This is a genomic window from Pseudomonas sp. ANT_J28, from assembly GCF_008370005.1.
GTDB lineage: Bacteria > Pseudomonadota > Gammaproteobacteria > Pseudomonadales > Pseudomonadaceae > Aquipseudomonas > Aquipseudomonas frigoris.
In genome coordinates, this window is sequence record NZ_VOBM01000045.1 from 1 (window position 1) to 53241 (window position 53241).

Annotated in this window: 42 protein-coding genes and 3 pseudogenes; 18 read left to right on the top strand and 27 right to left on the bottom strand. The window is 59.5% G+C overall.

Annotated elements, in window-relative coordinates; genetic code table 11:
- Positions 1 to 78 precede the first annotated feature (78 nt).
- Together FQ187_RS24765 and FQ187_RS24775 are read right to left on the bottom strand one after the other, a co-directional pair.
- The gene (locus tag FQ187_RS24765; RefSeq protein ID WP_178122760.1) at positions 79 to 798 is read right to left on the bottom strand and encodes a FadR/GntR family transcriptional regulator; all 720 of its coding nucleotides are present in this window, start codon (positions 796 to 798) and stop codon (positions 79 to 81) included.
- Positions 799 to 999: 201 nt separating this feature from the next.
- Positions 1000 to 2736: an IlvD/Edd family dehydratase gene (locus FQ187_RS24775; protein WP_149631489.1), complete on the bottom strand. Its 1737-nt coding sequence runs from the start codon at positions 2734 to 2736 to the stop codon at positions 1000 to 1002.
- Between the two features lie 193 nt (positions 2737 to 2929).
- Between FQ187_RS24775 and FQ187_RS24780 the strand changes: the two genes are divergently transcribed.
- From FQ187_RS24780 to FQ187_RS24815, 9 genes are all read left to right on the top strand, one after another.
- Positions 2930 to 4252: an MFS transporter gene (locus tag FQ187_RS24780; RefSeq protein ID WP_149631490.1), complete on the top strand. Its 1323-nt coding sequence runs from the start codon at positions 2930 to 2932 to the stop codon at positions 4250 to 4252.
- Positions 4253 to 4273: 21 nt separating this feature from the next.
- On the top strand, positions 4274 to 5266 hold the full coding sequence (gene araD1, locus FQ187_RS24785; protein WP_149631491.1) for an AraD1 family protein: 993 nt from the start codon (positions 4274 to 4276) through the stop codon (positions 5264 to 5266).
- Between the two features lie 10 nt (positions 5267 to 5276).
- Positions 5277 to 6857 (top strand): aldehyde dehydrogenase (NADP(+)), encoded by a 1581-nt coding sequence (locus FQ187_RS24790; protein WP_149631492.1) that lies wholly within the window; start codon positions 5277 to 5279, stop codon positions 6855 to 6857.
- Positions 6858 to 6955: 98 nt separating this feature from the next.
- A complete protein-coding gene (locus FQ187_RS24795; RefSeq protein WP_149631493.1) occupies positions 6956 to 7252 on the top strand; it encodes a DUF5629 family protein in 297 nt (98 codons plus the stop codon).
- Positions 7245 to 8414 (top strand): lactonase family protein, encoded by a 1170-nt coding sequence (locus FQ187_RS24800; RefSeq protein ID WP_149631524.1) that lies wholly within the window; start codon positions 7245 to 7247, stop codon positions 8412 to 8414. The genes FQ187_RS24795 and FQ187_RS24800 overlap by 8 nt, the downstream gene beginning before the upstream one ends.
- 155 nt (positions 8415 to 8569) lie before the next feature.
- On the top strand, positions 8570 to 8749 hold the full coding sequence (locus tag FQ187_RS24805; RefSeq protein ID WP_149631494.1) for a hypothetical protein: 180 nt from the start codon (positions 8570 to 8572) through the stop codon (positions 8747 to 8749).
- A 208-nt stretch (positions 8750 to 8957) separates the two neighbouring features.
- On the top strand, positions 8958 to 9083 hold the full coding sequence (locus FQ187_RS30550) for a hypothetical protein (protein ID WP_256667424.1): 126 nt from the start codon (positions 8958 to 8960) through the stop codon (positions 9081 to 9083).
- A gap of 115 nt (positions 9084 to 9198) precedes the next feature.
- Positions 9199 to 9411, top strand: coding sequence for a hypothetical protein (locus FQ187_RS24810; protein WP_149631495.1), 213 nt, complete (start codon positions 9199 to 9201; stop codon positions 9409 to 9411).
- Positions 9408 to 9665, top strand: a complete 258-nt coding sequence (locus FQ187_RS24815; RefSeq protein WP_149631496.1) for a hypothetical protein — start codon at positions 9408 to 9410, stop codon at positions 9663 to 9665. Before FQ187_RS24810 ends, FQ187_RS24815 begins: the two co-directional genes overlap by 4 nt.
- A gap of 7 nt (positions 9666 to 9672) precedes the next feature.
- Here the strand turns inward: FQ187_RS24815 and FQ187_RS24820 are convergent, their stop codons facing one another.
- From FQ187_RS24820 to FQ187_RS24830, 3 genes are read right to left on the bottom strand one after another with little or no spacing between them, the layout of a single operon-like run.
- The gene (locus FQ187_RS24820) at positions 9673 to 10269 is read right to left on the bottom strand and encodes a glutathione S-transferase (protein ID WP_149631497.1); all 597 of its coding nucleotides are present in this window, start codon (positions 10267 to 10269) and stop codon (positions 9673 to 9675) included.
- A complete protein-coding gene (locus FQ187_RS24825; protein ID WP_149631498.1) occupies positions 10266 to 13907 on the bottom strand; it encodes an AAA family ATPase in 3642 nt (1213 codons plus the stop codon). The genes FQ187_RS24820 and FQ187_RS24825 overlap by 4 nt, the downstream gene beginning before the upstream one ends.
- Positions 13904 to 15148, bottom strand: a complete 1245-nt coding sequence (locus FQ187_RS24830; RefSeq protein WP_149631499.1) for an exonuclease SbcCD subunit D C-terminal domain-containing protein — start codon at positions 15146 to 15148, stop codon at positions 13904 to 13906. Before FQ187_RS24830 ends, FQ187_RS24825 begins: the two co-directional genes overlap by 4 nt.
- Before the next feature lie 201 nt (positions 15149 to 15349).
- Between FQ187_RS24830 and FQ187_RS24835 the strand changes: the two genes are divergently transcribed.
- The gene (locus FQ187_RS24835) at positions 15350 to 16954 is read left to right on the top strand and encodes an ABC-F family ATP-binding cassette domain-containing protein (RefSeq protein WP_149631500.1); all 1605 of its coding nucleotides are present in this window, start codon (positions 15350 to 15352) and stop codon (positions 16952 to 16954) included.
- Between the two features lie 130 nt (positions 16955 to 17084).
- Here FQ187_RS24835 and FQ187_RS24840 read toward each other — a convergent pair whose 3' ends face one another.
- The 11 genes from FQ187_RS24840 to FQ187_RS24890 form a co-directional block, all read right to left on the bottom strand.
- Positions 17085 to 18215 (bottom strand): SoxR reducing system RseC family protein, encoded by a 1131-nt coding sequence (locus FQ187_RS24840; RefSeq protein WP_149631501.1) that lies wholly within the window; start codon positions 18213 to 18215, stop codon positions 17085 to 17087.
- Positions 18199 to 21825, bottom strand: coding sequence for a toxin VasX (locus tag FQ187_RS24845; protein ID WP_149631502.1), 3627 nt, complete (start codon positions 21823 to 21825; stop codon positions 18199 to 18201). The genes FQ187_RS24840 and FQ187_RS24845 overlap by 17 nt, the downstream gene beginning before the upstream one ends.
- On the bottom strand, positions 21822 to 22688 hold the full coding sequence (locus FQ187_RS24850) for a DUF4123 domain-containing protein (RefSeq protein ID WP_149631503.1): 867 nt from the start codon (positions 22686 to 22688) through the stop codon (positions 21822 to 21824). Before FQ187_RS24850 ends, FQ187_RS24845 begins: the two co-directional genes overlap by 4 nt.
- Entirely contained in the window at positions 22685 to 24688 is a 2004-nt protein-coding gene (locus FQ187_RS24855) for a type VI secretion system tip protein VgrG (RefSeq protein ID WP_149631504.1), read from the bottom strand. The genes FQ187_RS24850 and FQ187_RS24855 overlap by 4 nt, the downstream gene beginning before the upstream one ends.
- A 132-nt stretch (positions 24689 to 24820) precedes the next feature.
- Positions 24821 to 26473 (bottom strand): BatD family protein, encoded by a 1653-nt coding sequence (locus FQ187_RS24860; protein ID WP_149631505.1) that lies wholly within the window; start codon positions 26471 to 26473, stop codon positions 24821 to 24823.
- Complete coding sequence (locus FQ187_RS24865) at positions 26470 to 28209, bottom strand: tetratricopeptide repeat protein (protein ID WP_149631506.1); 1740 nt, start codon at positions 28207 to 28209, stop codon at positions 26470 to 26472. Before FQ187_RS24865 ends, FQ187_RS24860 begins: the two co-directional genes overlap by 4 nt.
- On the bottom strand, positions 28206 to 29285 hold the full coding sequence (locus tag FQ187_RS24870) for a VWA domain-containing protein (RefSeq protein ID WP_149631507.1): 1080 nt from the start codon (positions 29283 to 29285) through the stop codon (positions 28206 to 28208). Before FQ187_RS24870 ends, FQ187_RS24865 begins: the two co-directional genes overlap by 4 nt.
- The gene (locus FQ187_RS24875) at positions 29278 to 29772 is read right to left on the bottom strand and encodes a DUF4381 domain-containing protein (RefSeq protein WP_149631508.1); all 495 of its coding nucleotides are present in this window, start codon (positions 29770 to 29772) and stop codon (positions 29278 to 29280) included. Before FQ187_RS24875 ends, FQ187_RS24870 begins: the two co-directional genes overlap by 8 nt.
- Positions 29769 to 30713, bottom strand: a complete 945-nt coding sequence (locus FQ187_RS24880; RefSeq protein ID WP_149631509.1) for a DUF58 domain-containing protein — start codon at positions 30711 to 30713, stop codon at positions 29769 to 29771. Before FQ187_RS24880 ends, FQ187_RS24875 begins: the two co-directional genes overlap by 4 nt.
- 5 nt (positions 30714 to 30718) lie before the next feature.
- Positions 30719 to 31678: a MoxR family ATPase gene (locus tag FQ187_RS24885; RefSeq protein ID WP_008150800.1), complete on the bottom strand. Its 960-nt coding sequence runs from the start codon at positions 31676 to 31678 to the stop codon at positions 30719 to 30721.
- A gap of 289 nt (positions 31679 to 31967) precedes the next feature.
- Complete coding sequence (locus FQ187_RS24890) at positions 31968 to 32321, bottom strand: hypothetical protein (protein WP_149631510.1); 354 nt, start codon at positions 32319 to 32321, stop codon at positions 31968 to 31970.
- A 503-nt stretch (positions 32322 to 32824) separates the two neighbouring features.
- On the opposite strand from FQ187_RS24890, the gene FQ187_RS24895 reads away from it, so the two are divergent.
- Positions 32825 to 37732 carry an NAD-glutamate dehydrogenase gene (locus FQ187_RS24895; protein ID WP_149631511.1) on the top strand — a complete coding sequence of 1636 codons (4908 nt, stop codon included), beginning with the start codon at positions 32825 to 32827 and terminating at the stop codon, positions 37730 to 37732.
- A 172-nt stretch (positions 37733 to 37904) separates the two neighbouring features.
- Here the strand turns inward: FQ187_RS24895 and FQ187_RS24900 are convergent, their stop codons facing one another.
- The 4 genes from FQ187_RS24900 to FQ187_RS24915 form a co-directional block, all read right to left on the bottom strand.
- Complete coding sequence (locus tag FQ187_RS24900; protein ID WP_149631512.1) at positions 37905 to 38615, bottom strand: ATPase; 711 nt, start codon at positions 38613 to 38615, stop codon at positions 37905 to 37907.
- A 228-nt stretch (positions 38616 to 38843) separates the two neighbouring features.
- The gene (locus FQ187_RS24905) at positions 38844 to 39254 is read right to left on the bottom strand and encodes a cupin domain-containing protein (RefSeq protein WP_149631513.1); all 411 of its coding nucleotides are present in this window, start codon (positions 39252 to 39254) and stop codon (positions 38844 to 38846) included.
- 188 nt (positions 39255 to 39442) lie between these two features.
- Entirely contained in the window at positions 39443 to 39736 is a 294-nt protein-coding gene (locus FQ187_RS24910; RefSeq protein ID WP_008150809.1) for a putative quinol monooxygenase, read from the bottom strand.
- 123 nt (positions 39737 to 39859) lie between these two features.
- The gene (locus FQ187_RS24915) at positions 39860 to 41293 is read right to left on the bottom strand and encodes a PLP-dependent aminotransferase family protein (RefSeq protein ID WP_149631514.1); all 1434 of its coding nucleotides are present in this window, start codon (positions 41291 to 41293) and stop codon (positions 39860 to 39862) included.
- Positions 41294 to 41500: 207 nt separating this feature from the next.
- Between FQ187_RS24915 and FQ187_RS24920 the strand changes: the two genes are divergently transcribed.
- From FQ187_RS24920 to FQ187_RS24930, 3 genes are all read left to right on the top strand, one after another.
- Entirely contained in the window at positions 41501 to 41941 is a 441-nt protein-coding gene (locus FQ187_RS24920) for a carboxymuconolactone decarboxylase family protein (protein WP_123364141.1), read from the top strand.
- 87 nt (positions 41942 to 42028) lie between these two features.
- On the top strand, positions 42029 to 43009 hold the full coding sequence (locus FQ187_RS24925) for a LysR family transcriptional regulator (RefSeq protein ID WP_149631515.1): 981 nt from the start codon (positions 42029 to 42031) through the stop codon (positions 43007 to 43009).
- 112 nt (positions 43010 to 43121) lie between these two features.
- Positions 43122 to 43643: a GNAT family N-acetyltransferase gene (locus FQ187_RS24930; RefSeq protein WP_149631516.1), complete on the top strand. Its 522-nt coding sequence runs from the start codon at positions 43122 to 43124 to the stop codon at positions 43641 to 43643.
- Between the two features lies 1 nt (position 43644).
- Here the strand turns inward: FQ187_RS24930 and FQ187_RS24935 are convergent, their stop codons facing one another.
- The 4 genes from FQ187_RS24935 to FQ187_RS24950 all read right to left on the bottom strand — a co-directional run bounded on the left by FQ187_RS24935 (position 43645) and on the right by FQ187_RS24950 (position 47267).
- The gene (locus FQ187_RS24935) at positions 43645 to 44337 is read right to left on the bottom strand and encodes an aspartate/glutamate racemase family protein (RefSeq protein ID WP_149631517.1); all 693 of its coding nucleotides are present in this window, start codon (positions 44335 to 44337) and stop codon (positions 43645 to 43647) included.
- A gap of 113 nt (positions 44338 to 44450) precedes the next feature.
- Positions 44451 to 44747: a DUF2599 domain-containing protein gene (locus FQ187_RS30985; RefSeq protein ID WP_149631518.1), complete on the bottom strand. Its 297-nt coding sequence runs from the start codon at positions 44745 to 44747 to the stop codon at positions 44451 to 44453.
- Positions 44748 to 44867: 120 nt separating this feature from the next.
- On the bottom strand, positions 44868 to 45800 hold the full coding sequence (locus FQ187_RS24945; RefSeq protein WP_149631519.1) for a halovibrin HvnC: 933 nt from the start codon (positions 45798 to 45800) through the stop codon (positions 44868 to 44870).
- A 99-nt stretch (positions 45801 to 45899) separates the two neighbouring features.
- A complete protein-coding gene (locus FQ187_RS24950) occupies positions 45900 to 47267 on the bottom strand; it encodes a hypothetical protein (RefSeq protein WP_149631520.1) in 1368 nt (455 codons plus the stop codon).
- A 249-nt stretch (positions 47268 to 47516) separates the two neighbouring features.
- On the opposite strand from FQ187_RS24950, the gene FQ187_RS24955 reads away from it, so the two are divergent.
- The gene (locus tag FQ187_RS24955; protein WP_149631521.1) at positions 47517 to 48011 is read left to right on the top strand and encodes a hypothetical protein; all 495 of its coding nucleotides are present in this window, start codon (positions 47517 to 47519) and stop codon (positions 48009 to 48011) included.
- A gap of 125 nt (positions 48012 to 48136) precedes the next feature.
- Here FQ187_RS24955 and FQ187_RS24960 read toward each other — a convergent pair.
- Positions 48137 to 49201 (bottom strand): annotated as a pseudogene (locus FQ187_RS24960) (cbb3-type cytochrome c oxidase subunit I); the annotation flags it as partial.
- 157 nt (positions 49202 to 49358) lie between these two features.
- Here FQ187_RS24960 and FQ187_RS24970 point away from each other — a divergent pair.
- Both FQ187_RS24970 and FQ187_RS24975 read left to right on the top strand, forming a co-directional pair.
- Positions 49359 to 50150 (top strand): annotated as a pseudogene (locus FQ187_RS24970) (hypothetical protein); the annotation flags it as partial.
- Positions 50151 to 50193: 43 nt separating this feature from the next.
- Positions 50194 to 50667 (top strand): annotated as a pseudogene (locus tag FQ187_RS24975) (DUF934 domain-containing protein).
- A gap of 53 nt (positions 50668 to 50720) precedes the next feature.
- Here the strand turns inward: FQ187_RS24975 and FQ187_RS24980 are convergent.
- Complete coding sequence (locus FQ187_RS24980; RefSeq protein WP_218580711.1) at positions 50721 to 51251, bottom strand: hypothetical protein; 531 nt, start codon at positions 51249 to 51251, stop codon at positions 50721 to 50723.
- Between the two features lie 231 nt (positions 51252 to 51482).
- Between FQ187_RS24980 and FQ187_RS24985 the strand changes: the two genes are divergently transcribed.
- Positions 51483 to 52451: a hypothetical protein gene (locus FQ187_RS24985; protein ID WP_149631522.1), complete on the top strand. Its 969-nt coding sequence runs from the start codon at positions 51483 to 51485 to the stop codon at positions 52449 to 52451.
- Positions 52452 to 52563: 112 nt separating this feature from the next.
- Here FQ187_RS24985 and FQ187_RS24990 read toward each other — a convergent pair whose 3' ends face one another.
- On the bottom strand, positions 52564 to 53172 hold the full coding sequence (locus FQ187_RS24990; protein ID WP_256667425.1) for a DUF2931 family protein: 609 nt from the start codon (positions 53170 to 53172) through the stop codon (positions 52564 to 52566).
- Positions 53173 to 53241: the final 69 nt, after the last annotated feature.

Consider the following 53241-nt stretch of genomic DNA (forward strand, 5'->3'; position numbering starts at 1 on the left):
GGTCTACCATTCAACACCTGTGCTGACTGACACGCCGCCTTCGCGAGCAAGCCCGCTCCCACATTGGATTTGTGGTAGTTATGAGGGATCGGTACCCAGCACCGCATTCAAGGCACTGCGCGCATCGTCAAGCTGTACGAGGGTGGCATGCCGCGCACCAAGCGCATCTCGGTTCTCGATCGCCGTCAGAATCGCCTTGTGCCGTGGCAATGCCAGTTCGTGCAGATTCGGCCGCTGGTTGGAATGCTTCAAGGCTTCGGCAATCGCCACCGACAGCATGTTGCACAGGTTGGCCAACAGGTCGTTGTGAGTCGCATCGGCGATGCGGCTGTGAAAATCCAGGTCCGGTTGCAACAGCGCTTCGGGGGTCGGTGCGGCCTCCATGCGTTGGTAGGCTTCGCCGATCGAGGCGATGTCCTCGTCGGTGGCGAACTGCGCAGCGAGCGCAGCGGCAGCGGGTTCAATGATGCTGCGCACGCTGGTCAACAGGTCGAAGAATTCATTCTGCGGGCTGCTTTGCATCAGCCAATGCAAAACGTCCGGGTCGAGCATGTGCCATTCCTTGCGCTGCTTGACCACCGTGCCCACTCGCGGACGGGAATACACCAGACCCTTGGCGACCAAAACCCGGGTGGCTTCGCGCAGGACTGGACGGCTGACCGCGTACTCCTCGCACAGCAGGGCTTCGGCGGGCAGTTTGTCACACGGCTTGAAGCGTCCGGAAACGATCTGCATGCCCAGTTCCTGGACGATGCGCGAGTGCATGCTTTTGCGGTCGGAGGGTTTGCGGTAATCCATGGGGAACGGCAAGATCCTGGGCGATGGGGTGCCGCGCATGATAACAGGCGCGGCGAGGACGGTCGCCCGAGCAAGCACTGTCCTGAAGCATACGGGGATTAAATGTGTGGGCTTGCTTGCGAAGGCGGTGTCAGTCAACAAAAATGCTGAATGCACTACCGCTTTCGCGAGCAAGCCCGCTCCCACAGGGGACTGGTGGTGTTAGTGGGAGTGACGCGGGACTTCAGAGCCACGGCAGCCGACCAGGAAGTCGAAATCGCAACCCTGATCCGCCTGCAGCACATGGTCGATGTACAGCTGACGATAACCGCCCACGATCAGTTGCTGCGGCGGTTGCAGGTCGGCCATGCGCGCCGCCAGTTCGGCGTCGGGAATGTCCAGGTGCAGACGACCATTTTCGCAGTCGAGTTCGATCCAGTCACCTTCCTTCACTGTCGCCAAAGGTCCGCCAGCGGCCGCTTCCGGGGCCACGTGCAGAACGACAGTGCCGTACGCCGTGCCGCTCATGCGCGCATCGGAAATGCGCACCATGTCGGTCACGCCCTGAGCCAGCAACTTCGCCGGCAAGCCCATGTTGCCAACTTCGGCCATACCCGGATAACCCTTCGGACCGCAATTTTTCATTACCAGAATCGAGTTGGCATCGACCTCCAGCTCCGGATCGTTGATCCGCGCCTTGTACATGTCGAAGTTCTCGAACACCACCGCACGCCCGCGATGTTGCATCAGTTCGGCGCTGGCGGCTGAAGGCTTGAGCACTGCACCCAGTGGTGCGAGGTTGCCGCGCAACACACAGATGCCGCCGTCGGCGCGGATCGGGTTGTCTAGGGTGCGGATCACTTCGTCCTGGCCGTAGATCGGTGCGTCCTTGGTGTTCTCGCCGAGGGTTTTGCCGTTGACGGTCAGTGCATTCGGATGCGGAATCAGGTTGGCTTCACCCAGACGACGCAGCACCGCTGGCAGGCCGCCTGCATAGTAAAACTCTTCCATCAGGAAACGCCCGGACGGTTGCAGGTCGACGATGGTCGGCATGCCGCGACCGATGCGGGTCCAGTCATCCAGATCCAGCTCGACACCGATGCGCCCGGCAATGGCTTTCAAATGGATCACGGCGTTGGTCGAACCACCAATGGCAGCATTCACGCGAATGGCGTTTTCGAAGGCTTCTTTGGTGAGGATTTTCGACAGCTTCAAATCTTCGCGAACCATCTCCACCGCGCGCATGCCGGACATGTGCGCCAGCACATAACGACGCGCGTCGACGGCAGGAATCGCCGCGTTGTGGGGCAGGGAAGTGCCCAGTGCTTCAGCCATGCAGGCCATGGTCGAAGCGGTGCCCATGGTGTTGCAAGTGCCGGCCGAGCGGGACATGCCACCCTCGGCCGCAAGGAAATCGTCGATGGTGATGGTGCCGGCTTTCACCTGTTCACTGAGCTGCCAGACCACGGTGCCCGAGCCGATGTCCTGGCCCTTGTGCTTGCCGTTGAGCATCGGCCCGCCGGTGACGACGATGGCCGGCACGTCGCAACTGGCCGCGCCCATCAACAACGCCGGCGTGGTTTTGTCGCAACCGGTCAGCAGCACAACACCGTCAATCGGGTTGCCGCGAATCGCTTCTTCGACGTCCATGCTTGCCAGGTTGCGAGTGAGCATGGCGGTCGGACGCAGGTTCGACTCGCCGTTGGAGAACACCGGGAATTCCACGGGAAAGCCCCCAGCCTCGATCACCCCACGTTTGACGTGCTCCGCAATCTGGCGGAAATGCGCGTTGCACGGGGTCAGTTCCGACCATGTGTTGCAGATGCCGATGATCGGCTTGCCGTGGAACTGGTGGTCGGCGATGCCCTGATTCTTCATCCAGCTGCGGTACATGAAGCCGTTCTTGTCGGCAGTGCCAAACCATTGGGCGGAGCGCAGGGTGGGTTTCTTATCAGACATAATCGGTTCTCTTATTGTATGACTATATTGTTCGAACTGAGACGTAACATAAGCGCAAATTCGGATGTTTGGAAGTGTTGTTGCATAAATAGTATTACTATATAGTCAGTTTTTACGGAGGGATGGCCCTGGCGGTTTTCCGCGAGAGGCGTCCCCCGAGGTTCTATAACAACAACAATCGGAGACCGATCTCATGAGCCAGGAACTGCGGCTTATTCGTCGCATCACGCTGAAACTGATTCCCTTCCTGATCCTGCTGTACCTGATCGCCTATGTGGATCGCTCCGCCGTAGGCTTCGCCAAATTGCACATGGGTGCCGACCTCGGCATCGGTGACGCCGCTTACGGGCTGGGCGCCGGGCTGTTTTTCATTGGCTATTTTCTGCTGGAAATCCCCAGCAACCTGATGCTCGAACGCTTTGGCGCGCGGCGCTGGTTCGCGCGGATCATGGTCACCTGGGGCGCCATCACCATCGGCATGGCCTTCGTTCAGGGACCGCACAGCTTCTACGTGATGCGCTTTCTGCTCGGCGCGGCGGAAGCCGGGTTCTTCCCGGGCGTTCTCTACTACATCACCCAGTGGTTCCCGGTGCGCCATCGCGGCAAGATCCTCGGGTTATTCATCCTTTCCCAACCCATCGCCATGTTGATCACCGGCCCGGTGTCCGGTGGTCTGCTCGGCATGGACGGCATTCTCGGCCTGCATGGCTGGCAGTGGCTGTTCATCGTCATCGGCACCCCGGCGATCCTGTTGACCTGGCCGGTGCTGCGTTGGCTGCCGGACGGTCCGAAACAGGTGAAGTGGATGGATCAGGCCGAAAAGGACTGGCTGACCGGCGAACTGAGAAAGGATCTTGAGGAATACGGCCAGACCCGCCACGGTAATCCGTTGCACGCCCTCAAGGACAAGCGTGTCTTGCTGCTGGCGCTGTTCTATCTGCCGGTGACCCTGAGCATTTACGGCCTGGGCTTGTGGCTGCCGACGCTGATCAAGCAGTTCGGTGGCACGGATCTGGTGACCGGTTTCGTGTCGTCGGTGCCCTACATCTTCGGGATCATCGGGTTGCTGATCATTCCGCGCAGTTCCGACCGCTTGAATGATCGCTACGGCCACTTGGCGGTGCTTTACGTGCTGGGTGCCATTGGCCTGTTCCTCAGTGCCTGGCTGACGGTGCCGGTGCTTCAACTGGCGGCGTTGTGCCTGGTGGCCTTCGCGCTGTTTTCCTGCACCGCGGTGTTCTGGACCTTGCCGGGCCGCTTCTTTGCCGGCGCCAGTGCGGCGGCCGGGATCGCCTTGATCAACTCGGTGGGCAACCTCGGCGGCTACATCGGTCCGTTCGTCATCGGCGCGCTCAAGGAATACACCGGCAACCTGGCTTCGGGTCTGTACTTCTTGTCCGGCGTGATGGTGTTCGGGCTGGTTTTGACCGGTGTGGTCTATCGCCTGCTGGAACGCAAGCACGTATTGCCGGCCGACCAGTTCGCTGCCAGCGCCCGTGGCGCTACCCGTACTTAATCTGCAAACAGGAGAAGGTTCATGCGTTTAGTTCAGTTCGAATTGAGTAATGGCGAGCGCCGGGTGGGTGTGGTCGAGGACGGTCTGGTGCACGAAGTGCAGGACGCGCGCACGGTTCGCGACCTGGCGTTGGCCGCGATCGAGGCCGGCGTCAATCTTGAGCAGCAGGTGAAAACCCTGGGCCTGGGCATCAGCCATGACTATGCAGAACTGCTGACCACGTTGCGTATCCTGCCACCGCTGGATCATCCGGACCCGGCGCACATGCTGGTCAGCGGTACGGGCCTGACCCATTTGGGCAGTGCGTCGGCCCGGGACAAGATGCATCAGCAAGTCGGCGACGAAGCGGCGATGACCGACACCATGCGCATCTTCAAATGGGGTGTGGAGGGCGGAAAACCGACGTCGGGGCAGGCCGGCGTACAACCGGAATGGTTCTACAAGGGCGACGGCAGCATCGTCGTGCGTCCGGGCCAACCGTTCCCGCTGCCACCGTTCGCCGAAGACGCGGGGGAGGAGCCGGAGCTCAGCGGGCTCTACGTCATCGGTCATGACGGCAAACCGTATCGCCTTGGTTTTGCCGTGGGCAACGAGTTCTCCGACCATGTGATGGAACGCAAGAACTACCTCTACCTTGCCCATTCCAAGCTGCGCAGTTGCAGTTATGGCCCGGAACTTCGGGTCGGTGAACTGCCGGAGCATCTGGCAGGCACCAGCCGCATCCTGCGTAACGGTGAAGTGCTGTGGCAGAGCGAGTTTCTCAGTGGCGAGGCCAACATGTGCCACAGCCTGGAAAACCTCGAGTACCACCATTTCAAGTACAGCCAGTTCCTGCGCCCGGGTGATGTGCACATTCACTTCTTCGGCACCGCGACCCTGTCCTTTGCCGACGGCATCCGCACCCAGCCGGGTGACGTGTTCGAGATCAGCCAGGCCGAGTTTGGCGCACCGTTGATCAACGGGATTGCACCGGTTGAAGCGGCGTTCGAGCCCGGCACCGTTGGCACCCTTTAAGGAGATAGGCATGACCCGAATTCTTGGTCACAACTACATCGGCGGCCAGCGCAGTGCGGCTGGTCAACTCAATCTACAGAGCACCGACGCCAGCACGGGCGAAGCGTTGCCGTTCGATTTCTTCCAGGCGACCCCGAAAGAAGTCAATGCCGCTGCCACGGCTGCCGCCACGGCTTATCCGACCTATCGCAGCCTGAGCGCCGAACGTCGGGCGCAATTTCTAGATGCGATAGCCAATGAACTGGACGCGCTGGGCGATGACTTTGTGGCGCTGGTCTGCCGCGAAACCGCGCTGCCGGCCGCACGCATTCAAGGCGAGCGCGGTCGCACCAGCGGCCAGATGCGTCTGTTCGCCAGGGTGCTGCGTCGCGGTGATTTCTACGGTGCGCGGATCGATCAGGCGTTGCCTGAGCGTCAACCGTTGCCGCGTCCGGACCTGCGTCAGTACCGCATCGGCCTCGGGCCGGTCGCCGTGTTTGGCGCCAGTAACTTTCCGTTGGCGTTTTCTACGGCTGGCGGCGACACCGCGTCGGCGTTGGCCGCCGGTTGCCCGGTGGTGTTCAAGGCCCACAGCGGTCACATGGCCACAGCCGAACTGGTTGCCGACGCGATCATCCGCGCCGCAGAAAAAACCGGCATGCCGGCCGGCGTGTTCAACATGATCTACGGCGGTGGAGTTGGCGAAGCGCTGGTCAAGCATCCGGCGATTCAGGCGGTTGGCTTTACCGGCTCGCTCAAGGGCGGCCGTGCGTTGTGTGACATGGCCGCCGCACGTGCGCAGCCGATTCCGGTGTTTGCCGAGATGTCGAGCATCAACCCGGTGATCGTGTTGCCGCAGGCACTGCAAGCCCGCGCCGAATCGGTCGCCCGCGACCTGACCGCTTCGGTGGTTCAGGGCTGCGGTCAGTTCTGCACCAATCCCGGTTTGGTGATTGGTATTCGTTCGCCGCAGTTCAGCGCGTTTGTGCAACAGATGGCGGGCCTGATCGGCGATCAGCCGGCGCAAACGATGCTCAATGCCGGGACCTTGAGCAGCTATGGCAAAGGCGTGCAAAAACTCCTCGCTCATCCGGGCATCGAGCACCTGGCCGGCCAGGCACAGCAGGGCAATCAGGCTCAGCCGCAACTGTTCAAGGCCGATGTCAGCCTGTTGATCAATGGCGATGAAGTGCTGCAGGAAGAAGTATTCGGCCCGACCACGGTGTTCGTCGAAGTCGCCGATCAGGCGCAACTCAGTACTGCATTGAACGGCCTGCACGGGCAGCTGACGGCGACGATCATTGGCGAGCCGACGGACTTCGAGCAGTTCGCTGAGCTGACGCCGTTGCTGGAACAGAAGGTCGGACGGATCCTGTTCAACGGCTATCCGACTGGCGTGGAAGTCTGCGATTCAATGGTCCACGGCGGTCCGTATCCGGCAACTTCCGATGCGCGCGGCACGTCGGTGGGCACCTTGGCCATCGACCGTTTTCTGCGCCCGGTGTGCTTCCAGAACTACCCCGACAGCCTGCTGCCGGATGCCTTGAAGAATGGCAATCCGCTGCGCATTCAGCGGTTGGTGGATGGCCAACCGTCCCGCGACGCGCTGTAACGTCCGAGCACAATCCCTGTGGGAGCGAGCTTGCTCCCACATTGGACTGAGGCGCAATGAGCTATCATTGCGTCTTTCCCTTTCAAAGATTGACTACCATGACCGCCCCAACCGATACCTTGCTCGCCACCCTCGAACACTGCGATATGGTGGAAATCGACGGGCTGCACGCCTTCGAATTCTCCCTCGATGAAGACGATAACCTGCACATCGAGTGCTTGGACGGTCGTGTGTCCAAGCACTGGGAGTTCACCCCAGCCGAGGTCCAGGCCGCGACCTTCGATCCAGACCTGCAAAGCTGGCTGATCACCGGCGGTTCCGGCGAGCACCGGTTGGTGTGCATGACCGCGTTCCGCGGTGATGACGACGAGGAAGAAGCGAATGAGGATGCATAAGCTCTGGCCGCTGTTGATCGCCGGCAGCGTCGGTGCGATGGGCTTTCAGGCTGCGTCGGCCGAGGATTATCAGTTGCTGGTCGGTTCCTACACAGCGGGTCAGAGCCAGGGGATCTATCGCCTGAACTTCGACGCCGCCACCGGGCAGATCGACGCCAAACCACTGCAAGTGATCAAGAGCGAAAACCCGTCCTGGCTGACCCTGTCCAAGGACCAGCGTCACCTGTTCGTGGTCAACGAAAACGGCCCGGGACAGACCGATCCGGTAGGGCGCGTCAGTAGTTATGCGATTGATCCCGAAACCCATGCGCTGAGCCTGATCAATCAGGTGCAGAGCCTGGGCAACGAGCCGACGCATTCGGGCCTCAGCGTTGAAGCCAGTCACCTGTTTGTCAGCAACTATTCGGTGGCTGAAGATCCGGGTGGCACCCTGGCAGTATTGCCGGTGGGCGCCGATGGCAAGCTCAAACCCGTGGTGCAGATGAGCAGCCATCCATCGAGCCGGGTCAATCCCGGGCGGCAGATGTCGGCCCACGTGCATTCCACGGTTTCCTCGCCGGACGGCCAGTATGTGTTCTCCAATGACCTGGGCGCCGACAAGATCTTTGCCTACCGCTTCGACCCCAAGGCCAACCCGGAACTGCCATTGACCGCGGCTACACCGGCGTCCGTCCAGTTGCCACCCGGTAGCGGGCCGCGTCATCTGCTGTTCAGTGCCGATGGCAAGCACGCGTGGCTGACCATGGAAATGAGCGCGCAGGTTGCGGTGTTCGATTACAAGGACGGCAAACTCGAGCAAACGCAGATGGTTGAGTTGGCGACGGGTCAGCCCGTTTCGGACAAGGCAGCCGCTGCACTTCACGCGTCAAGCGATGGCAAGTTCCTCTACGTCAGCAACCGTGGCACCGCCAATCAGCTGCTGGTGTTCGCCATTGATCCTGCGACCGGGCACCTCAAGGAGCTGCAGCGCCGTTCCGTAGAAGGTGATCACCCGCGCGAGTTCAGCCTTGATCCGAGTGGCAAGTTCTTGTTGATCGCCAATCAGAAAAGCAACCAGATTGTCGTCGTCGAGCGCGATTCACAGACTGGCCTGCTGGGTAAAACCGTGCAGAAACTGCCGATGGACGCCCCGAGCGACCTCAAGTTCCTGGTGCGGCAATAGGCCGCAGGCCCCGGTTGATGGGGCCTGCATCCTTCTATTAATGACGCTGATATCTGCTAATGCTACAAAAGATTTCAAGGCGCCAACCTCGAAGGTTAAGTTTGCTTCACGGCCCCACCGGGCAAGCAAGCCAACTGAATCCGAGGAACACCATCATGAACTTCAATCTCTTCTCCGTCATCGCTGCTTCTGCCATCTCGGCCACCGTTGCTCTGCCAGCCAGCGCCAACGCTGAAATCAGCGACAAAAAATCCCACGCCCAAAGCTACACCCAGAAATACCTGCAGCAGAGCGCCAACTTTTACGCGGCTCTGGATCACAAGACCCAAGCCTGAAATTTGAACCCTGCACCCTTTATGCAGGAGCGAAGTCACTTGCGCCGATCGAGCTGAAAAGCTTTGAGAAACCTGAGTGATGTCGCTCCTGCATAACGCGTTTACGACAGCATCATATTGCTATCAATGTATTCCTTGATATCACGTGGCCATAAGTTTAAATTTGACGCTGATTTTTTGACTCCTTCTCATGATAAGGATCGACAGCATGGCAATGCGTCTGGCCGTGGTTCTTCTGTTTCTCTATTCCACCCCCATTCTTTCGGCTGCCGAGCCCGTTCCAGACGAGCCGGATGCGGCCCGCGAGCGCTTGATGAGTTTTATTGAAGACTGAAATAGACTGGCTTAATGATTAACGAAGCTGATGGTTACTATGGATAACCCTGAGTGGTTATCACCGCTTTATTGATCGATTCTGTGGGCATCGAAACATGCCTGCGGAGAACATCATGGCCAGTGCAATCATCACTTCTGCCAAACACGGCGCCTACCCGGCTATCGCCCTTTATGTGGTCCTGATGCTGGTTGTCAGCCTCTCGCCTCAATCGCGCCAACCTCTTGAAGCGCCGATTCAAGTCGCTCATCCCGGCATCCAGTTTGAACACCGTTCGCAAAATGCGATGGTCGATCAGGCTGAACTCGCAGGAGTCGCCGGAGCATGAAAGGGCACAGACTTTGGGTCATCGCCTTCCTGGCGTTCATGACCAATGGATCTTCCTTGCTGGGGATCGGACAGGCCTCGGCGGGGTCGGTGGCACGGACTATCGAAGCCAATCACAACCTTGCTCGTAACATTGAAACCGCGAAAGCCCTGGGGCTGCTGGCCGGCAATCCGCCGATCAAACGCCAAGGCAGTTTTTTCGGGCCGTTCCAGGTGGATTGCTCGGCGTTAGAGATGTGTAAAGCGTTGGCCTGAGTCGGTGTTATTTCTGCATCACGCCAATAAATAGCTCCGACTCCAGAAACCGCTGCAACCAGGCCTGCAAACGGTGATAGGGCGTATGCCCGAACCACTCGCGATCCACATGGGCGAATTGCCGCACGAACGGCATCAGTGCCACATCCGCCAGGCACGGATGCTCGGCCAGCAAGTAGTCGCGCCCCCCCAGCAACTCATCGAGCCTGCGCAAAAACACCTCGCCCTCGGCGCGATAAAACGCCATTGGCTGCTCGGGGTATCGCTCGGCGTACTTGTAGCGATTCAGATGCACCTTGAACACCTGATCGTTTTCTTCGATCAACCCGGCGATGTGTTGCTGCCCGACAGGATCATCCTTGAGCAACCAATCCTGCGGATCGCTCTGCGCCAACGCCCAGTGCATGATCGCCAGGCTTTCATCGATCACCTGACCGTCGACGCTCAGCACCGGCACCGTGCCTTTGCTCGACAGCGCCAGCATTTCGGCAGGTTTGGCCTTCAGACTGACCTCGACAATATTCACCGCAACGCCACAGTAGCGCAGGGCCATGCGCGCCCGCATCGCGTAGGGGCAGCGGCGGAAGGAATACAGCGTATTCATTTCACCTCCAGCGTACTCAGGCCGTTGCCCTGACGGCGGACCTGAATCTGCACCGGAATCCGTTCATGCATTTCCTGCACGTGTGAAATCACCGCGACTTTTCGTCCCTGCGCTTGCAAGCCGTCGAGAGCATCCATGGCCAGTTGCAGGGATTCCGGATCGAGGCTGCCGAAGCCTTCGTCGATGAACAGCGATTCGATTTTCAGCGTGCTCGACGCCATCGATGCCAGGCCCAAGGCCAGAGCCAGTGACACCAGGAACGTCTCACCGCCGGACAACGAATGCACCGAACGCAGTTCATCACCCATCTCGGTGTCCATTACCAACAACCCGAGCATGCTGCCGCCACGTTTGAGGCGATAGCGCCGCACCAGTTGCCGCAACTGAACGTTGGCGTGATGCACCAACAGGTCGAGGTTGTAGGCCTGGGCGATCTTGCGGAAGGTGTCCCCCGTGGCCGAACCGATCAGTGCATTCAAACGTGCCCAGCGCTGGTATTCGGTGTAGGCATCGGCGATCTGCTGCGCGAGGGCCTGATTGGCGTTTTGCCGGCGCTGATCCTCGGCCTGTTCGGCGCGCAGTTCGGCACAACGGTGTTCGCTGGCGGTGAACAGGTTTTGCAATTCGGCAAGCGCCGTCGCCAGCTGTTCGGCGTCGAGATTGCCGTTGTGCTGTGCTTGATGATTGAGCAGGCGCTGATCGCGTTCCTGCAACAGAACCTTGGTCTGTTCGATGGCTTTTTCGCTTTGCTGCAATTGCTGACGCAGTTCGCTGACCTGCTGGTCGTCGACACTCAGCAGCGCTTCCAGGCCACCGTCATCCAGTTCCGGATGCAAGGCGCGCCAGTCGGCAATCTTGCCGCTCAGCTCGCGATCTTCGGTTTCCAGTGCCTGCGAACGTTCCTGCTGGGCGTTGAGTTCGGCGCCCAGCTGCACCAGCCGCGTACGCACGGTTTGCAGTTCCTGATTGGCCGTCGCCTCAGCATTGCGCGCCTGTTCGACGGCTTGATCCAATTGCTGCTGCCACTGCTCGGCGCTGGTGTGTTCGCCGAGCAATTGCGTGAGTTTTTGCTGGCAGGCCTGTTGCTGGTCGGCGAGGGCGGTGAACTGCTGGCGGGTCGTTTCCAACTGCTGGAGGCGAGTGAGTTGGCGGTCCTGTTCTTTCTCCAGCGTCTGCTGCCGTTGTTGCTGTTCGCCGAGTTCATCGCGTTGCTGATCTAGTTGTTCCAGGCGCTGGCTGATCTGCCGGTCCAATTTCATGAAGGTCGCGGCCGGTTCGTTGCGCAGCGCTTGCAGCGTGTCGGCCGGGAGCAGGTTGCTGAACGCCGTCAACTCCTCGTCCAGACGCTGGCGATCACTGCTCAACTCACGTTGCTGGTTGGCCAGGTATTGGGCAGCTTGCTGGCTCGCCGCTTCAGCGCTACGCAGTTGCTGTTGAAGGCGCGCGGCGTCCTGTTGCAGGGTGAGCAGGGCGGTTTGCCGTTGTTCGTCCTGAGTGATGCTCTGGTTTAGCTGACTGCTTTGCTGCGTCAGCCAGGCATCGCGTTTGAGCGCATCCTGCGTGAGCAGCTGCGCAGACAACGGATGTGCTTCAAGGCTCGGTGCCAGGCTCTGCTGCTGAGTCGCGAGGTGTTCTTGTTGTTGCAGCAACTCTTTTTGCTGCGCAATCACGCCGCCCACTTCAGCGCGCAGGTCAGTGAGCTTTTCTTTCAGCAGGTCGACGGCTTTCTGTGCGTTGGCCTGTTCGCTTTCATCATGCCGGCCAAGGCTTTGCAGCAGGGCTTCGGGCTGATGATAAGGATGGTCGGGGCTGCCACAGACCGGGCACGGCTGATCATCCTGTAACTGCTCGCGGAGTTCTTCGACGCTGGCGCTGCGGGCCAGGCGCTGGCGTTCCAGCAGTTCGCGGGTGACGGTCAGGGTCTGTTCGGCAACGACCAATTCGTTCTTGGTTTTTACACCGTCCTGGGTCAGACGTTCTCGTTCTTGCTGAGAGGTCAGCTGGCGCTGCTGAAGTTCGGACGCGCGCTTGTCCAGTTCCTGCTGACTGGCCCACAGGCGCGTCAGCTCTTCAAAGGCCCGCTGTTGCTTGCGGTTATCCTGCAACAGACTACCGAGAATCTGAATCTGCTCGGCCACCGCTTCCGGTTCGGCACCGGCCTCCTTGTACAGCACTTCAAGGCTCTGGTGCTGAGTGGACAGATCCTCGGCAGCGCGAGCGGCGCTCTGCTCCAGGGCGGCCAGTTCAGCCTGGCCCTTGTTCAGGCGATTGCCGATCAGCATCAGCTGTTGCAGGCGATCACGGTAGGCGCTCCAGGCATCGCTCAAGGGCGCCAGAGGGGTGCTTTGCTCAAGCTCCCCGGCAATCCGCTGCAAACGTTCGGCGACCTGTTTTTGTTGGTCGAGCAAGCCTTGGATCGTGTTTTGGCCCTGAGTGCAGGCCAGTTCCGCATGCTGCCTGAGGTCGGCACTGAGGCCGGCATCCTTGACCAGGCGAGCGAGGGTGCTTTGCTCTTCGAAGGCCTGACGCAGCAGCGGAGCGCTTGAGGTGTGTTGACTTTGGGCCTCGACCAACGCGGACTGCGCAGCGCTCAGGCTGTGTTCGAGTTGTGTCTGGCGCTCATTCAGTTCGGTTTGCTGTTGGGTGTGTTGCTGAATCTGCGTGGCCAGCGGTGTGAGCTGGGCAGTGAGTTCGGTCTTGCGGGCGAACTGGTGCCGTTGTGGGGCCAGTTGCTCCAGGCGAGTCAGCTTCAAACGTTCGCCGGCCAGACCTTCCCAACGCTGCTGGGCCGATTGCAACTGCTCGGTGGCGCTCTGCTGCTCGTCCTGCAACTGGCGCAAGTCTTTGAGCCAGATATGTTGCAGTTCTAGTTGCTTGAGTTGCGCTTGCTGGGTCTTGAGTAGCTGCTGAGCCTCGTTGAAGCGTTCATCGAGTTCCGCGCGTGCTGCCGGCGACAGCGGCGTCACGCCCGTGGCCTGGTCCTGCAACAGCTTGTGGGTTTCGCGAGTCTCTTTGGTTTTGTCGAACGCCCGGCGACCGAGGCGCGTATAGAGCGCGGTGTCGGTGAGTTTTTCCAGCAGTTCGCTACGTTCGTTGTCGTTAGCCTTGAGAAAAGCACTGAACTCACTCTGGGCTAGCAGCACCGCGCGGGTGAATTGCTCAAAGTTCAGGCCCAGTACGGATTCGAGCTGGGTTTTGAATTCAACTTTCTGACTGGCCAGCAGTTGATCCAGATCGATGTCGCGCAAACTCTGGCGGCTGGCTTGCAGCTTGCCGCCGGCCTTCTCACGGGCGCGATTAGCTTCCCAGCGAGCGCGGTAGCGACGGCCATCGATGCCAACGAAATCGACTTCGGCATAACCTTCACCGGTACCGCGACGCAGCAGCGTGCGCGGGTCGCCAGTGCTGATCTCGCCGTCGGCGTCTGGCGCTTTGGCAGACACCTGAGCATTGCTCAGCCGAGGCACAGCACCGAACAGCGCCAGGCACAAGGCGTCGAGCAAGGTGCTTTTACCGGCGCCCGTCGGCCCGGTGATTGCGAACAGACCGGCGCTGGCCAACGGCTCAGCGGTAAAGTCGATTTCAAAGGGACCGGCCAGTGAGGCGAGGTTTTTCAGGCGGATCGCGAGGATCTTCATGGTTGTTCGCTCTCCATCTGCACGTCTTGCAACAGCTCGGCGAAGTCCTTGAGCGTTTGCTCGTCGACCTCGCTGCCGTAGTTGTCCTGCCAGGCGCGGCTGAACAGTTCCTGAGGTGAGAGCTGGTCGAGTTCGATCAAGGTCGTGCCGTCATCGACGCCATCGCGGCTGCCGTTGCCGGCGTATTCAGCGGCGATCCGCACCAGGCGCACGGCTTTGCCTTGCAGGGCGGTTTCCACTTGAAAACGCAAGTCGGGTTGCGGCTCATCGAGGCGCACCCGAACTTCCAGCCACGGCTGGCGCTGGATATCGGCCAGCAGGTCGATGTTCGGCAAGTCGGCCAGTTGCAGCAGGATTTCCGCCAATGGAGCGGGACCGATGCGTTGCAGATTCACCGCCCGGGGGATCAGTTTGGGTTCGACGCTGACCAGGGTTTCGCCCTCGAGTTTGATGTCGAGAATCTGGTGCTGATAGCCAATCTCGGAGAACGACAACGGAATCGGCGAGCCGCTGTAGCGGATACGCTCTTCACCATTGACCTTCTGCGGCTTGTGCAAGTGACCGAGGGCGACGTAACTGATGCTCGGCCCGAACAGGCTGGCGGGCAGCGCTTCGGCGTTACCGATGATCAGGCTGCGCTCGGAGTCTTCCGACACCGAACCGCCGGCCATGTGCGCGTGGCTGATGGCGATCAGGGCCTGACCCCGCTTGCGTTTGGCATTAGCCGCTTCGATCAGCCATTCGTGAACCTGACCGATGCCGCGCAGGTAGTTGTCACCCAAATGCGCTCCGGTCACTTCGGCGGGGCGCAGGAACGGCAGCGCCAGGCACCAGGCGACGGTTTTGCCTTTGGCATCCGGCAATGGCAGCAGCAGGCGCTCGGCGTCGAGTTGACCGTCATCCAGCCACAGCACACGACCCAGCGCATGCGTGCGCAAACGCCGCATCAACGGCGCGGGCAGTTCAATGCGCGAGCCGGAATCGTGGTTGCCGGCGATCATCACAATGGTCAGCTTCGGCTGTTGTTCATGGGCGCTGACGATGAAGTCGTAGAGTCGTTCCTGGGCTTTGACCGGCGGGTTGACCGTGTCGAAGATATCGCCGGCGATCAGCAGCACATCAGGCTGGTCCAGCTTCAGCTGGCGCAACAGCCATTCGAGAAAGCAGGCGTGTTCGAAATCGCGTTCCTGGCCGTGCAGGTTTTGCCCGAGGTGCCAGTCGGAGGTGTGAAACAGACGCAAGGTGAACTCCGTAGGGAATAAGGTGATGGCCGCGAGGAAAATGATGGCGGCTAAAGGGGAGGGAGTTTACTGGCAAAAGACCGGGGATGCTGAAAGCCTTGAAAGATTGCCTGTCGATTGGGTGGTACAGCTTCAGTATGGTAAAGGGCAGTCGTACGCTGTTGCGCAGCATCAGGGAGTTTTAATGTTTAAGGAGGCGTCATGACCCAACGGTTACTTCAACTTGATCAAGTGTCGGTCAACCTGCCCGACGGGCGCGTTTTGTTCGATCACTTGAACCACACCTTCAGTACCAGAGCCACCGGCATCGTGGGCGCCAATGGCTGTGGCAAGTCCTTGCTTGGCCGGCTTCTGACGGGGGAGCAGTTGCCCACCAGCGGCATCGTCCGTCGCGAAGGGCGGGTTTATGCCGTGGCGCAGTTACTGGAACCCGAGCGCTATCCCAGCGTTGCCGCGCTGGCGGGTGTCGCCCCTATTCTGGGGGCGCTGGATCGCATTGCTCAGGGTAGCGTCGACGATGAGGATCATGTGCTGGCGGTCGACCAATGGGATTGCGCCACACGCCTTGAGGCGGAACTGCAGCAGATTGGCCTGGGTCATTTGAATGCCGACGCGCGCACCGACGCACTCAGTGGTGGCGAACGGCAACGGGTGGCGCTGCTGGGGGCGTGGTTATCCAGAGCCGACTGGCTCATTCTGGATGAGCCCAGTAATCACCTGGATACCGATCAGCAACACAAGCTCGCGCAGCAGATCGTTCGCTGGCCCAACGGCCTGGTGTTAATCAGCCACGACCGGGGTCTTCTGGAGCACGTGAACGAAATTGTCGAGCTTTCACCCTTGGGGCTGACGGTTTATGGAGGCAACTACAGTCAGTATGCGGCGGCACGCGAGCAGGAACAGCAGTCGTTCCAGTCGGCATTGCAAGGGGAGCGGGCGCAGGCCAAGCGCGAGCAACGTGAGATGGCCGTGCAGATGGAGCGTCAGCAACGACGTAATGCCCGCGGCGACCGTCAGGCCCGTGACGGCAATCAGACCAAGCTGATCACCAACGCCCAGAAAGAGTGCAGTGAAAACAGTCAGGGAAAATTGCGGCTCAATCAACAGTTGGCCCGGGAGCAGCAGCAACAACGTATCGCCGAGGCCCATGCGCGGTGTGCGCCCGACATCCAACGCATGATGCTGTCCCCGGAAAGCGTAGTGCCCAATGGCAAGCTGATTGTGCAGCTCAACGACGTCATTCTCCCGTTCGGTTACGCGGCGCCGGTCAATCTGACGCTGACGGGGCCTATGCGCATGGCAATCCTGGGCGCCAACGGCAGCGGCAAGTCGACCCTGTTGCGAGTGATCGCCGGCCAACTGCCGGTGCGCGAAGGCGAACTCATCCGCAGTTGCCATGTCGGCTGGCTGGATCAACACGCCGGATTGCAGCACCCCGAACGCACGGCGGTGCAATGGCTCTACGAGAGTAATCCAGAGTTGCCCGAAGCCGAGGCGCGAACCCGGTTGGCACAGATGGGCATTGATGCGGATCGAGCGACGCTCAAGACCTGTCAGTTGAGCGGCGGCGAACGTCTGAAAATCGCACTGGCTGCGCAGTTATATGCACAGCGGCCACCGCAATTGCTATTGCTGGACGAGCCGGACAACCATTTGGACTTGCCCAGTAAAATTGCGCTGGAGCAGATGCTCAATCAGTACCAGGGGGCATTGATCGTCGTCTCTCACGACAGCGCTTTTTTACAGGCCATTCATCTGGACGCCGAGTTCCATCTCAACCGCGAGCTGTTGGTGTCCGAAACCTGATGATGACCGGCTAGGTGTTGCCCCGCGGACAGGCGCTGGTATGCCTGCAATCTTGACCTTGGTCGGCATCATTTTGGATAGAGCGGCGGCAACCCGCTATCACCCACCGGGTCCTGAACCCGCTCGGCCATCATGCGCGACGTTTGTCGGTCGGATTCAATCGCTGCACTTCAACAAAAATCTCGGTAATCGTCCGGCGAGGCTGCCGCTTTTGCAGTTGTCGGACTTGTTCGCTCATTCGAACAAGTTCTTCGCTCGGCTGGGCCCATTGCTCCTTCGGCAGCGGCTCAGACCATTGCTGCATCACTTCTGGCATGGCCAGCGGGGCCATTTTCTGGAGGCGGCGGACTTCCCATTCGGTCAGGTGGTTGGGAATCGTCCACAGCGTCATCACGTGGTACAGGTACCAGAAGAAGCCGGACACTCGACCACGTTGACCGTCGCGGATTTGCTGATGCATACGCGCCCGGGCGTTGTGAAAGGTGTGCAGGCCTTCGTGGGGCGGGTCGTTCGGGCCTTGGAGGTCTTGCGGGTCCTGAATGGATTTGAGGTCGTGGATTTCGTATTCCATGTAGCCGCGAATCGCTTCCCAGTGGCTGATGGCAATGGGCAGGCCGAAGCAAGGGAATTCGACGCTGGTGAGGGTCTCGCCGTGCTGGAAGCCGATGCCCATGCCGTACTGGCGGTGGATGCCGTATTGGGTGGTGCCTTGGGCTTCGATGACCCAGGCCGAGAGGGATTCCCAGGGGACGAAGAGCGGTTCGGTGGCGTCTTCGGGCATGAAGCAGACTTCGCGGCGTTGGCGGTTGAAGCGGGTTGGGATGATTTGGAGGCGTTTTTTGTGGTGGTGGTGCCAGACGCCGAGGCCGATTAATAGGCTAGAAACCCCTCCTAATATGGCGTATTCGGATATGGCAAAAAAAAAGTCAACGACAAACTCCCATGTGTATGCAAGGTCATATCCGAACATGAGACCGAGGCAGCCAATCATTGGCGGGAAAATGAATGCAATCATAAAGGCACCGCTGAATGGCCCGCCTAATATGACCTGCCATGAAAACACCTGGGGCGATCCCAAGCCAAAATCCATGTACACCTCATTTAGCTCCCCGATATGAGGGCCATGCGGCGGCAGCGGTGTCGGCAACGGCAACGGCGCGAGATAGGTGATTCTCCCACTGGGAAACGGTTCGACATCGCCGGCTTTGCGGGATTGCTTAAGGTGCGGTACCGGCAGGGAGCTATCAATCTTGGTGGGCATGGTCGGCCAACTCCAGCAAATGGGTTTCAACCAGCAACATGGGCGGATGCTCGGTGACCGATTGACGGGGCAACGAAGGGAAACGCCCCTCAGCACGGGGGTTAAGGCGAATGACGTCAGTCAGCGATTCCCACACCCCCTTGGCGTTCAAGGTCTGTATGCAGACGGCCAGCTCCAGCGTTTCGGACGCCGGAGTAAATTCGGCATCAGGATCCGATGGATATTGCAGGCACAGCACCAGCCGATCGGGTCCTGTTTGAACGATGCGCAGGCTGGCCGTGATTTCATCGCTAACGACGTCCTTGCGTTCTCGCGGCGTGCCACGGCTGTGGAGAGGAATGGCAATGCGGTGGGCGCCGATCCCCAGACGATGAGCCGGTTGTCCACTCAACGGTGGCTGGAAATCACTGAGCTTGAGCCTTGGCAGCACCAAGTGAATGTCGCTGGGCTTGGCTGTTAGCAGGAAGTTTTTCAGCCACGAGTCATGTTCATTCGGGCCCAGTTGCGCGTACGGAGCGTTCAGCAAATATCCCAGATAACGCTGATATTCATCCAACGTATGGTTGCCGCGTGTCTCGGTATCCAGGCTCCACGGCGTGGTTTTCAGCCATTTATCATGGGCGCTGATGTTGTATCGGTTGTGCAGCCAGGTTCCGCCCAACTCCAAAATGGTGAACAGGGCACCGGCCAGATTGAACCGGAAGAACACCGTGGATAGACGTGTACCTGCCGCGCCCCAGGCGGCTGTTCTTGCTGCCCCTGCTGTCAGTACTTTGAAAGTAGAGCGGACGGTATGATTTAGGCCATAGGCGTTAGCGGCTGTCATACCACCAGCACCCAATGTGGCAAGCGCTGCACTATTCTGTGCCGAGCGATCTCCGGTACGCGTCGCCTGCTGCCATTTCTGTTGTTGGGAATTGAAGCTGGAAAGTGATGACACAAAACCAAAAAGGTAGGTAAAGAAACCCAAGCCAACATGCATCTTCCCCATCTGCACATGCACATTCTGCAAGACGTGGTGTTGAAGCCCCGCGACGAGTTCAGCGCTACGCGCCTTCAAGGCCGTATCAGCCAGGCTCTGTGCAGCCGTGAACCCAGCAGAGGCCGTAGATAGAACCGAGTTGATCAACGGCGCCAACTTACGCGTATCCCGCGACAGGCTGAATGTTTCCCTCGCCACCCCTACCAAATTCACCCCCTGCACCAAAAACACCAACAACCCCATACCCTCACTTCGAATCAAACTCCCATTCGGCACCGAGCCAACCCCCAGCCGAATATCCTTCAGCAAACTCCGTACCTCCAACTGCTGCGCCGGCGGAAACACCACCGTCACCCCCGCCCGAGCCGGCGTCGCGCCATACAGCCGAACCGACTGGTCGGGCAATTCCGCAATCGGGCTCAGCGCCCCCGCCAACCGGCCTTCAAGTTGCGTCAACTGCCCGCGTACCCGCACGATCTCGCCCTGCAACTTCACCGCCCGTGGCATCTTGTGCCCCGCCCGGTTTTTGTTGTGGGTGAGCTGGTTGCGTTCGCGGGTCAGGGTTTTCAGGTAATCGCGCTCCCTGAGCAGTTCCTTGAGGTTGGTTTGCAACGCCGCGTGTTCTGCTGGGCTAGCGACAGTAAAGGTCACGCCGGTGGTTTTCGCCGCATCCAGTATCCGTCCCGACAAGGCCTTGGGCAGGCGCCGGAACAGTTCGTCGAGGTCGGGGATTTTTCCTCCGGCCAGATCGAAACCTTCCAATGCCCGGCTCAGCCCCAGGTTCAGCGCCGGGCTGAGGCTGTGCTGGGCCGCATCAGCAACGGCGCGGGTGTGTTCGGGCAAATCGTCGAGGGCCGGCAGGGGCGGTTGTTCGATTTTCTTCAACTCGCCCAACCAGTGCGGCAGGTTGTTGAACACCCCCATGCCGGCGTTGAACAACGTGGCGTATTGCGCGGCCCGTTCCGGCTGCAGACGCAGGGGTAAGGTATAGAACAGTGGCCGGGTCAGTTCGGGGTATTTTTCCAGATAGCCGAGGAGGATTTCGCTCGCGTGGTCGCTGCGGCAGATGTCCTTGAGGCAGGCGTATTCGGCGGTGAAGGCCTGGTGGAGTTGCTGTTGATCCTGCGCGTCGTAATACCAGGCCGAGCGATGGAAGCGACCGGCACACACCAGCATCGTGCGGTCAGCAGTGATGCGTTCGAGTAAGCGGTTCCAGCGGCCAAGGTCGTCTCGATGCTGAAACAGCGCGCTGTCCATGGCCGGACGGTCGATGAAATCGTTGACCCCACGTTTGCCACTGAAGCTGGAGCCTTCGAGCACATCGATGATGCGTTTGTTTTGCTCTTGGCCGAGTTTTATCAAGGTATCGAGGTGACGATCGACGAAATCGTCGGGGGCGACCGTGAAATGTTGGCGCGTGTAGTAACGGCGGTCGGCATCGTCACTGGCGCGGCTATGGGCGGTGAAGTCGGGAGTGGCGCCCTGGTACTTGGCGAACTTGAACGCTTCGGCATGCGCTTCTTTGCGCGCTCGCTCCAGTTCCGGGGGCACGGGAGCGTCCGGCGACTCGACCTTGCCGCCCTTGTTCAGGTAATCCAGCAAGGCTTTGCGGGTGTGCTCCCGATCCGTTTCGGGTAACTGTTCCAGATCGGCGAACAGGGCCTTGACCGGCGGATCGTCGCTGGCGTCGGCCAGGTTGCCGATATCCGCCGGACTGAGCTGGCTCAAGGATTCGATGTAGCAAGCCAGCAGGTAATCGCGTTCGTTGTGGTCGGCATTGCTCCAGTCGTCGACCCAGCCGACCACGGTGTCTTGATACTCGGCCAGATCGCGCAGCACGCCGAGGTCGTCCTGCACCACGAGGAACAGCGTGTCGTCCTGATAAGCCGGGCGCACCCGCCCGAGAAACTCGCCAATGTGCGCCTCGCGAAAGCGCGGCGGCTGCTCCCACAAATAGGGTTCCCGTTCGTGCGCGGGGGCGTCGCTGACGTGCACCGTCGGCAATAGAACGGCGTCCGGCGGCGACTCGGTTTCCTGTTCCGCGCGGTCTTGGGCGGCTTGCGCCTGCTGGACTGGTACCGTAGCAATCTCCGCCAGCCACTGCTTGCCTTGCGCGACAGTCAGCAGATGCTCACCACCGGTTTGGCAATGCACCGGGCCGAGGTCGACAACCTGCATGAAGTGATCGCGCTCCTCACGACTCTCGGTCACTTGCGCGCATTTGGCCGCCGTCCATTGCACTTCAGCAAAGCTCACATGCAAGCTGCTGCGCCGTGAAAACACCAACGCCCGACGCTCTTCGATGGGCGTGCGCTGATCGCTGTCGACCTTGGCGCCCTTGTGCAGCAAGGCGCTGACCAGTCCGTTGAGCACGCGGTATTCGTGCAAGTGGCCGGTGACGCTGTCGATGATGTACAACCAGCCATCGCGCAGCATGCGAATGCCCAGCGGACGGGTTGTCAGGGCATACGGCAGCTTCAGTTCGGCACTCGGGTCGAGGGGCTTTTCCACCAGCCCATAGCGCAAGGGCAACAACTGCACATGGGTTTGCCGCAGCGGGCAGGCACCCAGAGAGCCGATGGGGGATTTGGATGCCGCCGCTGCGGCGAGGTTGGCGGGTGAAGTCATGGGTGGCCTCCTTGGCTGGCCCACTGCTGGGCCAGGTCAGCGGCTAGCGCCACGCGCTCGCCGGGGGATTGCAGCGACGGCGTATGCAGCAATCGGTTGATGTGCGGGTGCTGATCGAGCGATGAGCCATCCAGCGAGGCCATGACGTTCGCGTAATAAAACAATTCGGACTGGCTGCTCAAACCCAGCGTGCTGGCCTCAGCCTCCAGTTGCTCGAGCATTGGCCAGCGTTCGGCCACGGTTTCACCGCCATAACGTTCGGGAAAGTGAGCGAGCAGATGAGCGTCGAGTTCGAGCAATATGCGGCGCCGATCAGCGTGATCCAGCGCCGAATTCTGTTCAGGGCTCAGGCGATAGGGCGTCGGCAGGTCAGGATGCCGGGACGACCGGGGTTGGTGACAATGCCAATTCGCGCCGACGCTATCGGCCGTTACCACACAGGACAGTGGACCAAACAAACGCTGATCGCCGCTGCCAAACAGTGCCTGCGCCACGGCGGCATCGGCCAGTCGCAAAATCACCGGCAGGCCCTCTGGCATTTCAACCGTCAGCAATTTGCGCAAGTGCTGAGCGACGTCATGCCCAGGCGTGGTGCTGAACAACAGCACGCCCCACTCTTCATGCGCCTGTTGCAGATAGAGCTGAACAATCGGCTCGTCAGGTTGTTCGATCGCCACCAACAGCGGCGAGATATCCCGCAGCGCACTGAACGGCGCGCAGTCATACAGCGCAATAGTGCTTGCACCGGGACTGAGTTTTTTCAAGCGTTCCGGCAAATCGCTCAAGGTCGCGCCGTCGAGCAACAGGAAAGCCTGTTGCTCGCTCCATGGCAGGTCTTCAGGCAGAGAGGTCGAGAGGTTCATGCTTGGGCGGCCTCGCAAATCAGGCAGCGCGAGGCGCGGGTTGAAATCAGCGCATGGCGTTGCTGGACCGCATCGAACGTCACTTTTAGCAGGGGCAAGGCGCCCGGCATCAGGGGCTCGGCCGAGATGCCTACGGCCGGGGCGCCGCCCACTAGAATCGGCACGCTGCTGAAAATGCCTTCCGGCCCTAGCGTTAGCCAATGACCGCCAGCCTGGACTGTCAGGAGCGCTCCGCCATCGATGACAACTTGTTGCCCGGCGCTCAGGTGAATGTGCCGGGTGGCGTTGAGCAGGTGATTGGTGGTTCGGACGTGACGGTCGCCGTGAACCAACAGATGATCGTCCTGCTTGAGTTCCGTCAGGCGGTTGCCGTGGGTCAGGTGATGTTCTTCACCGCGCAGGTCGTGGCTGGCAACCCCGCCGATGACCACGGTGCGCTGGTTATCGACTTGAAGGCGTTCGTCATTGAGGACGTGCTGGACAAAGTCGCGCTGGGCACGCAGGGCAATTTCCTCGGCGCCTTTCCTGTCCTCGATGCGCAACTCGTTGTAACCGCCGCCACCGGGACTGCTCTGGCTGCGGAAAATGCTGCGGGTGTGCTCGACAGGCAAATCGAGTGGCACCGGGGTTGAGGCGTTTGGCATACAGCCGAGGACGAAGGGTCTGTCAGGATCACCCTCACTGAAACCCACCAGCACTTCCATGCCGACTCGCGGGATCAGCACGCTGCCATAGCGGTCATGGGCCCAACCAGCGGCAACTCGTAGCCAACAGCTTGAGTGTTCGTTGTGCTGACCCTCTCGGTCCCAGGGCAGTTGAACCTTTACCCGGCCGTACTCGTCGCAATAGATCTCTTCACCGGGTGGACCGGTGACGACCGCATGCTGGTTGCCGGTCATTTTGGGTTTGGGGTGTTCAAGGGCCGGTCGGAATATCACATCCCAAGGTGTGGCGACAAAGTGGTTACGGTAGCCCTGGCTGAAACCATCTTCCGAACTACTGTCGGTGATCGATTCTTCCAGCGGTTGGGGTTGCAGGCCGACATGCTCGACTTCGGTCAACAGCCACAAACCATTCCAGTCGCGACGCGGGTGTTCGGTCAGGTCAACGAAATGTCCGCTGCGCATGACGCTCTGATCGCTGCGCCCCTGGGCCTGCCGGTAATCGGCGCGATGGCGCTCCAGCGTTCGCTTGGCCAGATGCTTGCCCCTATCACGCTCAGTAAAAAGCCCTGGAAAAGCGTAGTCCTCCAGATGGGGCAGTTGCGGGCTCTTGCTCTCGCTATCCAGTTGCAGACGCGGTTTTTCGAAGTCGTAATCCCGGCGGCTGACGTGGGTGGTGCGGGTTTCCAGGCTTATCTGGAAGCGATCAATCACCGAGGTTTCGGCGACCATGCCGCTGCCCTGGGCATACGCCGTCGGGCTCTTGAGTTTCGGGAATACCGTCTGATCATCGCCGAACACCAACACATGCCCTGAGGCACTGTGCTGAAAATGAAAGTGCAGACCTTCTTCCTCGCACAGCCGTTGAATGAAGTGCAGGTCTGACTCGGTGTATTGCACGCAGTAGAGTCGTGGCCGGTACTCTGCATTGAGTTGGAAACGCCAGGTATCCGCTTGGATTCCGTGGTCGGCCAGTACTTTGCCGATGATCTGCGGCACGCTCAGGTGCTGAAAAATACGTTGGTTGTGGCGATGCGCGAGATAGGCGAGGCGGGGTGCCAGGGTGATTTGATAGTGGGTCAGGCGTTTGCCCGAGTCACCTTGGGCGACTCGATAGACATGACCATGAAAGCCGGAATTGTCAGGGCCGAACGTCAGAAATGCCGGGCGATGCAGCAGCGACTCGAGATCCAGATCGGGGCGCTCGCTGACCAGTTCGAGCTTGACCTCATAGGGCCGGTTCAGCGCTTCCTTGGCCCGAAACTCGAGCACCTGAAGGTCGTAGGAAAACCCTGCAATGTCGAGTGTGAAAACAACTTCGTTCGCCGTAGAGAACATCCGCGCATCCCTGTGTTTTTAAGGCACAGGACTTTGCGTGAATCAACGAGTTGGCGAAGTCAGTCGATTCGATATCCGTTGTAGGACATGTCCGTGAAGCAAAATCGCAGCCGGGATGGCGACCTTTGACAGTTACTTCGGATAAAGCGGCGGCAACCCGCTGTCACCCACCGGATCCTGAACCCGCTCGGCAATCGGGATCGCCTTGATCGCCCGCCACAAGTCTTCACCTTGCCAATGCTGGCCGGTTTCGCTGTAGAGCGCGCCGTTCAAGCCATCGAGGGCGTCGGACAGCGGTACAAAACGCGCCGCCATATCGGCCAGGGTTTCCGGTTGTTGGCGGGCCCAGGCGTCGAGGGCTTGGCGGGTGGCGTGGGAGTCGTTGGCCTGACAGGCGCGCTTGAGATCGTCGAGTACGGTGCGCGGGCTCGGGCCGGTCTGCGCGGCGCGCAGGATCGCCGGTTGCCAGCGGGCGCGCCACCAGAGACCAAAGCCCAGCAGGGTGGTGCAGGCCAGGATCAGGGTGCTGAGTTTCCACCACCAGAGGGTTTCGTTGTCGGCCGCGGAAAAGACTTGAGGCATGCCGGCCGGGGTGTCGACCATCAGGCTCGGATTACTCGCCACTGGCAGGGTTCGGGCCGGCAGGCTGCTGTGATCCAGGTGGTCCTCGAAGGTGTTCCACCAGACCACTTCAACCGCTGGCAACTCGATTGCGCCGCTGCGCGTTGGCACCAGGGCCTCACGATCTTCGCGGCTGCCGATCAGCCCGCGCTCGCTGTTCTGGTTGCCCAGCACCGGTTGATCCGGGTAGCGCCGCAAGCCGTTGACGTCGGTGGCGGGCAGCGGCGGCAATTGCGAACTGTCCAGGCCTTCAGCCTTCACCGTCAGGCTGCGGGTCAACGAATCACCCACTTGCGCGTGATCCGGTTCCGGGTTCCAGCTTTCGCTCAGGCTGAGGCTGCGTGCCGGCAGCCATGGCACGTCGGCCGGGTAGGTGATGGGTTTGGCCTTGACCGTCAGCAGAATCTCGGCGGAGCTGACCCGCATCAGTTTGCCGGATTTCGGTGCCTGCGCGGCAGAGTCCTTCGCGGGTTGTGCGTCCACGAGTGCGGCATTGAATATCTGCGGCGGAATGACCAACTCACCGCTGTGTTGCGGGTAGATCGCGTAGCGCATTTCGATCACGCCGTGGCGCAGGCCATTGATGTCTTTCTCGTAGGTGCGCGCCTCGCCCAGTTGCTCGATGCGCACATCGGGGATTTGCAAAGGGGGCAGGCTGCTGTCGTCGTACAGCGACACCGAATGGTAGATGCGCAAGGTCAGGATCGCCTGGGCTTGCACGTACACGCTGTTTTGATCGAGGCTGGCGTCGATGAACACCGGGGCCCGTTTGGTCGAGCTGTCCTGGGTTTCGGTTTCGACCACTTGCACGGTGATCGGCTGGCTCTGCACGTCACCCAGTCGCAGTGACGGAACAATCACGCTGCCGTTCTGCCGAGGCAGCAGGGTGATGATCCAGCGGGTGGTCGCACGGTTGTCGCCGTTCAGGGTGGTCAACTGGTTGACCTGACGGGTGCCGCGCACTTCGAACAGCGGCTCCAGCGGTGTCAGATCAGGCTTGCCGAACTGCGTCACGTCGTTGGATTCCAGGGTCAGTTCAATCGTTTCGCCGCTGTTCAGGCGACTGCGATCGACACTGGCGAACAGCCCGGCTGCCTGTGCCTGAACAGCGCAGAGCAACAGGGCGGGCAGCAGTGCGAGCAAGAAAGCGGTGAAGCGGGTCATCGAGTTTTTCCCTGATCCTGATGTTGTTGCTGTTCGTACCAGAATTTGCGTCTGAGCAATTCACCCGGATCATCCGGGATCTTGCGCAGCCATTGCTCCAGCGCCTGGCGCTGTTCACCATCGATGCTGTCGCTGGCCGGACGCATCGGTGGTCGGGTGCTGTCTTCATTCCCCAGCTCGCTGCCCGGGACTTCATTGGTGCCGGGTTTCGACGGCGTTTTGCTCTGTTGCTCGGAGTCCGTCGTGGCTTGTTGGTCGTCGGTTTTCGGTTCGCCATTATCCGACGGTTGCGTGGCCGCGCCCGGCGGCGGTTCTTGCGTGGGGGGCTCGGTCTCGTTACCAGCGTTTTTGTCCGATGCAACGGGCGGTGGAGTGTTTTTCTGCTTGAGCAGACTTTCCACCAGCGCCTTGTTGGTCAGGGCCGGGCGCAAATCCGGTTGACGCTCCAGCGCCTGTTCGTAGGCATCCAGCGCAGCTTCCAATTCACCGCTCTTAGCCAAGGCGTTGCCACGATTGTAGTGGGCGTGGGCGTCGCTGCCTTCTGCGAACCGCTGGGCGGCGCCGCTGTAGTCGCCGGCCTCGTAGAGCGCCACGCCTTGCCATTGGCGATCTTCGAAATGCTGCGCAGCCTCGGCCGGGCGCTTCTGCTTCAGCAAGATCAGCCCCTGTTGGTCGGGTCGCAGCCACAAATCGTTGAAGTCGAAGGCATAACTCGGTTGTGGCAGCAAAAACAGCAGTGGCAAGCAGAACAGCCAGCCGCGACGACCGGCGCACGCCGCCAGCAGCAACAACGGCAACAACAGCCAGTAACCCTGATCGGCCCACGTATCGAGGCGCAGGGTCTGGCCATGGTTGCGCAGCGCGTGTGGTCCCTCGAGCAAGCCGAGTGCGCGCAGGTCGGCATCGTCCAAGCGCGCATGGCGATAACGTCCGTCCAGGCCGTTGGCAAAGGCTTTCAGGCTGGGTTCGTCCAGATGTGGCACCAGAATCGCGCCCTGGTCGTCCTTCATAAAACTGCCGTCCTCCTGGGTGATCGGCGCGCCTTCGGCAGTGCCGATACCGAGCATCAGAAATTGTGTCGACTTGCCATCCAGCGCCTGCTGAATCCCCTGGCGTTCCAGTTCGGTCAAGGTCGACCCGATCAACAGGATCCGCCCGTCACCGAGGGCGCCCTGATCCAGCAGGGCAAGGGCCTTGGTCACCGCCAGATCGGCGCGATGTCCTGTTTGGGGCATCAGTGAAGGTTTGAGGGCATCCAATAGATTGCGGCTGGTCGACAGGTCATCCGACAGTGGCACCAACGTGTGAGCGCTGCCGGCGTAGACGACGATTGCGGTCTGGGCATCGCTGCGGTTCTCCAACAGGTCGAACAGCTTGCGTCGGGCCTGTTCCAGCCGGTTGGGTGGTACGTCGGTGGCGAGCATTTCCGGGGTCAGCTCTAGGACCACGACCAGCGGGTCGGCGGGTTTCTGGTTGGCTTGCTCGACACGTTCCCAGCTCGGCCCGAGTAGCGCCAGAACGGTCAGCACCCAGGCACATCCGAGGATGACCCACGGCAATTTGCTGTCGCGACCGTTGCCACCCCTGAGCAATGCCGCATGGAACGCCGGTGGCAGAATCATCTGCCAGCGCCCGGCGCGTTTCTGCCGATGCCAGAGTTGCCAGAGCAACCAGCCGAGCAATGGCAACAACAGCAACCACCAGGGGCGGAACAAGTACGGCCAGAGTGCACTCATCGGCGCCTCCGCAGACGCAGGCGTTTAAGCCGCTGGCGCCAGTCGGGCAGTTGCGATTGCAAAAACAGATCCTTGGTAAACAGTCGCCGCAACGGGTTGTCAGGCCAGCGCTCGCGAACCACCAACAGCATGCTCAACAGCAACGCTATTGCCAAAGGCCAGTGGTACAACGCCTGAGCCGGGCGGGCCTGAGTCGGTTGCTGGGTCACCGGTTCCAGTTTGTCGAGGGTGTCCTTGATCGCTTGCAGCTCCTTGTCATCATGGGCGCGAAAATACTGGCCGCCGGTGGCTTCGGCGATCGCCATCAAGGAGGGTTCGTCGAGGTCGAGGCTCGGGTTGACCCCCAGGAAACCCAAAGTACCACTTTGCTCCGGATCGGCGCCGATACCGATCGGGTAGATTTTCACGCCTTCGCTGGCTGCCAGCCGCGCAGCCGTGAGCGGGTCGATTTGGCCACCGTTGTTGGCGCCGTCAGTGACCAGAATCAGTACGCGACTTTGTGCCGGGCGCTGGCGCAGGCGTTTGAGGGCCAGGCCGATGGCATCGCCGATGGCGGTGTTCTTGCCGGCGATGCCGATCCGCGCTTCGTCGAGCCACACGCGCACCGTGTGCCGGTCGAACGTCAGCGGTGCTTGCAGATAGGCCTGACTACCGAACAGGATCAGGCCGACGCGATCGCCGTCGCGACTTTCAAGGAAGTCACCGAGCAAGTGCTGAACCAGTGTGAGTCGACTGACGTCTTCGTCCTGCCATTGCATGTCGGGGTAATCCATCGAGCCAGACACGTCGACCGCTACCAGCAGATCACGACCGCTGGCGGCGATGGGCAGCGGTTCGCCAAGCCATTGCGGGCGCGCCGCCGCGATCAGCAACAACAGCCACAGCAGAATGAACGGTGCCTGTTGGCGCCAGGCCGGCAGGTTGGCCCGGGCGCGGCGGCGAGTCAGGCCTTCGAGGTCGCCGAGAAAGCTGACTTTGAGCGCCGGCTCGCCACTGTCGGCGACAGGCAGCACGACGCGCATCAGCCAGGGCAGCGGCAACAGGGCAAAGATCCACGGCCAGTCGAACTCAAACATGTTTACGAATCCAGGTGTCGACAGCCTGCGTCAGGCCGGCGATGGCCTTGTCATCGAGTTTGCATTCGGGTTTGTAGGCGCCTTCGACCAGCACCATCCAGCGGGTCAGGCCGGCAGCCGGGCAACGATTGTCGAGGAATGCCAGCCATTTGCGCCCATTGAGGGTATGGCTCTGGCTGTAGGGGTAGTGGTTGCGGCACAGGCGTTTGAGCAACCCGTTGAGTTGTTGCAACCAGGCACCGGCCGGAGCGCCGTCGTAGGGTTTGGGCATCCGCGCCAATTCGGCCAGCGCGGCGAGGCGCACAGGGTCCAGCGGTTGTTCGGCGCGCACGATAGGGCCTTTGTTCGCAAAGAAGTGCCTGGCCTTCCACAGACCGAAACCGATGAGCGGCAGTAACACCAGTAACAGCCACCAGCCCGGTGCAGGTGGCCAGAATTCGATCGGTGGCGGGGAGATCAGTGGTTGCAGTTGATCGAGGCTGCTCATCGGCCTTTCCCCGGTTTCTGTGGGTTCAGGTACTCGCGCAATTGTTCAACCATCTCGCTCTGGGTGCTCAGGGGCATCAGCAATACCCGCAGCTTCTGCGCCAGCAACTCCCAACGAGCGATGCGCGCTTCGGCCTGGGCGCGATAGGTCTGGCGCAGCTCGAAGTTCAGGGTGTCGAGTTCCAGTTGCGCACCACGTTCCGCGAAGCGTAAAAGCCCGGCGGCGGGCAGGGCGTGATCCAGTGGATCGGACACCGGCAGCAACAACAGATCGCAATGCCGCGACAACAGACTCAGCTGTTGTTCGGCGCCCTCGGTCAGGGTGCGTTCGTCGCAGATCACGATCACCAAGCTACCGGGACGCAATACTTCCCGGGCGCGGCGCAGGGCAATGTTGAAGGCGTCCCGGTCCGGCTCGTTTTCCGTGTGCAGCGACTGATTGACCCGCACCAGACGGTTGAGCAACTGCAGCAGGCTCTGTTTGCTGCGTCGTGGCTTGATTTCATAGTGCTCGTTGTTGCCGAACACCAGTCCGCCGACCCGATCGTTATGACCCAGTGCGGCCCAGCCGATCAGGCTCGCGGCCTGGGCGGCGAGCACCGATTTGAACATCAGCCCCGAGCCGAAAAACAGCCGGCGACTTTGCTCGACCATGATGAAAATCGGCCGCTCGCGCTCTTCATGGAACAGCTTGGTGTGGGGTTCCTGGGTGCGGGCGGTGACGCGCCAGTCGATGCTTCGCACGTCATCGCCGGCCTGATAGACCCGCACCTGATCGAAATCCACCCCGCGCCCGCGCAGTTTGGAGTGGTGCAAGCCGATCAGCGGGCTGCGCTGGCTTGGCGTGGAAAACAGTTGCACTTCACGCACGCGATGGCGCATCTCGATCAGCTCGGCGAGGCTGACACGGATGCCCGGCTCGGGCGGCAGGAGGGCGTTCATCGGGGTCAAGCGACGGCTACGACGTCGAGAATTCGCTGGACCACCCGGTCCTGGTCGATGCCCGCGGCTTCGGCTTCAAAGGAAAGAATGATGCGGTGGCGCAGCACATCGAACAGCACGGCTTGAATGTCTTCCGGGCTGACGAAGTCGCGACCGGCGAGCCAGGCGTGGGCCCGGGCGCAGCGGTCGAGGGCAATCGAGCCGCGCGGGCTGGCGCCGTAGGCGATCCACTCGGCCATCTCCGGGTCGAACTTGGCCGGGGTGCGCGTGGCCATGACCAGTTGCACCAGGTATTCCTCCACGGCGTCGGCCATGTACAGGCCGAGGATTTCCTTGCGCGCGGCGAAGATCGCCTGCTGGCTGACCCGGCGCTCGGGCTTGGTTTCGCCATTCAACGCTTCGCCACGGGCCTGTTGCAGGATCCGACGTTCGACGGCGGCGTCCGGGAAGCCGATTTTCACGTGCATCAGGAACCGGTCGAGCTGAGCTTCGGGCAATGGATAGGTGCCTTCCTGCTCGATCGGGTTTTGCGTGGCCATCACCAGGAACAGCGGCGACAGCTCGTATGTGCTGCGCCCGACGCTGACCTGGCGCTCGCCCATGGCTTCGAGCAAGGCCGACTGAACCTTGGCCGGGGCACGGTTGATTTCGTCCGCCAGCACCAGGTTGTGGAAGATCGGGCCTTGCTGGAACACGAAGCTGCCGGTTTCCGGGCGATAGATTTCCGTACCGGTAATGTCGGCGGGCAACAGGTCGGGGGTGAACTGGATGCGATGGAACTGTGCTTCGATGCCTTCGGCAAGTTCTTTGATGGCCTTGGTCTTGGCCAGGCCCGGAGCGCCCTCGACCAGCATGTGGCCGTCGGCGAGCAAGGCGATGAGCAAGCGCTCGATGAGTTTTTCCTGGCCGAGAATCTGCGTTGAAAGAAAGGTTCGCAGCGCTAGCAGCGCTTCACGATGTTCCATCGATGACTGTTCCTGGAAAGGGTGACCGTAGACGTTCGAATAACGCCAGGGCTGGGGGCGTTACTTTAATCTATCGCGGGGGGCAGCGACTAACGGCATTTTGTGCAAAGTGCAGGAAATGGTTGGAGTTTTGCAGGGGGGGTAGGGTGGTGGTGTTCTTTCGGGCCTCTTCGCGAGCAAGCCCGCTCCCACAGGTGACCGAGTTGTTTCATGAAAATGCGATCAAATGTGGGAGCGGCGGTGCGGCGATCCGACTTGCCCGCAAAGGCGTCCGCTCAGGCGCTGAGATTCAAAGCTGGCTGATATAGGTGCCAGTACCCTTGAGAATGTTCTGCAACGTTTCTTCCACTTCCGCCAAATCCGCCGCATCAGTGCTGTGAATGATTTCCAGCGAATCATCACCATTCAACGCATCAGCGTCCGCCGCTGCGATTTCGATCAGCAGGCGCGTAGGGCTGAGGGTGACTTTTGCGCCGTCCAGCGTCGAAGGCTCGCCGTCGAGGGTGATGTCCAGCGCGTCCTCGTCCGGGTAGCGGGTCATCAGGAACATATCGCCCTGATCGCTGTGGCAGCAGAGCATGGCCATGTTGTCTTCTTCGTCATCGCACGGGTTGACGATCAAGAGGGCGGTGGTCATTTGCATGGGGAATTCCTGGCTCGACGAGCGTTGTGAAGACGAACAAAGGGCGATTCTGCCAGCCCTCGGGAATTTCTGCTCGCCTGAGTGTCAGAGGATGTGTCGTGAGCATTTGGGGTGTTGCTGGTCATTTCTGGTACGGATGTGCCGCAAAACCGGGCTTAAACCCCCCGTTTTGCCGTGCGGCTGCTAGTGTTGTTCGATGCACAAGGCGCAAGCTGCGTACCGATGACCGAATATGTCGCAGCGCTGCAAGCACGGGCCTTGCCGCACTGGTTAAGCTGCGCAACGGATGAGCACCTGTAAAGACATTGCGCGGGACGTTGCCCAGTCGTTTTTGCAGATGCCCATTCATGGAAGGTGAATGTGACCTGAGTGTCTCGTCCAGCTTCACCCACCTGTCATCCTGTTTCCTCTGCCCGAGAATCAGGAACAGGGTGACGGATCACCCCGAAAGGGGTTTGCACGCGACGCTTCCATCAATAACAAGCCCAAGCGGAGTACCACAGATGGCGTTCTTCACCGCAGCCAGCAAAGCCGACTTCCAGCACCAACTGCAAGCGGCACTGGCCCAGCACATCAGTGAACAGGCACTGCCACAAGTGGCGCTGTTCGCTGAACAATTTTTCGGCATCATTTCCCTGGACGAGCTGACCCAGCGTCGGTTGTCCGACCTCGCCGGCTGCACCCTTTCTGCGTGGCGCCTGCTTGAGCGCTTCGATCACGCGCAACCGCAAGTGCGCGTCTACAACCCCGATTACGAACGCCACGGCTGGCAGTCGACCCACACCGCGGTCGAAGTGCTGCACCACGACCTGCCATTTCTGGTGGACTCGGTACGCACCGAGCTGAACCGTCGCGGCTACAGCATCCACACCCTGCAAACCACTGTGCTGAGCGTGCGTCGCGGCAGCAAGGGCGAGCTGCTGGAAATCCTGCCGAAAGGCACCCAGGGCGACGACGTTCTGCAAGAGTCGTTGATGTACCTGGAAATCGACCGTTGCGCCAACTCGGCCGAACTGAATGTCCTGAGCAAGGAACTGGAACAGGTTCTCGGTGAAGTCCGCGTCGCGGTCGCCGATTTCGAACCGATGAAAGCCAAGGTTCAGGAAATCCTCACCGGCCTGGACAACAGCCAGTTCGCTGTCGATTCTGAAGAAAAAGCCGAAATCAAAAGCTTCCTGGAATGGCTCGTGGGCAACCACTTCACCTTCCTGGGCTATGAAGAGTTCGTGGTTCGCGATGAAGCTGATGGCGGCCACATCGTCTACGACCAGGATTCCTTCCTCGGCCTGACTAAACTGCTGCGTACCGGCCTGACCTACGATGACCTGCGCATCGAAGACTACGCCGTGAACTACCTGCGCGAACCGACCCTGCTGTCGTTCGCCAAGGCTGCGCACCCAAGCCGTGTGCACCGTCCGGCTTACCCGGATTACGTGTCGATCCGTGAAATCGACGCCGACGGCAACGTCATCAAGGAATGCCGTTTCATGGGCCTGTACACCTCGTCGGTGTATGGCGAGAGCGTGCGGGTCATCCCGTACATCCGTCGCAAGGTCGAAGAAATCGAACGCCGTTCCGGCTTCCAGGCCAAGGCTCACTTGGGCAAGGAACTGGCTCAGGTGGTTGAAGTGCTGCCGCGCGACGACCTGTTCCAGACCCCGGTCGACGAACTGTTTGCCACCGTGATGTCGATCGTGCAGATCCAGGAACGCAACAAGATTCGCGTGTTCCTGCGCAAAGACCCGTATGGTCGTTTCTGCTACTGCCTGGCCTACGTGCCGCGTGACATTTACTCCACCGAAGTGCGCCAGAAAATCCAGCAAGTGCTGATGGATCGCCTGAAAGCCTCGGACTGTGAGTTCTGGACCTTCTTCTCCGAGTCCGTGCTGGCCCGCGTGCAACTGATTCTGCGCGTCGATCCAAAGAATCGTCTGGACATCGACCCGGTTCTGCTGGAAAAAGAAGTGGTGCAAGCCTGCCGCAGCTGGCAGGACGACTACGCGAGCCTGACGGTTGAAAGTTTCGGTGAGGCCAGCGGCACCAACGTGCTGGCCGACTTCCCGAAAGGCTTCCCGGCCGGTTACCGCGAGCGTTTCGCCGCGCATTCGGCTGTGGTCGACATGCAGCACCTGCTGAGCCTGAAAGAATCCAATCCGCTGGTGATGAGCTTCTATCAGCCACTGGGTCAGGTCTCCGGTCAGCGCGAGCTGCACTGCAAGCTGTATCACGCCGATACGCCGTTGGCGCTGTCCGACGTGCTGCCAATCCTGGAAAACCTCGGCCTGCGCGTGCTGGGTGAATTCCCGTATCGCCTGCGACACAACAGTGGCCGCGAGTTCTGGATTCACGATTTCGCGTTCACCGCTGCTGAAGGCCTGGAACTCGACATCCAGCAACTCAACGACACTTTGCAGGATGCTTTCGTCCACATCGTGCGCGGCGACGCCGAGAACGATGCGTTCAACCGTCTGGTGCTGACCGCCGGCCTGCCATGGCGCGATGTGGCGCTGCTGCGCGCCTACGCCCGTTACATGAAGCAGATTCGCCTGGGCTTCGACCTGGGTTACATCGCCAGCACCCTGAACAACCACACCGACATCGCTCGCGAGTTGACCCGGTTGTTCAAAACCCGTTTCTACCTGGCCCGCAAGCTCGGTACTGACGATCTGGAAGACAAGCAGCAACGCCTGGAACACGCGATTCTGAGCGCCCTGGACGACGTCCAGGTGCTGAACGAAGACCGTATCCTGCGTCGCTACCTGGACCTGATCAAGGCCACCCTGCGGACCAACTTCTACCAGACCGACGCGCACGGTCAGAACAAGTCCTACTTCAGCTTCAAGTTCAACCCGCACCAGATTCCAGAGCTGCCGAAGCCAGTACCGAAGTTCGAAATCTTCGTTTACTCGCCACGCGTCGAAGGCGTGCACCTGCGCTTCGGCAACGTTGCTCGCGGTGGTCTGCGCTGGTCTGATCGTGAAGAAGACTACCGCACCGAAGTCCTGGGCCTGGTAAAAGCCCAGCAAGTGAAGAACTCGGTCATCGTGCCGGTTGGCGCGAAGGGCGGCTTCCTGCCGCGTCGCCTGCCACTGGGTGGCGGTCGAGACGAGATCGCGGCCGAGGGCATCGCCTGCTACCGCATCTTCATCTCGGGCCTGTTGGACATCACCGACAACCTGAAAGACGGCGCGCTGGTACCGCCGGCCAACGTCGTGCGTCATGACGACGATGACCCGTACCTGGTGGTGGCAGCGGACAAGGGCACTGCAACCTTCTCCGACATCGCGAACGGTATCGCCATCGACTACGGCTTCTGGCTCGGCGATGCGTTCGCATCGGGCGGCTCGGCCGGTTACGACCACAAGAAAATGGGCATCACCGCCAAGGGCGCGTGGGTTGGCGTTCAACGTCACTTCCGCGAACGCGGCATCAATGTTCAGGAAGACAACATCACTGTGGTCGGCGTCGGCGACATGGCCGGTGATGTGTTCGGTAACGGCTTGTTGATGTCCGACAAGCTGCAACTGGTCGCAGCGTTCAACCACCTGCACATCTTCATCGACCCGAACCCGGAGCCGGCCAACAGCTTCGCCGAGCGTCAGCGCCTGTTCGACCTGCCGCGTTCGGCCTGGTCGGATTACGACACCAGCATCATGTCCGAAGGCGGCGGGATCTTCTCCCGTAGCGCGAAAAGCATCGCGATTTCCCCGCAGATGAAAGAGCGCTTCGACATTCAGGCTGACAAGCTGACCCCGACCGAACTGCTGAACGCCTTGCTCAAGGCGCCGGTGGATCTGTTGTGGAACGGCGGTATCGGCACGTACGTCAAAGCCAGCAGCGAAAGCCACGCCGATGTCGGCGACAAGGCCAACGATGCACTGCGCGTGAACGGCAACGAACTGCGCTGCAAAGTCGTGGGCGAGGGCGGTAACCTCGGTATGACCCAGCTGGGTCGTGTCGAATTCGGCCTCAATGGCGGCGGTTCCAACACCGACTTCATCGACAACGCCGGTGGTGTGGACTGCTCTGACCACGAAGTGAACATCAAGATTCTGCTGAACGAAGTGGTTCATGCCGGTGACATGACCGACAAGCAACGTAACCAGTTGCTGGCGAGCATGACCGACGAAGTCGGCAACCTGGTGCTCGGTAACAACTACAAGCAGACTCAGGCGCTGTCTCTCGCAGCACGCCGTGCCTTCGTGCGGATTGCCGAATACAAGCGTCTGATGAACGATCTGGAAGGTCGCGGCAAGCTGGATCGCGCCATCGAGTTCCTGCCGTCTGAAGAAGCGATCAACGAGCGCCTCGCGGAAGGCCACGGCCTGACCCGTGCCGAGTTGTCGGTGCTGATCTCCTACAGCAAGATCGACCTCAAGGAAGCGCTGCTCAACTCCCAGGTGCCGGATGACGCTTACCTGACGCGCGACATGGAAACTGCGTTCCCGCCGACCCTGGTCAGCAAGTTCGCCGAAGCCATGCGTCGTCACCGCCTGAAGCGTGAGATCGTCAGCACCCAGATCGCCAACGATCTGGTCAACCATATGGGCATTACCTTCGTTCAGCGACTCAAAGAGTCGACCGGCATGAGCCCGGCGAATGTTGCGGGTGCCTATGTAATTGTTCGGGATATCTTCCACCTCCCGCACTGGTTCCGGCAGATAGAAGCCCTGGACTACCAGGTTTCCGCTGACGTGCAACTGGAGCTGATGGATGAGCTGATGCGTCTGGGCCGTCGCGCTACGCGCTGGTTCCTGCGCAGCCGTCGCAACGAGCAGAATGCTGCCCGTGACGTCGCGCACTTCGGTCCGCATCTGGCAGCGCTGGGCCTCAAGCTCGACGAACTGCTGGAAGGCCCGACCCGCGAAGGCTGGCAGAGCCGTTATCAGGCGTACGTTGCGGCTGGCGTTCCTGAGTTGCTGGCACGCATGGTTGCAGGCACCACTCACCTGTACACCTTGCTGCCGATCATCGAAGCGTCCGACGTGACCGGTCAGAACGCAGCCGACGTGGCGAAGGCTTACTTCGCTGTAGGCAGCGCGCTGGACATCACCTGGTACCTGCAACAGATCAGCGCTCTGCCGGTTGAAAACAACTGGCAGGCCCTGGCCCGTGAAGCGTTCCGCGATGACGTCGACTGGCAACAACGTGCGATCACCATCTCCGTCCTGCAACAGGGCGACGGCACCCAGGACGTGGAAACCCGTCTGGAGCTGTGGATGGAAGAGCACGAAGGCATGATCGAACGCTGGCGCGCCATGCTGGTAGAAATCCGTGCCGCCAGCGGCACTGATTACGCCATGTATGCGGTGGCCAACCGTGAACTGCTGGATCTGGCGTTGAGCGGTCAAGCGGTAGTGCCTACCACTGCCGTTGTCACTGCCAGCGCTGAGTTGGAGCCAGCTGCCTGATCAGGCGCTGAATGAAGAAGCCCCGTCTCGAAAGAGGCGGGGCTTTTTTTTGGTCTGATGAATTTGTGTCGTTTGGTCGGACCCTTTCGCGAGCAAGCCCGCTCCCACATTAGTTTTGCGTCGTACACATAATCAATGTGGGAGCGGGCTTGCTCGCGAAGGGGTATCACATTCAATACAAATTTATGCCTGTTGTGTTATCGATCATCGACACTTTATCTGTCGGTCTGGTCAATAAATCACTGAGCGACTGGTCAAACTTCTGCAAGGCCCTGACTTGCACATTCTGTTGTTCGTTTATATCGGCAACTATCTCTTCGCTGCGTTTATAGTCCGCCCATACCGGACTCAGTTCTTTAGCATCATGCCCTTGCGCAGTGCCGATGTAGTTGAAGTTGGTGTCGTAGAACGCTGCGCTGACATCCGCGCTGATATCCGAACTGCGCGATGTCATCAATTGACTGCGCGTGTCGACGACGGCGACCACGTCCGGTTTAGCGGCCCTGAGACTTTGCATGTCGGGGTACACGGTCACCGAGCCAAACTGACGTTGCAAGGATGCTTTGACCCAGTCCACTGCCAGGTCCGGTTTGGAGGTAGCAACGTAGGCATCGTGAATCGACTGCACCAACAGGCTTTGGCCGAAACCGGTGCCGGCGTTGGCCTGGTAATCCTGAAGGTAGGCGCGGTTGGTCTGAGTGTTGCGGCTGTAGACGATGCCCAGGGACACGTTGCTGCCATTGGTGACATGCATGGCACTGCTGCGACCCACCGGCTCGGTGAAAATGCCGTCGAGCGAAGAAACAGCCTTCGGTGCAGTGGGTATTGAACAGGCTGTTAAAAGAACCGTTATCGTCAAGGTGCTGACAAGTGCAAGTTTCATGGTGTTTCTCCCGTGAAACAACTTGAGTCGGAAAGTTAATATGCCGGACACGCGCGGCGTTGATTCCAGACTAAACCTGTCGCGACTCATTGAAGTGGCCAACACCTGTACTTGTTGTGTGATCAATAGTTTTATTTGGTTTAAACGTTTCCAGTTAATGACGCCCGGAAATAAAGAGGCCCGAATTCGTAGTTCGGGCCTGATTATTTATGGCTGCGAGTTCAGCTATCAGTTTTCCAAGGGGATCAATACTTTTTCGTCCGGGGACAACACCATGAACACCAACAGTTTGGCAGGCTTGGTTGCACTGGCATTTTTCGAGACCAAATGTTCCGATCCCGCCGGTTCGTACCAGAATTCGCCGGCCTTATAGGTGATCGCTTTTTGACCCTTCACTTGAGAAATGATCGAGCCCGAAAGGACGTAGGCCATGGCCGTGCCCTCGTGCTTGTGGGCGATGGACGATTGGCCGGGCTTGTAGTCGACTTCGATCATCAATGCTTTTTTGCCCGGCACGTTTTGCAGCATTTCGTCCTGCAGAATGGTGACTTTTTCCGAAGGGGCGTGGGCGAATGCCGCGGCTGAAACGGTCAGGGCGAGGGCGGCAAGGGGGGCAGCACAGTAGCGCAAGGCATTCATGGTTATCACCTGCTGTGGTTAGTGTCAGGGACCACAGTAAGTCTCGGCCTAAGGTAAGCAAACAGCCAATTTTCGTGAAGGCGAGGGGACCAATCATGCACGTTGAAAAACAAGATCGCCGCCTCCAGCCACTCCTGCAGGGGTACCCATTGCCCTGTAGGAGTGGCCGAAGGCGGCGACCTAATTTTCTAAACGATAGGAAAGCTGTTGAAGTCGACGCTGTTGGCCAGGCGGCTGTCGATCAGGCCGATAAAGCCTTGTACTTCAGGGCAGTTGAAATGCATTTGCATGGCCGCTTCCGATTGCCAGCGGGCGCTGACCGTCCAGCGGTTGTCGTCCTCGGGGCAGCGGTCGACCATATAGGAATCGCAGCCCGGAAGTTCGCGCAGGGTGTCGACAATTTTTTGCAGTTGCTTGCCCAGTTCGTCCGAGCGGCCGGCGGCGGCCTGCACCTTAACGGTATTGATCACTTCGTTGGACATTGCTCACACTCCTGAATCAGTCCGGACGAATCCTGCTCATTGAGGGATAACGCTTATGCAGGATAGGCCTGCATCCCCGGACCACCAATAGCCAATCGCGGGATAAAAACGCAGACCAATCTGTCAGGCGACCTGCTGCAAAATGTCCCGCAGGCGGTCCAGGGCGATGTCGATGTCCAGGGTTTCAATGGCGCCAAAACCCAGGAAAAGCCCGGCCTGCGGCGCTTGCTGATAGAAAAAGCTGTCGATGGGATACACCCCCACTTCAACCTTTTTGGCCAGTTCAATCACCAATGGAATATCGATAGACACTTTGCACATAACCACCATGTGGAACCCGGCGGTGGTTGGGACAGCCTCTAGCCACGGTGAAAGATCGCCGGCCATACGCTCGAGGATCCGCTCACGACGCCCGGCATAGATCGTATGGCAGCGCCGGATGTGCTTGAGCAGACAGCCTTCGGCGATGAACTTGGCCAGCGCCCATTGGGGCAGGGTGGAGGTGTGCAGGTCGGTGAGCTGCTTGGCGCGAATGACCGCTTCGAGTATTGCCGGCGGCAGGATCGCATAACCCAGGCGCAGCTCCGGCAGCAGGGTTTTCGAAAAGGTCCCGACGTAGGCGACGATGCCGCGTTCGTCCATGCTTTGCAGCGAGTCGGTGGGCCGGCCTTCGTAGCGGAATTCGCTGTCGTAATCGTCCTCGATGATGATCGCGCCCAACTCATGGGCCCGCTCCAGCAGCGCCACCCGGCGCGCCTGGCTCATCGGCATGCCGAGGGGGAACTGGTGGGACGGCGTGACGTAGATCAGCCGGGTGCCAAGGGGGATCTTGTCCACCTGAATGCCTTCCGCATCCAACGGGACGCCGATCACCGTGGCACCGTGGGTACCGAACAACAGGCGTGCGGGCGGATAGCCGGGGTCTTCCATGGCGACAATGCTGCCGGGGCGCGTGAGCACCCGGGAGATCAGGTCCAGCGCCTGTTGGGCGCCGTTGCACACCACCACGTCTTCGTCCCGGCAGTTAACCCCACGAGAAAACGCGATGTGCCGGGCGATCGCATTACGCAGCGCCGGCAGGCCTTCGGGCAGGCTGTAGAATCCCTTGGACGCAGAGATTTGGCGCAAGGCATGAGCGGTGCAGCGCCGCCAGTCATCCTGGGGAAACTGGCCCTTGCTGGTGGCGCCGCCGATGAAGTCATAGCGCAACGAGCCTTCCAGCGTCGGATGGCGCAGAAACACCGGCAGGTTGCGCCAGGACTCGATGACCTCGGCACTGGCCAACTCCGAATGGCTCTGTTTACGGGTGATTTTCGCCGGTCGGGCGTTGACGTACGTGCCTTTGCCGATGACCCCGGTGAGGAAGTTTTCGTAGGTCAGTTGTGTGTAGGTGTCGGAAATGGTCTTGCGCGAAATGCCCAGTTGTTCAGCGAGTAAACGACTGGGCGGCAGCTGCGTCCCGGCTGCCAGACGGCCGGATTCGATGGCACTGCGCAGTTGGTTGTACAACTGGCCTGCCAGGTCCTTGCGGCCGTTGATGACAACGTGAAGTTCCATACCAGCGAGGCTCCTGGGGCGATTGAGGCGCGTGTGCGTCGCGCCAGATTACCCGCATGAGCGCCTGCGCAAAAGTTGCGTGGGCGAAAAACCTCCGATTGGTCTGGTGCCTGAGTGGTCCACGGGTATTTCGCAGAATTGGATCTGTAACGCCTGCGTATCAACGCCTACCTTGAGGGGCACACATTCGATCCACGAGGTCACTCCATGAACGCCCGCCTGGATTACTACAGCGCATCGCCCAAAGCGATGAAAGCGATGATTGCCATGGAGGCCTTGACCAGCAACCTCAGCATCGAACCGGCCTTGCTGCACTTGATCAAAATCCGTGCGTCGCAACTCAATGGCTGCGCTTTCTGCACCGACATGCACTCGGTGGATGCCCGGCGCCTGGGCGAGACTGACCGTAGGTTGTATTCGATCGTGGTCTGGCGCGACAGCGGCTTCTTTAATGCGCGAGAACGCGCGGCGCTGGCCTGGACCGAAGCCGTCACCTTGCTCTCTGAAAACCATGTGCCGGACGAGGTCTACGCACAGGCCCGAGAGCAGTTCAACGAAGGCGAGATGGTCGACCTGACCATCGCTGTCACCACGATCAACAGCTGGAATCGCCTGGCAGTGAGTTTTCGGCAAACCCCTGGAGGCTGAATCGATTTTCCGCATCGAGTGTCACGTCAGGTTCATAAACGCTGCGCAGGATGAGGCTTTCAAGGACAGATCGACAGGGAGTCAGCGATGCCATTTATGGAAACCACGGATCGTCAACAAGTTGCCGAGTACCGCTCACCCGTAGAAAAGCCCGCATCCTGGCGCACACTGGCGGCAGGGATCGATCCGGTACTGGCGCAGTCTTTTCGGGTCAGTGCCCGTTGCGGCTGTTTCATGCAGGCAGCCCGCAGTCTCAACATCAAGACCACCCAGTTGCGCAAACAATTAGCGCAGCTTGAAGCGCAACTCCAGTGTTCGCTATTCAGCCATTCAGAGAATGGCGTTGCCCTCAGTCGTGACGGATTGCAGCTGCAATCGCAGTTGATTGCCCTGGCCCACGAGCGCGATTTGCCGGTGACCGAACAGCCGTTGGTTCGCCTGGCCGTCGCCGAATCGATCCTGCATGACATTCTCGGTCGCGATCTGGTTGCCTTGTTGCGGCGCAACGCCAGCGTGCGCCTGGACATCATCACCCTGGACAGCGAACTCTCCCTGCAAGCGGTCAGCGCCGATGTGGTGCTGTGGCTGGCCGGCACCGATTCACCGCTGCCAGGCCCGAGTTTTGCTGTCAGCGAGCCCCGGCGTCTGGCGCGGCTCGACTACCTGCCCCACATCGCCAAGCGTTATTCACGGGTCGCGTCCCGCCCTGACAGCCTCGATGACCTGGCGGATTTCCTGCTGGTGCAATGGCAGCATGACCGTCAGGTCGACTGTTTTCGGCCGTGGAATACCCTCGTGGACCAGCGCCTGGCCGGGGTGGTGCAGCTGCATTCCTATGAGCTGATGCTGGAGATGATCCGTTGCAGCGCCTGCATTGGCCTGCTGCCCGGATACATCAGCCGCTTCGACCGCGGCCTTATTGAATTGCCCGGGCTGTTCAGTCAACCGATGCAGCGCCAGGTGTGGATGGCGGTCGATGCCGAGTCCGAGGGTTCAGCGCAGGTGCAGATGATCGTCGAGCTGATCCAGAATACTTTCACTGAGCGCCGAGAGTGGTTCGAAGGCTGAACGCTGTCCAAAATGTGGGAGCGGCGTGCGGCGATCCCACACTGACTCTCGCCATATCGCAAGTACGCGGTATAGAGTGGGCGGCCATGTCTGTATCAAGGATGAATCACCCATGCCCGCCACTGACGCTGTCATTTCCCTCGAACGTTTCAACGAATCCCACATCGACGGCATTACCGCGCTCTACAACGACCCGGCCATTACCCGCCAGGTGCTGCAAATGCCGTTTCAGTCCGACGAAGTCTGGCGCAAGCGCCTGGCGCCGGACAACGAGCGTGTGGTGCAGCTGGTGGCGCTGCATCAAGGGACGGTCATCGGCAATATCGGCCTGGAGCAGTTTTCGCGGATCCGCCGCAGCCATGCTGGCAATCTCGGCATGGGCGTCGCGGTGGCCTGGCAGGGCAAGGGCGTCGGCTCGAAACTGTTGGCGGCGGCGCTGGACGTCGCCGACAACTGGATGAACCTGCAAAGGCTCGAGCTTTCGGTTTACGCCGACAACGAAGCCGCTATCGGGCTTTACCGCAAGTTCGGCTTCGACACCGAAGGGCTGTTTCGCGACTACGCCGTGCGTGATGGCGTGCTGGTGGATGCCTTGAGCATGGCGCGGCTGCGTCGCAGGCCCAAGGCCGGTTGAGTCACTCGCCCAAGGCGAACGCCACCGCCGCCTGCACATGCAGTTCGGTGGTGTCGAGCAAGGGCAGGGCGCTGTGCTCGGGTTTGATCAGCAGGCCGATTTCCGTGCAACCGAGGATGATTGCCTGGGCGCCACGTCGGGTCAGTGATTCGATGACCTGCTGATACACCGTGCGTGATACCTCGCTGATCACCCCGACACACAACTCGTCATAGATGATCCGGTGGACGGCCTGACGTTCATCGGTCTCCGGCACCAGCACGGTCAGCCCCATTGAAGTCAGGCGCTCCTTGAGGAAATCCTGCTCCATGGTGAACGCTGTGCCGAGCAATCCAATCTTCAGCGCGCCAGCCTCGACGGCAGCTTGACCCACCGGGTCGGCGATGTGCAGAAACGGAACACTGATCGCTGCCTGAATCTGCCCGGACACTTTGTGCATGGTGTTGGTGCACAGCACCACGCAATCGGCACCGCCAGCCTGCAACCGCTGCGCCGCATCCACCAGAATCGCCGCCGCATCGTCCCAGCGCCCGGCTTGCTGGGCCTGTTCGACAGGGCCGAAGTCGACGCTGTACATTAGCAATTTTGCCGAACGCAACGGCCCGAGCCGGTCGCGTACCTGCTGATTGATGAGACGGTAATACTTGGCGCTGGACTCCCAGCTCATGCCGCCGATAAGGCCGATGGTGCGCATTGGTTTTCCTCAAGCTATGGCCTGCATTGACAGGCTTGGCTTGGGAGTTTCGATGTGTTCAAGGGCAGATGCCAGTGAAAAATAAACTGTAACGCTCATCTTTCGGAGAAGTGTCATGGTGCCTTTTCAGGCAAGGGGGTGACATGGTTGCAACTTGCGGCCAACGTCTTCTCATACCTCACATCAGGTCGCCACGGTTCAAGGTTCCATTGCGGCTTGTCTCTTGCTATTGCCAGATGACAAATCAACTGATGGCGCATGCCATGGGTGTTTTTCCAATAGCAGCTGTTGGAATAGTCGCGGGTGAGTTCGTCCCACAGGTAGGGCGTCCCTTCTGGCGGTGTCCGCCTCGCACATGGTGTGGGTGTAATAGAAAATGACCACTCATAGTCCCGAAATCCACTGTGCACCTTCCACGTATTTCACACAGCGCTCCACGGTAAGGATGTAACTGTCAGGCGGGTCAGTTCTATTTTGCGCATGACGGATAACGTTCAGTCCCGTACGAAAAGAGCGCGACGTTAGAGTGTTCATTGAGTCACCGCCTGATCGGCGGCGACGTAGGTAAACGTCGCTGTACCGTTTGCGCTGTCGGGAGGTGTGAGCCGAATGATCGGTACCACGATCTTCGGGTTGGTTGAATTATAGAAATCTCTTTGATTGTACTGAGCGTCGGCAAGACCCGCGTTAGTCCCACCAGCAACAAAGAAGAATGCCATGATCGGTAATGTGTTGGGGCGACCTGCTGTCCAGGTCTTGATCAGTACTTCGTTATGCTCGCTGAATCCCTTGGCACCCAGCAGGGATTTCGCTCTGACAGACTGATAGAACGCGGGACCCGCCAATGCATTGCGATCATCCTTGACGTCGAAACCACATGAGCGCTGGTTTGGAGTGCCACCGGGTAAATCCCATACGGCTTTCCATTGTTCAGCAGTGGTCACGCCGGCGTTATGGCAAATCTGGCTTTGAACGGGATAAGAAGGATGGGCGACGCAGACTGCCGTTACGTTTCGGGTCCAGGTCCACGCATCCATCGGGTACGAGCACAAATAGTCCAGGTCGATCTTGTCGGCGGGTGCTTCAAAGATGGGGTAAAGGATATAACCATTACCGTAGCCCCAGGCCAATCGTCCAAAGTTGGTATCCGCTCTCAGGTAAGAGAACGAAACACCACCACTTTTTATCGACGTGGGGCTGGGGTCCCATACTTTATATTGGTTGTTCGGGTCTTTTACCGTAACCCTGAGTGTGACACCCGAACACAGGAATGCAGGTTGTGAATCGGATTTATTGCAGTTGGTAAATTTTCTGCTGTAGAACGTATTAAGTTGTGTTGCGATGGTGGTCCCATTTTGCGTGCTGGCGTTGTTGATGGCGCCGATTTCATTTTCTGAATGTCGATCGAGATGGCTGCAGCCCGCTATTAAAGCGAATAAAAGAAATCCGATTATTTTAAGCATGACAATCCCCTGATGAAAACCGACACCGAATTGCCGGCTTCAATGGCACGTTTAATTTGTTTGCGCTATTTAAGTAGAGCAGCTCTGCATAAATGACGGCTATAAAGTAATTCTCAAACACCATGAGAAAATAATCGGTTCATTGGTGCCGGTCTTTTTAAGCGTGCAGTTGAACATGACCGGGAGGCCACTATTTTCAGTCAGCCACAACCGGGGGACCGCTATATTGGTGTAAGACGGTTGGATAATGTTGAGCTCTTCACTGTAGCGAGTGACTTTGCCAAACACTGCAAGGCGTACTTTGTAATCGCCATCCAATGTGGGGTAATACGCCCTGATGTTAAGTTTGTCTGAGGAAAGCGTGGGTTCTGGAAGGTGATGCTTTTGGCGGGTGACACTGATGCGTAAATCTTCAGAAGGCAAATCCTCGGTCGTACCTGGCAGCCTGACGGTGTAACTGACCTCCGCACCGGTACCAATACAATCAACAACTTCCATCCTCGGAATCAGAAATCTCAGGGTCTCCCCTGCATGGGTGACAGTTTGAATTTCACTGCCATACGTCGAGTTGCGCCCGAGCCAATAGACTTTGACAGTTTGCCCGTTGGCGGAACCGATGAAGTCGACCTCGACCGTTGCAAACCTGGCCTCATAGAAGTCTTTTTCAAAGTTTAATACGGTGCCGTTCTGTTCCTTGGCTTCCAGCACTTTTGGCGGTTTCAGATCCAGAACCGGTTGTTTAAGGTGCACATCTATGTAAGTCGTTTTCGACCAAATCGCCTGCGGGCCGGTAGAGTTTCCGATTTGATCGACGCCCCGAAAGCGCATTGCGAAACGAGAGTTATCTTTTTGGAACGCGTCTGCGAACAGCTTCAATACTATTGTGCCAGCGGCTGCTTGTGCCGCTGTCACAGTATGGAGGACCGTGTGGCCATCACAATCGAGAGTGATTGTGTCGTGCGCTCGCATATAAGGGTACTTGAGTGTGACATCTACCCCTTGAGCGGCGCGATTGGCATCGACACCCTTGTCAATAACATCGGCCGGAAGTGTCATTCCAAGGTCAGGATGGTCCCCGGATCCCGTTACTTCGCCGCCAGGGCGAGGGGTGTAAAACAGAGCGACAAGGTCTTCCGATGTTTCAGGTTCCTGACCGACACGTTTGACTTCCAAGCGAATCCGGTTGATACCGTCCTGCAGAAATCCACCAGGCAGATCCAGCGTGAATCTTTTGCCTACGTCGCCCGGCTTGATAGTTTCGGAGACGACAGGCGTGGGCAGGTCATTAAGCAATAGCTTTGCGGTGTCGTATTCGTCCATGTTGGTCCAAGGATCGACCAAAACTTGAACGCCGGCAGGTTTGACAAGGGACAGGTCGATGCCACCCTCGGGATCGTCCGGATGAATTACTGGCGTCGTCCACCCGGGTACCATCACCCGGTCTATCTTTAAAGTTTGGTTGCTCATGAGCGGCGATCCTTGGCTGTGGATAGTGAGCTTTCTCGTTCCATCAACTGCCGGATCATCAAACACCAACGGGCGAACGTCGGCTACTGTCACATTTGACAGGTAGAGGGGAATACTCCCCTTAAAAGTAACCGCTCGTCGTTTTCATCCATCGTTAATTGACGCCGCACGGCCGCTTTGTCGTACACAGGTGGCTGGCATCTGCCATGATTGATTCCCGTAGCACCGCTTCAACAAAGGAACACCGCAATGGACGACGTACAGCAACTGGGTGAGATGCTTCGCCATTACGCAGAAAGCGAAGCGCACAAGAAGCAACTGTTCGAGTCGCAATCGGCCGTGTGGGCGACGCGCATTGGTGAACTGTTCAATCAGATCCAGCAATGGCTGGAACCGGTCCAGGCACCGAATCTGCTGGAGGTGAGTCGCGAGGCGTATGTTGCCTCGGGGCCGAGCGTTCCGGTCGAAGCGTCGACCTTCAAGACCGAGAAGCTGTCCATTGTGATCGCCGGTAAACCGGTGGAATTTGTGCCGGATGTGATGGGTGCCGGTGGGCAGATTTCACTGGCCGTGATGGGCCTGACGGCCGCGCGGTACGGCAGCATTTCGCTCGTGTGCCTGCCGCCGTCCAGTAGCTGGCAATGGCGCAAGACCAATGGCTTGAAAGACCCGGATACCTTTGCCTTTGATGCGAACTTTTTGGCGCAGCAGTTGCAGAGCCTGATTCCCCGCGAGCGCAGCTGAACCCTCTGACCTGACACATAATCCTGTGGGAGCTGTCAGAGGTCGAGGTTGCGCCACCCCGGCTTCACCTCCTCCAGCGCCATGGCCTTCACCGACTTCCCCGTCGCCAACTCCACCTCACCGTGCTCGAAGGTCGACATCCCGTAGAAGGCCAGGGACAACACCAAAAAGCGCAGGATCGGGTCTGTGCGCAATTTATGCCAGGCCCCCGACAGGGTCATCATGCCGTTGATCATCCCGCCCCAACTCGGTGCCAGCAGGATCAGCGACATCGCCATGCCGAGCGACTGCGCCCAGTCCGGTAGCGCGGTGTAATGCAAGTGGTGCGGGCCGGCCCGGATGTACAGGGCGATCAGCGCCCAGAAGTGCACGATCGACAGCCGATAGGAATACACCGGCCGCCCGACCTGTTTCGGCACGAAGTAATACAGGACTTGAACCAGTCCACCGGAATCGCCAGGTGATTGACCATGTGTAGCATGGCGATCACCACAATGAACGCACCGAAGAACCAGTTGCCGACGTAGATATGTTTGGTCTTGCGTTGCACCACGGAGGTGAAAAACAGATGGCATAAGCGACTCAGACCACGGTCATCCACACCGCGCCGGAGAACTCGACCTCGGCGTATTCCTTGGTGGTGTAGCCCAACGGCAGGGTGATCAGCATCACCACGATCACCGATTGCCATCCCCAAAAAGTGAATGCCGCGAGCTAGTCCGAAAACACCCGCACCTGGCAGGTTCGCTGCACCGCGTAGTAACTGGCGGCGAATTGTGCGCTGCCGGCAAAACCGAAAATCACCAGGCTGGTGTGCAGCGGGCGCAAGCGGCCGAAGGGGGTCCATGGCAGGTCGAGGTTCATCTGCGGCCATACTAGTTGCGAGGCGATCCACACCCCCATCGCCATCCCCACGACACCCCATACCACGGTTGCCACGGCGAATTGGCGGACGACCTTGTAGTTTTAGGCCTGTCCTCATGGTCAATGCTTCCACGGTTGCAAAGTTTTGCCAGGCCACCCGGACTGGCATGTCGCCCACTGTAGAAACCCTGCCGGAAACAAAACAGACTCAGAAAAACCGAGCTTATGCGGATCAGATTTGAGGTGACCCTGCGGCCATATGCCACAACCTGATACGGTTTTTTACCGTTCAGGTGAATCTGTAACGTGCTGCGCCGCAGGTCCATAGTCGCTACCACAAGCACCGCCAAACCCGTAGCAGCTGTCGAGCACCGCGAGGCTGCGTTCGGCTGCGCAGCAGTCGCGAAATCAAGCGACTCGGTGGGTCAAGACGGTATCTACAGGGCATGTAGAGCGTGCGATCAATCCTGATGAGGTAGCCACATGTATCAGTACGATGACTATGACCGGGCCCTGGTCTTTGAGCGAGTCGCGCAGTTTCGCGATCAGGTCGAACGCTTCATGGCCGGGGTGGCGGCGGACGAAATGATCGACCCGCGGCCACTGGCGGAAATCCTGCGGCAGTGGTCGACCATCAACCCGGAATTCCTGTTCCTGCCGCGCAAGTTCAAGAACGCCATCTGCTCGGCGCAACAGGACCGGGCGGTGATCATGATGCACGACATTGGACTCTATCTTTACCCTGGCACCGACGGGCAAATGCTGCTGCGGGTCTACAACCGCCACGGTCGGCGCGACAACAAGTACAAGGCGCGGATCAAGACTCTGGTCAAGGCGCTGGGCATCGAAGCCTTTGCCCGGGAAGTGGAGGAGGAGTGGCAGCACCTCAAGGATGGCCCGGCGCAGTTGACCGACATCGAGTATGAGCGCGTGGCCAGTGCCTTCGTGCCACCGGATTACCGCGCACTGGCGGACACCGACCTCGACTTCGGCACACGCCTGTCCGAAAACCCGGCCTTCGCCGGATGGGTATCGCGCAACGTTCAGCCGCACAAAGTGCCGGGTTACGCCAGCGTGGTGCTGTCGACCAAACCGGGCATTGCCTCACCGCCGGATGATGTCACGGCCGAGCAAATGGAGGCGGTGGCCGACTGGTCCGAGCCGTTCGGTTTTGGCGAGATTCGCATCGCCCATGAACAGAACATTGTGTTGCTCGACGTGCCTAAGGCTGATCTCTACACACTCTGGAGTCGCGCCTGCGAACAGGGCCTGGGCTGAGTGCCAAAGGTGATCAAGTGGATCATCGCCACGTTCGTCAATTACCGCGAGAGCGAGAAAGTGTTCGTCGACACCTTGCAGCGCATCGGTCTGGAACCGTGTCAGGGAGGTCAACGATGAATGGCCGGCGGGTGCAGTGATTTTGCCGTTGGCCCGTGGGCTTGAAGGTCCACCGCAAAAGGGCGTGTGGTTGGGGCCGGACGATGAAGTGGAAAGCCTCAAGCCGTGGTTTTCACACCTGCCGCTGATTGCCCTCGACTTTCCGAGTTTCCGTGACGGTCGCGGTTACAGCCAGGCGTACTTGCTGCGCACTCGATTGGGCTGGACAGGCGAGTAGCGCGCGGTTGGCGACGTACTGCGCGATCAACTCAGCCACATGCGTCAATGCGGGTTCGACAGCTTTGCGGTACGTGAGGACAAGTCGGTTGAAGATGCGCTCAAGGGGCTGGCCGGGATGAGTGTGCTTTATGGGCGTTCGGTGATTGAGCCGCGGCCGTTGTTTCGACGGCGTTAGTAGGACGCCGGTGAGGACGGCGCATCCTGTAGAGCTGGATGCGCCGAGCGCTGTCAGTTGATGCGGACCAGAGCAGCTCGATCGCTTGGAGAAAGCTGATCAATTTCGAGCAGCGTCAGGCTTTTTGGCGCTTCACCAGGCAGTGGGTTGCCAAGATTGCCCGCAGCGTCGGCGGGAAGTTTGTACATCGCGCCAGTGAGTGGATCGACAACGAGCATGCCAATCACCCCCCCCAACAACAGGTTGCCCCAGTACCAGCCACTCATGCTGGTTTCCAGCGTAGTGCTGGTATCGGCATAACCTTCTTTCTTAAACGTGATGGTGTAGGCCTCACCTTTGAAGTAGCCACGACCTGAAGGCAGGGTAACGGTATTGGGCGTGGAACCGTTATGAACGATGACTCCGTCCTTGTTCTTGATGGTGAAGTCGGCACCGCTTGGAGTGCTCGATACGTTCACTGGGTATTTGCTGTCGCCAACGATGCTTGCACAGCCCGAAGTCAGCAGTGTGGCGGTCAGGGCTGTAACGGTGACAGCGTGCGGAGAGCTTTCATTGATGATCCTTGAGACCGGGATTGCCGTCATTGGCCGAGGTACGCTTCATGTCGCCTCGTTGTGAGTATTGGGGGCTGACTGCCCGGCGCGGACTCTAGCACTAATGGCAGTGAGCCATCATCCAGAATTTAAATTAATTCGGTGTAGTCGCACGCCTTGGGAAATGTTGTGTGGTGGCTCAAGGCATTTGTACTTGGGTCGATGATGGCACTTTGGTAGAGTCCGCATTTCATAAGGAAGTCGTACCGAAAGGAGTCTGGTTTGAGTGTGGGCAAGAAGATTTTAGGGTTAACCGCGTTTCTGCTGATGTTGACCCTGTGGGGCGGTTACTTTTATGTGTTCCAGGAAAACCGCGGCGGGCAGTTGGGTGGCGCGTTCGACAGTTACGCCTGGTGCGGCACGCCACCGGCCGCTGATGCGCTGTCGCTGGGCAAGGATCAGCTGACCCTGCGCATCACCAACAACCTGCGTGGCGAGTTCATGCTCAGCGGCGCGGTGATTGTTTCCGAGCGCACTTTCAACCGCTACGACCTGGGCCGAAACGAGCTGCGCTTGCGCCTGGAACCGCTGCAATGGTCTTACGGCGCCACGCCGATTTTTCTCGAACAGGTCAGGATCAAACCCCTGAGCCGTAACCTCGCGTCAGACAACAAAAGTGCCTACGCGGAGCTGGAGCCGCGACCGATCGGCGTACAGGGACGCGCCAGCGAGTTTCCCTTCGACACCTACCGCTACGGCTACAAACCGGTGCTGTATTACCTCAAGGGCAATGAGCGCATCGACTTGCGCTTTCGCCACATCACCACGGTGATGGAGATGTCGAACACCTTTACACCCATTCAGAAGTACAACCGGGCCGAGTACATCAACGAGAAAAACGCGTTGGTGCGTGACGAGGATTACAAGCCTTACGCCGTCAACGAATGTGCGTTCAGCGTCGAGCGCAAAGGCTCGTTCAAAGTGATCGTCTTGCTGTTGCTGCTGGTGATTTGCCTGCCGCTGATGCATGTGTTTTATCGCGACGAGCCGGGCATCGATTTTCTCGCCACGCTGGTGAGTATCGGGGCGATCCGGGTGTTTCTGGTCGGGCCGTTGCAGGACTTTCATCTGTACAACATCGACTTCCTGTTTGGCGCGGCGATTTTGCTGGTGGGGACGGTGTCGTTGATCAAGGCGATGCGGGCGAATAGTCGGCGGGAGTTGGCGTTAAAGAGCGGGTCGTCATGGTGAAGATGTGGGGTGTCATTTATATCCACCCCTTGGGGTTGTGGGTGGCTGGCCGCTGTTTATGCCTCGTAAAGCGACCTGGCTGCGATTCTCCAGAGCAAGACAGTTTGGACACTCACCAGCTGCCGTAAGGTATTCCAAACTTCTGGATATAGTGCTTAGAATTTTCACTCACGGGGTATGCATAACGGCCGTCATTCTTGCCTTGGCTTGGACCCAACGGCTCAATCTCTGCTTTGGCTTGCGCTACCTCGACGGGACGGTGGCATGAATCTCTGACCCATATCTGTACGACGCCACCGGGGGCCAGGCCCAGGTAGATAGAGGCCATGTACCGGGCCTCTTGTTCAGGGGTTGCCGGGCAGCGCTGCGTGATCGATGAACGCATAAGTTGTCTGGCCTGCTCGGGGATGTCCACCCAGACCTGGTAAGTCTGTGGCTCTACGATGGACTGCCAGCGCACGAAAATACGTTTGGGTAGATCGGCGCCGACCACCGCTTTTCCAGAGCCGCCGACGCCTCGCCAACCTTTGGCGGATTCTGTGCCGTCTTCTGGTTCGCCGCCCGAGGCCGAACCTGCGCCGGTGTGTTGAAACACCTTGCCACTTATGTCTTCTACGGAACTGTCCTCCACCCAGACCTTCATGTAGTGGGGTTCGGTAAACGTGAACGAGCCCCATGAAAGACAGGACACCGTTTCCCCCTTACGATAAGGGATAGGCAAACGGTTATGTTTATGACTAACAGCAACGATAAGAGTGGGGAGCTTTTGGGCCAGGAGCGGCGGCGCCGC

Coding starts and splice junctions, on each gene's coding strand:
- FQ187_RS24845 (WP_149631502.1), bottom strand. CDS start 21,825: ATGACTTCACCCGCCAACCTCGCCGCAGCGGCGGCATCCAAATCCCCC.
- FQ187_RS24905 (WP_149631513.1), bottom strand. CDS start 39,254: ATGAATGCCTTGCGCTACTGTGCTGCCCCCCTTGCCGCCCTCGCCCTG.
- FQ187_RS24815 (WP_149631496.1), top strand. CDS start 9,408: ATGAAAGGGCACAGACTTTGGGTCATCGCCTTCCTGGCGTTCATGACC.
- FQ187_RS24885 (WP_008150800.1), bottom strand. CDS start 31,678: ATGGAACATCGTGAAGCGCTGCTAGCGCTGCGAACCTTTCTTTCAACG.
- FQ187_RS24800 (WP_149631524.1), top strand. CDS start 7,245: ATGCATAAGCTCTGGCCGCTGTTGATCGCCGGCAGCGTCGGTGCGATG.
- FQ187_RS24795 (WP_149631493.1), top strand. CDS start 6,956: ATGACCGCCCCAACCGATACCTTGCTCGCCACCCTCGAACACTGCGAT.
- FQ187_RS24945 (WP_149631519.1), bottom strand. CDS start 45,800: ATGCTTAAAATAATCGGATTTCTTTTATTCGCTTTAATAGCGGGCTGC.
- FQ187_RS24855 (WP_149631504.1), bottom strand. CDS start 24,688: ATGTTCTCTACGGCGAACGAAGTTGTTTTCACACTCGACATTGCAGGG.
- FQ187_RS24825 (WP_149631498.1), bottom strand. CDS start 13,907: ATGAAGATCCTCGCGATCCGCCTGAAAAACCTCGCCTCACTGGCCGGT.
- FQ187_RS24895 (WP_149631511.1), top strand. CDS start 32,825: ATGGCGTTCTTCACCGCAGCCAGCAAAGCCGACTTCCAGCACCAACTG.
- FQ187_RS24820 (WP_149631497.1), bottom strand. CDS start 10,269: ATGAATACGCTGTATTCCTTCCGCCGCTGCCCCTACGCGATGCGGGCG.
- FQ187_RS24780 (WP_149631490.1), top strand. CDS start 2,930: ATGAGCCAGGAACTGCGGCTTATTCGTCGCATCACGCTGAAACTGATT.
- FQ187_RS24880 (WP_149631509.1), bottom strand. CDS start 30,713: ATGAACGCCCTCCTGCCGCCCGAGCCGGGCATCCGTGTCAGCCTCGCC.
- FQ187_RS24935 (WP_149631517.1), bottom strand. CDS start 44,337: ATGCGCACCATCGGCCTTATCGGCGGCATGAGCTGGGAGTCCAGCGCC.
- FQ187_RS24865 (WP_149631506.1), bottom strand. CDS start 28,209: ATGAGTGCACTCTGGCCGTACTTGTTCCGCCCCTGGTGGTTGCTGTTG.
- FQ187_RS24875 (WP_149631508.1), bottom strand. CDS start 29,772: ATGAGCAGCCTCGATCAACTGCAACCACTGATCTCCCCGCCACCGATC.
- FQ187_RS30550 (WP_256667424.1), top strand. CDS start 8,958: ATGGCAATGCGTCTGGCCGTGGTTCTTCTGTTTCTCTATTCCACCCCC.
- FQ187_RS24980 (WP_218580711.1), bottom strand. CDS start 51,251: ATGACGGCAATCCCGGTCTCAAGGATCATCAATGAAAGCTCTCCGCAC.
- FQ187_RS24840 (WP_149631501.1), bottom strand. CDS start 18,215: ATGCCCACCAAGATTGATAGCTCCCTGCCGGTACCGCACCTTAAGCAA.
- FQ187_RS24870 (WP_149631507.1), bottom strand. CDS start 29,285: ATGTTTGAGTTCGACTGGCCGTGGATCTTTGCCCTGTTGCCGCTGCCC.
- FQ187_RS24860 (WP_149631505.1), bottom strand. CDS start 26,473: ATGACCCGCTTCACCGCTTTCTTGCTCGCACTGCTGCCCGCCCTGTTG.
- FQ187_RS24910 (WP_008150809.1), bottom strand. CDS start 39,736: ATGTCCAACGAAGTGATCAATACCGTTAAGGTGCAGGCCGCCGCCGGC.
- FQ187_RS24920 (WP_123364141.1), top strand. CDS start 41,501: ATGAACGCCCGCCTGGATTACTACAGCGCATCGCCCAAAGCGATGAAA.
- FQ187_RS24810 (WP_149631495.1), top strand. CDS start 9,199: ATGGCCAGTGCAATCATCACTTCTGCCAAACACGGCGCCTACCCGGCT.
- FQ187_RS24915 (WP_149631514.1), bottom strand. CDS start 41,293: ATGGAACTTCACGTTGTCATCAACGGCCGCAAGGACCTGGCAGGCCAG.
- FQ187_RS24925 (WP_149631515.1), top strand. CDS start 42,029: ATGCCATTTATGGAAACCACGGATCGTCAACAAGTTGCCGAGTACCGC.
- FQ187_RS24775 (WP_149631489.1), bottom strand. CDS start 2,736: ATGTCTGATAAGAAACCCACCCTGCGCTCCGCCCAATGGTTTGGCACT.
- FQ187_RS24805 (WP_149631494.1), top strand. CDS start 8,570: ATGAACTTCAATCTCTTCTCCGTCATCGCTGCTTCTGCCATCTCGGCC.
- FQ187_RS24930 (WP_149631516.1), top strand. CDS start 43,122: ATGCCCGCCACTGACGCTGTCATTTCCCTCGAACGTTTCAACGAATCC.
- araD1 (WP_149631491.1), top strand. CDS start 4,274: ATGCGTTTAGTTCAGTTCGAATTGAGTAATGGCGAGCGCCGGGTGGGT.
- FQ187_RS24835 (WP_149631500.1), top strand. CDS start 15,350: ATGACCCAACGGTTACTTCAACTTGATCAAGTGTCGGTCAACCTGCCC.
- FQ187_RS24900 (WP_149631512.1), bottom strand. CDS start 38,615: ATGAAACTTGCACTTGTCAGCACCTTGACGATAACGGTTCTTTTAACA.
- FQ187_RS24790 (WP_149631492.1), top strand. CDS start 5,277: ATGACCCGAATTCTTGGTCACAACTACATCGGCGGCCAGCGCAGTGCG.
- FQ187_RS24765 (WP_178122760.1), bottom strand. CDS start 798: ATGGATTACCGCAAACCCTCCGACCGCAAAAGCATGCACTCGCGCATC.
- FQ187_RS24950 (WP_149631520.1), bottom strand. CDS start 47,267: ATGAGCAACCAAACTTTAAAGATAGACCGGGTGATGGTACCCGGGTGG.
- FQ187_RS24850 (WP_149631503.1), bottom strand. CDS start 22,688: ATGAACCTCTCGACCTCTCTGCCTGAAGACCTGCCATGGAGCGAGCAA.
- FQ187_RS24955 (WP_149631521.1), top strand. CDS start 47,517: ATGGACGACGTACAGCAACTGGGTGAGATGCTTCGCCATTACGCAGAA.
- FQ187_RS24890 (WP_149631510.1), bottom strand. CDS start 32,321: ATGCAAATGACCACCGCCCTCTTGATCGTCAACCCGTGCGATGACGAA.